Source organism: Klebsiella sp. 2019SCSN059, assembly GCF_021739525.1.
GTDB lineage: Bacteria > Pseudomonadota > Gammaproteobacteria > Enterobacterales > Enterobacteriaceae > Klebsiella > Klebsiella quasipneumoniae.
In genome coordinates, this window is sequence record NZ_JAKKOM010000031.1 from 1 (window position 1) to 56,380 (window position 56,380).

The 56,380-nt window shown below is 58.5% G+C and carries 53 protein-coding genes and 1 pseudogene (1 of these 54 cut by a window edge); 25 read left to right on the plus strand and 29 right to left on the minus strand.

What is annotated here, in order from left to right; genetic code table 11:
• Positions 1 to 327 precede the first annotated feature (327 nt).
• Positions 328 to 1,494 (minus strand): SMP-30/gluconolactonase/LRE family protein, encoded by a 1,167-nt coding sequence (locus L2I46_RS23335; protein WP_085551769.1) that lies wholly within the window; start codon positions 1,492 to 1,494, stop codon positions 328 to 330.
• Positions 1,495 to 1,616: 122 nt separating this feature from the next.
• Here L2I46_RS23335 and L2I46_RS23340 point away from each other — a divergent pair, with 122 nt between their 5' ends.
• Together L2I46_RS23340 and iraM are read left to right on the plus strand one after the other, a co-directional pair.
• Positions 1,617 to 2,564 (plus strand): LysR family transcriptional regulator, encoded by a 948-nt coding sequence (locus tag L2I46_RS23340; protein WP_085551768.1) that lies wholly within the window; start codon positions 1,617 to 1,619, stop codon positions 2,562 to 2,564.
• A gap of 270 nt (positions 2,565 to 2,834) precedes the next feature.
• Positions 2,835 to 3,188 (plus strand): anti-adapter protein IraM, encoded by a 354-nt coding sequence (gene iraM, locus L2I46_RS23345; protein ID WP_023291644.1) that lies wholly within the window; start codon positions 2,835 to 2,837, stop codon positions 3,186 to 3,188.
• A gap of 37 nt (positions 3,189 to 3,225) precedes the next feature.
• On the opposite strand, the gene L2I46_RS23350 is transcribed toward iraM, so the two are convergent.
• Genes L2I46_RS23350 through L2I46_RS23360 form a run of 3 tightly spaced genes read right to left on the minus strand, consistent with a single transcriptional unit; the run spans position 3,226 to position 5,784 of the window.
• The gene (locus L2I46_RS23350; RefSeq protein ID WP_072421189.1) at positions 3,226 to 3,987 is read right to left on the minus strand and encodes an inositol monophosphatase family protein; all 762 of its coding nucleotides are present in this window, start codon (positions 3,985 to 3,987) and stop codon (positions 3,226 to 3,228) included.
• A gap of 10 nt (positions 3,988 to 3,997) precedes the next feature.
• Complete coding sequence (locus tag L2I46_RS23355) at positions 3,998 to 5,017, minus strand: LacI family DNA-binding transcriptional regulator (RefSeq protein ID WP_085551767.1); 1,020 nt, start codon at positions 5,015 to 5,017, stop codon at positions 3,998 to 4,000.
• A complete protein-coding gene (locus L2I46_RS23360; protein ID WP_102003723.1) occupies positions 5,014 to 5,784 on the minus strand; it encodes an MBL fold metallo-hydrolase in 771 nt (256 codons plus the stop codon). The genes L2I46_RS23355 and L2I46_RS23360 overlap by 4 nt, the downstream gene beginning before the upstream one ends.
• A gap of 162 nt (positions 5,785 to 5,946) precedes the next feature.
• On the opposite strand from L2I46_RS23360, the gene L2I46_RS23365 reads away from it, so the two are divergent.
• Genes L2I46_RS23365 through L2I46_RS23380 form a run of 4 tightly spaced genes read left to right on the plus strand, consistent with a single transcriptional unit; the run spans position 5,947 to position 9,895 of the window.
• Positions 5,947 to 6,978: an ABC transporter ATP-binding protein gene (locus tag L2I46_RS23365; RefSeq protein WP_072421192.1), complete on the plus strand. Its 1,032-nt coding sequence runs from the start codon at positions 5,947 to 5,949 to the stop codon at positions 6,976 to 6,978.
• 29 nt (positions 6,979 to 7,007) lie between these two features.
• A complete protein-coding gene (locus tag L2I46_RS23370; protein WP_085551765.1) occupies positions 7,008 to 8,147 on the plus strand; it encodes an ABC transporter substrate-binding protein in 1,140 nt (379 codons plus the stop codon).
• A gap of 60 nt (positions 8,148 to 8,207) precedes the next feature.
• Positions 8,208 to 9,038 carry an ABC transporter permease gene (locus L2I46_RS23375; protein ID WP_085551764.1) on the plus strand — a complete coding sequence of 277 codons (831 nt, stop codon included), beginning with the start codon at positions 8,208 to 8,210 and terminating at the stop codon, positions 9,036 to 9,038.
• Positions 9,038 to 9,895: an ABC transporter permease gene (locus L2I46_RS23380; RefSeq protein WP_102002619.1), complete on the plus strand. Its 858-nt coding sequence runs from the start codon at positions 9,038 to 9,040 to the stop codon at positions 9,893 to 9,895. The genes L2I46_RS23375 and L2I46_RS23380 overlap by 1 nt, the downstream gene beginning before the upstream one ends.
• Positions 9,896 to 9,941: 46 nt before the next feature.
• Here L2I46_RS23380 and L2I46_RS23385 read toward each other — a convergent pair whose 3' ends face one another.
• Positions 9,942 to 10,223 (minus strand): YjcB family protein, encoded by a 282-nt coding sequence (locus L2I46_RS23385; protein WP_002885064.1) that lies wholly within the window; start codon positions 10,221 to 10,223, stop codon positions 9,942 to 9,944.
• A gap of 508 nt (positions 10,224 to 10,731) precedes the next feature.
• On the opposite strand from L2I46_RS23385, the gene L2I46_RS23390 reads away from it, so the two are divergent.
• Positions 10,732 to 12,336, plus strand: a complete 1,605-nt coding sequence (locus L2I46_RS23390) for an EAL domain-containing protein (protein WP_085551762.1) — start codon at positions 10,732 to 10,734, stop codon at positions 12,334 to 12,336.
• Here the strand turns inward: L2I46_RS23390 and soxS are convergent.
• Positions 12,321 to 12,650: a superoxide response transcriptional regulator SoxS gene (gene soxS, locus L2I46_RS23395; RefSeq protein ID WP_023291646.1), complete on the minus strand. Its 330-nt coding sequence runs from the start codon at positions 12,648 to 12,650 to the stop codon at positions 12,321 to 12,323. The two genes, L2I46_RS23390 and soxS, sit on opposite strands and share 16 nt — an antisense overlap.
• A gap of 84 nt (positions 12,651 to 12,734) precedes the next feature.
• Between soxS and soxR the strand changes: the two genes are divergently transcribed.
• From soxR to L2I46_RS23415, 4 genes are all read left to right on the plus strand, one after another.
• Positions 12,735 to 13,193 (plus strand): redox-sensitive transcriptional activator SoxR, encoded by a 459-nt coding sequence (gene soxR / locus L2I46_RS23400; RefSeq protein WP_004206331.1) that lies wholly within the window; start codon positions 12,735 to 12,737, stop codon positions 13,191 to 13,193.
• A gap of 259 nt (positions 13,194 to 13,452) precedes the next feature.
• A complete protein-coding gene (locus L2I46_RS23405; protein WP_023291647.1) occupies positions 13,453 to 14,121 on the plus strand; it encodes a glutathione S-transferase family protein in 669 nt (222 codons plus the stop codon).
• 390 nt (positions 14,122 to 14,511) lie between these two features.
• The gene (locus L2I46_RS23410; RefSeq protein WP_004206333.1) at positions 14,512 to 15,861 is read left to right on the plus strand and encodes an NCS2 family permease; all 1,350 of its coding nucleotides are present in this window, start codon (positions 14,512 to 14,514) and stop codon (positions 15,859 to 15,861) included.
• 147 nt (positions 15,862 to 16,008) lie between these two features.
• On the plus strand, positions 16,009 to 17,655 hold the full coding sequence (locus L2I46_RS23415; protein ID WP_004206334.1) for a Na+/H+ antiporter: 1,647 nt from the start codon (positions 16,009 to 16,011) through the stop codon (positions 17,653 to 17,655).
• A 135-nt stretch (positions 17,656 to 17,790) separates the two neighbouring features.
• On the opposite strand, the gene L2I46_RS23420 is transcribed toward L2I46_RS23415, so the two are convergent.
• Entirely contained in the window at positions 17,791 to 18,672 is an 882-nt protein-coding gene (locus tag L2I46_RS23420) for a LysR family transcriptional regulator (RefSeq protein WP_017900105.1), read from the minus strand.
• A gap of 105 nt (positions 18,673 to 18,777) precedes the next feature.
• On the opposite strand from L2I46_RS23420, the gene L2I46_RS23425 reads away from it, so the two are divergent.
• The 7 genes from L2I46_RS23425 to L2I46_RS23455 all read left to right on the plus strand — a co-directional run bounded on the left by L2I46_RS23425 (position 18,778) and on the right by L2I46_RS23455 (position 25,938).
• A complete protein-coding gene (locus L2I46_RS23425; RefSeq protein WP_004206336.1) occupies positions 18,778 to 19,185 on the plus strand; it encodes a CidA/LrgA family protein in 408 nt (135 codons plus the stop codon).
• Positions 19,182 to 19,871: an LrgB family protein gene (locus L2I46_RS23430; RefSeq protein WP_236948262.1), complete on the plus strand. Its 690-nt coding sequence runs from the start codon at positions 19,182 to 19,184 to the stop codon at positions 19,869 to 19,871. The genes L2I46_RS23425 and L2I46_RS23430 overlap by 4 nt, the downstream gene beginning before the upstream one ends.
• Positions 19,872 to 20,380: 509 nt before the next feature.
• Positions 20,381 to 20,938, plus strand: coding sequence for a fimbrial protein (locus L2I46_RS23435; RefSeq protein ID WP_074423164.1), 558 nt, complete (start codon positions 20,381 to 20,383; stop codon positions 20,936 to 20,938).
• Positions 20,939 to 20,997: 59 nt separating this feature from the next.
• Positions 20,998 to 21,687, plus strand: a complete 690-nt coding sequence (locus L2I46_RS23440) for a fimbrial assembly chaperone (RefSeq protein ID WP_032454572.1) — start codon at positions 20,998 to 21,000, stop codon at positions 21,685 to 21,687.
• Positions 21,641 to 24,232: a fimbria/pilus outer membrane usher protein gene (locus L2I46_RS23445; RefSeq protein WP_032454573.1), complete on the plus strand. Its 2,592-nt coding sequence runs from the start codon at positions 21,641 to 21,643 to the stop codon at positions 24,230 to 24,232. The genes L2I46_RS23440 and L2I46_RS23445 overlap by 47 nt, the downstream gene beginning before the upstream one ends.
• Positions 24,233 to 24,268: 36 nt before the next feature.
• The gene (locus L2I46_RS23450) at positions 24,269 to 24,820 is read left to right on the plus strand and encodes a fimbrial protein (RefSeq protein ID WP_050442670.1); all 552 of its coding nucleotides are present in this window, start codon (positions 24,269 to 24,271) and stop codon (positions 24,818 to 24,820) included.
• 20 nt (positions 24,821 to 24,840) lie between these two features.
• Complete coding sequence (locus L2I46_RS23455; RefSeq protein ID WP_085551761.1) at positions 24,841 to 25,938, plus strand: type 1 fimbrial protein; 1,098 nt, start codon at positions 24,841 to 24,843, stop codon at positions 25,936 to 25,938.
• A gap of 54 nt (positions 25,939 to 25,992) precedes the next feature.
• On the opposite strand, the gene actP is transcribed toward L2I46_RS23455, so the two are convergent.
• The 3 genes from actP to acs all read right to left on the minus strand — a co-directional run bounded on the left by actP (position 25,993) and on the right by acs (position 30,099).
• Entirely contained in the window at positions 25,993 to 27,645 is a 1,653-nt protein-coding gene (actP, locus tag L2I46_RS23460) for a cation/acetate symporter ActP (RefSeq protein ID WP_032429245.1), read from the minus strand.
• Positions 27,645 to 27,956 (minus strand): DUF485 domain-containing protein, encoded by a 312-nt coding sequence (locus L2I46_RS23465; protein WP_004206350.1) that lies wholly within the window; start codon positions 27,954 to 27,956, stop codon positions 27,645 to 27,647. Before L2I46_RS23465 ends, actP begins: the two co-directional genes overlap by 1 nt.
• 184 nt (positions 27,957 to 28,140) lie before the next feature.
• Positions 28,141 to 30,099 (minus strand): acetate--CoA ligase, encoded by a 1,959-nt coding sequence (gene acs, locus L2I46_RS23470; protein WP_004206352.1) that lies wholly within the window; start codon positions 30,097 to 30,099, stop codon positions 28,141 to 28,143.
• 100 nt (positions 30,100 to 30,199) lie between these two features.
• Between acs and L2I46_RS23475 the strand changes: the two are divergent.
• Positions 30,200 to 30,400: pseudogene (locus L2I46_RS23475) on the plus strand (hypothetical protein).
• Positions 30,401 to 30,511: 111 nt separating this feature from the next.
• Positions 30,512 to 31,825 carry a glutamate/aspartate:proton symporter GltP gene (gene gltP, locus L2I46_RS23480; protein WP_004206354.1) on the plus strand — a complete coding sequence of 438 codons (1,314 nt, stop codon included), beginning with the start codon at positions 30,512 to 30,514 and terminating at the stop codon, positions 31,823 to 31,825.
• 34 nt (positions 31,826 to 31,859) lie between these two features.
• Here the strand turns inward: gltP and L2I46_RS23485 are convergent, their stop codons facing one another.
• Positions 31,860 to 32,546, minus strand: coding sequence for a tetratricopeptide repeat protein (locus L2I46_RS23485; protein WP_023291654.1), 687 nt, complete (start codon positions 32,544 to 32,546; stop codon positions 31,860 to 31,862).
• A gap of 197 nt (positions 32,547 to 32,743) precedes the next feature.
• Positions 32,744 to 34,891 (minus strand): formate dehydrogenase subunit alpha, encoded by a 2,148-nt coding sequence (gene fdhF / locus L2I46_RS23490; protein ID WP_077598907.1) that lies wholly within the window; start codon positions 34,889 to 34,891, stop codon positions 32,744 to 32,746.
• 272 nt (positions 34,892 to 35,163) lie between these two features.
• Here fdhF and L2I46_RS23495 point away from each other — a divergent pair, with 272 nt between their 5' ends.
• The gene (locus L2I46_RS23495; RefSeq protein WP_044525150.1) at positions 35,164 to 35,892 is read left to right on the plus strand and encodes a response regulator; all 729 of its coding nucleotides are present in this window, start codon (positions 35,164 to 35,166) and stop codon (positions 35,890 to 35,892) included.
• 40 nt (positions 35,893 to 35,932) lie between these two features.
• Here L2I46_RS23495 and L2I46_RS23500 read toward each other — a convergent pair whose 3' ends face one another.
• The 4 genes from L2I46_RS23500 to L2I46_RS23515 all read right to left on the minus strand — a co-directional run bounded on the left by L2I46_RS23500 (position 35,933) and on the right by L2I46_RS23515 (position 40,511).
• Positions 35,933 to 36,949, minus strand: coding sequence for a carbohydrate kinase family protein (locus L2I46_RS23500; protein WP_032454581.1), 1,017 nt, complete (start codon positions 36,947 to 36,949; stop codon positions 35,933 to 35,935).
• Positions 36,950 to 37,023: 74 nt separating this feature from the next.
• Positions 37,024 to 37,965: an ABC transporter substrate-binding protein gene (locus tag L2I46_RS23505; protein ID WP_032454582.1), complete on the minus strand. Its 942-nt coding sequence runs from the start codon at positions 37,963 to 37,965 to the stop codon at positions 37,024 to 37,026.
• 30 nt (positions 37,966 to 37,995) lie between these two features.
• Positions 37,996 to 38,994: an ABC transporter permease subunit gene (locus tag L2I46_RS23510; protein WP_023291658.1), complete on the minus strand. Its 999-nt coding sequence runs from the start codon at positions 38,992 to 38,994 to the stop codon at positions 37,996 to 37,998.
• Positions 38,991 to 40,511 carry a sugar ABC transporter ATP-binding protein gene (locus L2I46_RS23515; protein WP_236948263.1) on the minus strand — a complete coding sequence of 507 codons (1,521 nt, stop codon included), beginning with the start codon at positions 40,509 to 40,511 and terminating at the stop codon, positions 38,991 to 38,993. Before L2I46_RS23515 ends, L2I46_RS23510 begins: the two co-directional genes overlap by 4 nt.
• A 179-nt stretch (positions 40,512 to 40,690) precedes the next feature.
• Between L2I46_RS23515 and L2I46_RS23520 the strand changes: the two genes are divergently transcribed.
• Together L2I46_RS23520 and yjdP are read left to right on the plus strand one after the other, a co-directional pair.
• Positions 40,691 to 42,976, plus strand: a complete 2,286-nt coding sequence (locus L2I46_RS23520) for an ATP-binding protein (protein ID WP_032454585.1) — start codon at positions 40,691 to 40,693, stop codon at positions 42,974 to 42,976.
• 70 nt (positions 42,977 to 43,046) lie between these two features.
• Positions 43,047 to 43,403 carry a DDRRRQL repeat protein YjdP gene (gene yjdP / locus L2I46_RS23525; protein ID WP_032429059.1) on the plus strand — a complete coding sequence of 119 codons (357 nt, stop codon included), beginning with the start codon at positions 43,047 to 43,049 and terminating at the stop codon, positions 43,401 to 43,403.
• A gap of 22 nt (positions 43,404 to 43,425) precedes the next feature.
• Here yjdP and phnP read toward each other — a convergent pair whose 3' ends face one another.
• The 12 genes from phnP to L2I46_RS23585 all read right to left on the minus strand — a co-directional run bounded on the left by phnP (position 43,426) and on the right by L2I46_RS23585 (position 52,257).
• Entirely contained in the window at positions 43,426 to 44,184 is a 759-nt protein-coding gene (phnP, locus tag L2I46_RS23530; protein ID WP_236948264.1) for a phosphonate metabolism protein PhnP, read from the minus strand.
• A 15-nt stretch (positions 44,185 to 44,199) separates the two neighbouring features.
• Positions 44,200 to 44,763, minus strand: a complete 564-nt coding sequence (gene phnN / locus L2I46_RS23535) for a ribose 1,5-bisphosphokinase (RefSeq protein WP_004206368.1) — start codon at positions 44,761 to 44,763, stop codon at positions 44,200 to 44,202.
• Positions 44,763 to 45,899 (minus strand): alpha-D-ribose 1-methylphosphonate 5-triphosphate diphosphatase, encoded by a 1,137-nt coding sequence (gene phnM, locus L2I46_RS23540; RefSeq protein WP_236948265.1) that lies wholly within the window; start codon positions 45,897 to 45,899, stop codon positions 44,763 to 44,765. The genes phnN and phnM overlap by 1 nt, the downstream gene beginning before the upstream one ends.
• Positions 45,896 to 46,576: a phosphonate C-P lyase system protein PhnL gene (phnL, locus tag L2I46_RS23545; RefSeq protein WP_023291665.1), complete on the minus strand. Its 681-nt coding sequence runs from the start codon at positions 46,574 to 46,576 to the stop codon at positions 45,896 to 45,898. Before phnL ends, phnM begins: the two co-directional genes overlap by 4 nt.
• A 107-nt stretch (positions 46,577 to 46,683) precedes the next feature.
• Positions 46,684 to 47,442: a phosphonate C-P lyase system protein PhnK gene (gene phnK, locus L2I46_RS23550; RefSeq protein WP_023291666.1), complete on the minus strand. Its 759-nt coding sequence runs from the start codon at positions 47,440 to 47,442 to the stop codon at positions 46,684 to 46,686.
• The gene (locus L2I46_RS23555) at positions 47,439 to 48,287 is read right to left on the minus strand and encodes an alpha-D-ribose 1-methylphosphonate 5-phosphate C-P-lyase PhnJ (protein ID WP_002885202.1); all 849 of its coding nucleotides are present in this window, start codon (positions 48,285 to 48,287) and stop codon (positions 47,439 to 47,441) included. Before L2I46_RS23555 ends, phnK begins: the two co-directional genes overlap by 4 nt.
• On the minus strand, positions 48,280 to 49,344 hold the full coding sequence (locus tag L2I46_RS23560; protein ID WP_023291667.1) for a carbon-phosphorus lyase complex subunit PhnI: 1,065 nt from the start codon (positions 49,342 to 49,344) through the stop codon (positions 48,280 to 48,282). Before L2I46_RS23560 ends, L2I46_RS23555 begins: the two co-directional genes overlap by 8 nt.
• A complete protein-coding gene (gene phnH, locus L2I46_RS23565; RefSeq protein WP_008807244.1) occupies positions 49,345 to 49,929 on the minus strand; it encodes a phosphonate C-P lyase system protein PhnH in 585 nt (194 codons plus the stop codon).
• Positions 49,926 to 50,378, minus strand: coding sequence for a phosphonate C-P lyase system protein PhnG (gene phnG / locus L2I46_RS23570; RefSeq protein ID WP_236948266.1), 453 nt, complete (start codon positions 50,376 to 50,378; stop codon positions 49,926 to 49,928). Before phnG ends, phnH begins: the two co-directional genes overlap by 4 nt.
• The gene (gene phnF / locus L2I46_RS23575) at positions 50,379 to 51,104 is read right to left on the minus strand and encodes a phosphonate metabolism transcriptional regulator PhnF (RefSeq protein ID WP_072421275.1); all 726 of its coding nucleotides are present in this window, start codon (positions 51,102 to 51,104) and stop codon (positions 50,379 to 50,381) included.
• Positions 51,105 to 51,259: 155 nt separating this feature from the next.
• Positions 51,260 to 51,694: a VOC family metalloprotein YjdN gene (gene yjdN / locus L2I46_RS23580; protein ID WP_023291671.1), complete on the minus strand. Its 435-nt coding sequence runs from the start codon at positions 51,692 to 51,694 to the stop codon at positions 51,260 to 51,262.
• Between the two features lie 227 nt (positions 51,695 to 51,921).
• The gene (locus L2I46_RS23585; protein WP_023291672.1) at positions 51,922 to 52,257 is read right to left on the minus strand and encodes a zinc ribbon domain-containing protein YjdM; all 336 of its coding nucleotides are present in this window, start codon (positions 52,255 to 52,257) and stop codon (positions 51,922 to 51,924) included.
• 544 nt (positions 52,258 to 52,801) lie between these two features.
• On the opposite strand from L2I46_RS23585, the gene proP reads away from it, so the two are divergent.
• Positions 52,802 to 54,304 carry a glycine betaine/L-proline transporter ProP gene (proP, locus tag L2I46_RS23590; protein WP_032454589.1) on the plus strand — a complete coding sequence of 501 codons (1,503 nt, stop codon included), beginning with the start codon at positions 52,802 to 52,804 and terminating at the stop codon, positions 54,302 to 54,304.
• A gap of 49 nt (positions 54,305 to 54,353) precedes the next feature.
• Here proP and melR read toward each other — a convergent pair whose 3' ends face one another.
• On the minus strand, positions 54,354 to 55,292 hold the full coding sequence (melR, locus tag L2I46_RS23595; protein ID WP_004206385.1) for a transcriptional regulator MelR: 939 nt from the start codon (positions 55,290 to 55,292) through the stop codon (positions 54,354 to 54,356).
• A 239-nt stretch (positions 55,293 to 55,531) separates the two neighbouring features.
• Between melR and L2I46_RS23600 the strand changes: the two genes are divergently transcribed.
• Positions 55,532 to 56,380 carry the 5' portion of an alpha-glucosidase/alpha-galactosidase gene (locus tag L2I46_RS23600; RefSeq protein ID WP_023291675.1) on the plus strand. 504 nt of this gene lie beyond the right edge of the window, so only the first 849 of its 1,353 coding nucleotides appear in the window; its start codon is at positions 55,532 to 55,534; the stop codon falls past the right edge of the window.

Here is a 56,380-nt window from a genome sequence, read left to right on the forward strand (position 1 = left end):
CTCATGATGAACCCTGTTCCATGGCTCCAGATGACAAACATGATCTCATATCAGGGACTTGTTCGCACCTTCCTTAGCAGAACGGCCGCCGTTAGCCGGATTCAATAACAGGAAATAACGCTAATAAACCTGAACATGCCGCCGAGTATCGTTCGGCAGATTATTATTATTTGGCTATGCAGGAAAGGAAAACAGAATAGCGAAGAAGGAAGATCTGATGATATTTCAGGGCCAGTCACAAGGCTTCCGTTTGCGTTAATTATCGGCAGATATTATTGCGGTTGAATAAACCCCAGGCAGGCCCGTTGGGCCTGCCTGCTGTGTGGATCAGGGCTGCACCACTTTCCAGATGGTATATTTCTCTTCGCCCGGTTTTACCGCCTGAGCAAAGTGCTGGTTTAAATGGCTGGCGGTGAACATTACCGCGCCGTCCGGGCCGATAGTCGGCGTATCGGGCCAGTATACGCGCTCGTCAGCGGCCAGCAGGGTGAACTGTCCGCTCTGCGGGCGATACCGGACAATACCGTTATGGGTCACATCGGTGATATAGAGCGCGCCATGCTTATCGACCACGATGCCATCGCTATTCCCGCCGACCTCACCCGCTGTACGGATGGCGGCGGCGAGTTGTCGTTCGCTCATGGCGGGATCGCGCAGCGCGGCGGTGGCGATTGTCCGCGCCGTGGTGCCGGTGGTGACCGTCCAGTAGAGGGTTTCCTGGTCCGGTGACAGCGCGATACCGTTGATGCCCAGAATAATGGGATTGCCCGGCCAGACGGTTTCCCCATGGGACGTCACCTGCAGGCCGGCAACCGGCATCAGCGCCGGTTGCTTATTCAGTACCCGGCGAACCGTCCCACGCTGAGCATCCACAACGATCAGTCCGGCCTGGTTATCCGGCGCGCTGCGCAGGCCGCTGTCGGCGATATAGGCCACCCGGCGCGCTTCATCGACCACAATATCGTTAAGAAAGCTCCCTTCACGATCGGCAACGCTGTCGAGCGGAATACGCTGCACCAGTTTGCCGTCGCTGAGCGCATAAATCATGATCTTTTGCGCCTCCGGCGGCGCCGTCTTTTCGCCGGCGACAAAGCCTTGATCTAATGCCCACAGCCAGCCGTTGCGGTGGTCGACATAAAAGCCCAGCACATTGCGCAGGTGCGTGCGGGGATCGGCGCTGATGCTGTTCGCCTCGGTGGATGGAAAGGCGGTAAGGCGTGCGGGGCCGCTCAGCGACGCGGTATCGAGCAGGCTGAGCGTAGCGGGCGCCTGGGGCGAGATCAGGCGTGGGGTACTGACAAACGCCCGGCCAGCGGCGTCAAAATGCAAGCCCGCGATGGGGGCATCGACGGAGCGCGCATCGACGCGCTGCTCCCAGGTTACCCCGGCATAACTGCGCCAGAGCGCTAAATGGGCGGGGTCGTCGGCTCCTGCCGCCAGCGCGTTCTGTCCCAGGGACAGCAGGCCGAGAATAAAAAGTGAAAAACGATGCATTATGGTCTCCAGGAAGCAGAAAAACGAGAGAGGGTTGGTTAGCTCTGGTAAAGGATTTTATTAATTCCCCTGGCGAAGATAAGATGCCGGGAATGACAATCATTTGTTCTCTGGAGAACCAAATGGCCCGGCGGTTTGATTATCTTTCGGATGTGGAAGTGTTTCTGGCTGTGGCCGATCGCGGGTCATTTACCGCCGGCGCGGTGGCGCTATCGTCAACGCCGTCGGTGCTCAGCCGGGCCGTCACCCGTCTTGAGACGCGCCTGGGATGTCAGCTGCTGCGCCGTTCCACCCGGCGGATCAGCCTGACTGAGGCCGGAAATGCTTACCTGATTCAGGTCCGCCAGGCATTTGCGGTGCTGGATAATGCCGAACGGGAGGCGCAGGGGCAAAAAGGGTCGCTGTCCGGACGCGTAAAGCTGAGCGTACCCACCACCTGGGGACACTACCGTCTGCCGCCGCGCCTGGCGCTGTTCCGTCAATTACATCCCGACGTCCAGATTGAGCTGAATATGACCAACCGTAATGTCGATATTATCGCCGAAGGTTTCGACCTGGTGGTGCGCCAGGGACATTTACCCGACAGTGGTCTGGTGGCAAAAAAACTGGAAGATGCCGGGCTATGTCTGGTGGCCTCGCCGGCTTATTTACGCTCTACGACGCAACCGCTCAATAAAATAGCCGATTTGCGCCATCACTCATGCCTGACATTTATTTTGCCGGCGACGGGAAAAGTTGCGGAATGGGTATTTCGTGAAAATGACCAGGATATTAACTGGCTACCGCCTTCCTCCCTGCATGTTTCTGATGATGTGCTCGGGGTAGTCTCGTTGGCCCTCGCAGGGGCGGGGATCTGCCAGAGCTATGCGTTTATTGTGCAGGAGGCGGTCGCGCGTGGGGAGCTGGTCCCTGTGCTTCCGGCATTCGCCGGACGCTCACGGCCTTTCTCGGTCGTTTACCCGCCGCATAAAAGTCAGTCAGCCGCCGCACGGGCGTTGATTGCGCTGCTGACCCTGCCGGCGGAAGCTTTGGCGACGCTCAGCGCCACATTGTCTGATACGAATGGATGAAGGCTCATCTAAAGGGACTAATACATATTGTCAATTATTTTTATTTAATCTTATTTTTTTATTGTATTTTCTTTTCTTAGGTTGATTTGTTTCTGTTTTTATAGGGTCTAATCATTAATCTCTCGACGAAAAGTAAACGTTACTAATAATGGAGTATGTTGTTAGGAATCGTCTTAAGTCACATAATTGTCAGGGATGCTTGCAGTTTATATTAATGAATGCTATCACTATATATGGTAACAATTTGTAGCATTTATATAAGGAAGGAATATGAAATGGACTATTCTTAATACTCTGATCTGCCCGCAATCCGGCATCGCCTTTTCGGCGATATCCAGCCTGCGTTTCTTAAAATTTATTATGTGGTACGAGGCCGATGTGATCCTGCTGCCCGGCGAGACAATGAAGCTCTATTCCTCAAGAGTTTTAATTAATGACCAGTATCATTCATTAAAAATCTACAATATTGCGGTGTACGACGAGGCGCAGTGGGAAATATTACGCGAGCGGCCATCGTGCCCGTACCATGCCGGCGGCGAGCGGTCTGACTCCTGTTTTTACCAGTCCTTTTGCGCGATTAAGCGCTGCCCGAATAATATTCCCCGCAGCGAAACCTGGCGTTAGTCAGGCCACGCCGGGGCCAGCCGCCGGCGGTGGGGCGTCATTTCTCCAGCAGGGCGGCCAGTCGTGGCTGGACGCCTGCGCAGCCGGCCAGCACGCGGTTACCTCGCCGCAGCCCCTCATTGGCGAGAAACGCATTGCACGTTCCGCCCGCCTCCTCAATCAACAGCATGCCTGCCAGCGCGTCCCAGCTGTTCATATGTGCTTCATAATAGGCATGGAGCTGGCCGGCGGCGACATGCGCCAACATCAGGGCGCCCGCGCCGAAGCGGCGATATTCCAGGTCGGCGTCGAGCAGGGTGGTGATGGCCCAGGCGTAGTCGCTGGCCGGGGCGCGGCTGGAGCGGCCCATACCCACCACCACCGCATCCGGATCCGGTTCGCGTAGCGTCAGGCGCTGGCCGTTGAGATACGCGCCTTCGCCGCGACCGGCGAAGAAAAACTCATCGCGATCGGGGGCGTAGATAATGCCAAGCGTCAGCTCGCCCTGGCACACTCGCGCCAGCGAGATACACCAGTAATCCATACCGAGGATAAAGTTAGTGGTGCCATCGACAGGGTCGAGCACCCAGACGGTCTGCGCATCGCCGGCGAAACCGCTCTCCTCGCCGAGGAAACCCTCCTGGGGAAAATGGGCCTGCAGCCAGCCTTTAATCTCTTGTTCTACCGCGAGATCCGCTTGCGACACAAAGTCCTGGCGCGATTTTTTATCGACCTGTAATCCCGCATCGCGCAGCGCCTGGGCGTGGGCGCCAGCCTGGCGAATTAAGGCGCATAATGACTCTCGTTGTGCTTCCGTCATAGTCCTGCTCTCAGATAACAAAGGGCGACGTGCGCCGGTGAATTAATGTCACCTCCACCCAGGTGGTGCGTGAAGGTTGTAAAGGGTCGGCGGTGCGCTCCTGCAGCCGGGCAAGCGCCTGGCGGGAAATCGCCGCCACATCCTGATGTAGGGTGGTGAGCTGGTAGCTATATTGCGCGGTCGGCGGCGTGTTATCAAAACCAATCAGCTGAAAATCCATTGGTGCCTGTTTGCCGCGCTGGCGCATCCCATCGAGAAAGCCACAGGCAAGCTGGGCATTCGCGCAAAAGATCCCCTCAGGCACCTCGTCAGCGAGCGCCGCGGCCTGCTCACCGCCGACGTAGCCCTCTTCCGGACAGGCGAGGTGCGCCAGGTCGCGTTCGATGTCCACTCCGCGCGCCTGTAGCGCCCGGCTGAATGCTTCACCGCGCATGCGCCCGGCCCAAGTGGAAGGGAGAGTATTGAGCCAGCCGAAGCGCCGACAGCCGCTGCGCAACAGCTGGTTAGCGGCCAGTTCGGCGCCGGCGGCGTTATCAGAGCAGACATAATCCACCCCGGGGATCGTCGGTTGACGGTTAATGCCCACTACCGGAATATGCTGGTGAACGCACTCGTTCACCAGCGCTTCCGGCGGCTGGCCGGAGGTAACGATAACCCCGGAGACGCGAAACTGCGTGAAACGGCGCAGAGTATGCGCCAGATCCTGCTCGCTATGGATCTCGCTCACCAGCGCCTGAAAGCCCTGGCGCTGGATCTCGTTGAGCAAGGCATCAAGCAGGGCGCTGCGAAAAGGATCGCTGATGCGCGAGACGATCACGCCGATTAAGTGGCTGCGCTGGCGGTTCAGCCCCTGGGCGAGGAAGTTAACCTGATACCCCAGCTCTTCGGCGGCGCGCAACACCCGCGCCCGGGCATCGGGAGAGATACTGCCGTTGCTGCTCAACGCCCGGGACACCACCGCCCGGGAGACGCCCGCACGCCGTGCGACGTCCTGGGCGGTGACGCTGGGTTTACGTGATGCGGCGCTCATAGGATGTGCGCCTCGTCGGTAAACGGGGGACGCGGCAACGTTAAGGCGAGCCCATCCCGGGAAACGAATAACCCCGGCCACGGCTGGCAGGCCTGCTTCAGCCCCGGCAGGGCGGCGTCCTCGCAGTGATAGAGCCCCAGCGCTGGAAGCTGCAGCGTTCTGAACAGCATCAGGCAAGAGGGGAAATCGCCATGAGAGGCGTCATCGTCCAGGGCCGCCACCGAGGCACACTCCTGAAACGCCAGCCCGGCGCCGGCCATCAGGGCCATCGAGTCGGCGGTCGGCCGGCCATCGCCGCTGTAAAACAGCGTCTGCCCGGCAATGGTGATACGGATGGCGCGATTACTCAGCTCATGCTGGGTGGGGGCCGTGCGGATCTGCCAGTCCTCCCACGTCCAGGCTTCACGACATGCTTGCCAGTCGATGGTGAAACCGAGCTCCGCCTGCGGCCAGTTCGCCAGCGCGGCCAGCTGCATGAGCATCGGCTGCTGCGTCGGCTGGCAGTAGATAATCAGCGGCTTCTTGCGGGAGCCGCTTTTCCAGTAATTCAGCAGCGCCGTCAGACCGGTGCAGTGGTCCGGATGAACGTGGGTGAAGTAGATCGCGTCGATATCGTTGACCCCGCCGCCGCGCTGCCAGTGCGCGCGGGGAACGGTGGGTCCGCAGTCGATTAACCACTGTTTGTTGTCCGCGTCGATTACCCGTAGCGCGGAGGTATTTTGCGTGCAGGAAAAGGCGCTCCCGCAGCCAAGCACATCTATTTTCATTTACCCTCGCCAAAATTTTTTGCCGCTTAATTAAATTGTCATAAATACCCGACAAAGTAGGCTCACATCATGTCGAGTTAACGTTGCATTTTTTTTACAGCTAAATGAACACGTGTTCACAGCAATAAAAAATGCCCGCAACAGCGCTGTCAGGTAGCGAATATGAGTTATTTAAAGATCTCCGGCCTTAAAATTAGTTATGGCGATAAAGTGGTTTTACATAATATCGATCTGGCGGTCGAGCAGGGGGAAATGATCGCTCTGCTCGGCCCTTCGGGATGTGGAAAAACCACCCTGCTGAATGCCCTCTGCGGTTTTATTCCGGTGGAAAGCGGGGCGATCTCCATCGCCAGCCGAGCGATCACCCATCAGGTGCCGGAGCAGCGCAATATCACCATGGTGTTTCAAAGCTACGCCCTGTGGCCGCACCTGACGGTGGCGCGCAATATTGGCTATGGCCTGAAGCTGCGCAAATGGCGCGGGGCGGATATCACGCGGCGAGTGGCGGAGCTGCTACGGATCGTCAATCTCGACGGGCTGGCTGACGTGAAGGTGACCGAACTGTCGGGCGGCCAGCGGCAGCGGGTGGCACTGGCGAGAGCACTGGCGATAGAGCCTCAGGTGCTGGTGCTGGATGAGCCGTTATCTAATCTGGATGCCAAAGTGCGGCTCAATGTGCGCCATGAAATTAAATCTCTGCAAAAGAAACTCGGCTTTACGTCGTTAATTGTCACCCACGATCAACAGGAGGCATTAGTGATGGCGGACCGTATTGCAGTATTAAACCAGGGGCGAATTGAGCAAACCGGCACGCCGGAACAAATATATCAGCGACCCGCGACACCCTTCGTCGCTGATTTTATGGGCGCCGATAATAAAATAACCTCTGATGAAATATCTGCTGCCGCAATATCCGGTTTATCCGCAGCTCAGCAGGGTGAAAAAGTCATTTATTTTCGCAGCGCCGATGCCATGCTCGCCGAATTAACGCAGCCCGCGCCGCAGGAGGGGCTCGCCCTGGAGGGGATGGTGGAGCAAAGCGCGTTTCTGGGCAATCTGTATCGCCACAGCGTGCGCTACCATGACCGCCTGCTGCAGGCCGACTCCGCTCAGTGCTGGCCGACGAAAAGCCGCGTCAGGCTCCATGTGCCCATGCCGGCCCTCCATATTTTTCCTTTACCACTATCACAGTGATATCAGCGTGTTCATTCTGGGGACAATTCATGTTTACTAAGACGAAAGCAGCGATCTTAACGACCCTCTGCCTGAGCGTTAGCGCCCAGGCCGACACCTTTCTTAACGTCGCCACCGCGGGCGATCAGAATATGGTGGATTACGTGAAAACCTGGCTGGGGCCAAAATTTGAAGCCGCTCATCCCGGCGTCAAGGTGCGGGTGATCGGTACCGGCCCTGGCGACGCCGGGTCGAATAAAATCAGCGAGAAGTTGAGCGCCCAAAAGGAGAGCGGCGCGCAGCAGTGGGATATCGACGTCGCCGTGGTGCATCAGAAGGCGGGGGGCGAGCAAGTGGAAAAGGGATTGCTGCAAAAATATCGCCAGGATATTCAGACCGGCGGCATGGTGAGCTCGCCGAGCGCCACCCAGGCGCTCGGCGTTAACGTCGACGGGTACGTCATGCCGATGTTCTTAAGCCAGACCGCTATCGCCTGGAACAGCGATCTCGTCAGTACGCCACCGGCGTCGTATGACGAGCTGGTCGCGTGGACGCAGAAACATCCGCAGGCTTTTGGCTATAACGGCATCAAGAACGGCATGTCCGGCGTTAGCTTTGTGGTGGGCTGGATCTACGCCTACGGGACCGACGCCGAGCGCCTCTCCTCCGCGCCTTATGATAAAAGCGTCGAAAAGGGCTGGCAGCAGGCCTATGCGAAACTGAAAGCGTTCAATAAAAATGTCACTTTCACTCCGGGCAACGCCGGAACGCTCGATATGCTAAGTCGGGGAGAGATCGCCATGGGCCCGGTATGGGTCGACATGTTCTATAGCTGGAAAGATCAGGGCAAGCTGCCGCCATCGATTAAGCTCGCTTTACTGGCCCCAGGCATGCCGGGTCAGCCGATGTATTACGTCATCCCGGCGAAAGCGGCGAATCCGCAGCTGGCGCGCGACTTTATCGCGCTGGCCACCAGCCCGGAAGTGCAGGCGCAGGGGATCGTTAAGCAGTTCAACTGGTACCCGGGCATCGACGCCGGGCAGGTGAAGCCGAAGTTGGATGCGGCGACCTGGCAAAAGCTGTTTGCCGAAATTTCGCCTGAAGCCCTGGCGAAGTATGGCAAAAGCTTCCCGATCGCCCCCTACTTTGACGATATCAAAGAGGGTTACGAAAGCCAGGTGGCCAATTAACCTTTTTTCCAGCCCGGGTCGCCGACCCGGGCGCTTGCTTGTACCAACGCCAGGTCCTTTATGTCCAGTTCATTGAAATATTTGCTGCTGGTTGCCCCGGCCGCGCTGATGATCGCGGTCCTGTTTTTGTATCCGCTGGGGTTTTCGCTGGTCTCGGCGTTTACCGCGCCGGGAGAGCCGTTCACCCTCGATCATTTTCGCAAGGTCTATGCGCTTTACGCCAACGATGTGCTCTTTTCGCTGCTTATCGTGCTGATCTCGGTGGCGTTGTTAGCGCTGATCGCCATTACCCTCTCGGCAGTGATTGCGCTGTCGCCTTGCCGGACCGTTGTTCGCCTGCTGGGTTTTTTGTATCGCTTGCCGCTGTTTATTCCCTTTATTGTCGTCGCCCAGATGATGCGCACTTTTCTCGCCAAAAATGGCCTGATGAACAATGCGCTGGTGGCGGCCGATCTGGTCAGGCCGCTGGAGACCCTCTCCTGGCTGGGATGGAAGGGAATTGTCATTACCTTTGTCTGGAAGCAGCTGGCCTTTGCTACGTTGTTGATCTGCGGAGCGATGGCGGCGCTGGAGCCGTCGCAGATCCTCGCCGCACGTAACCTTGGCGCCTCCCGGCCGCGGCTGCTGTTCGATATTATGCTGCCGCAGGTCCTGCCGACCATCGGGGTGGCGCTGGTGCTGTCGACGGTAACCATGATGTCGGTGCTGTCGGTACCGCTGATGATCGGCGTGGGGACGCCGACGATGCTGACCGTGGATATGGCGTTTCGCGTCAATTCCTATGGTGATTACGCGGTGGCGAATGCGCTTGGCGTGGTGTCGCTGGCGATCTGCGGCGCGCTGTCGTGGTTTTACCTGCGCCACAGCCTGCAGCAAAAAGGCGGTGAATGATGAAAGCGCTGAACCTTGCTTCCTCTCCGTCATGGTGGGTGAGAGGACGCCGTAAAGTGAACGCCAGCCCGGTGCTGCAGACTCTGCTACTGCTGTTTATGCTGCTGGCGATGTTTGGCCCGCTTCTGAACCTGTTGATCTGGACCGTAGCGGAAAGCTGGTATTTTCCCCATTCGCTGCCCAGCCAGTGGGGCCTGAAGTACTGGTATCAGGTCTTCAATCCGTACAGCGATGTCTCCAGCTCGCTGTTAACCAGCGTACTGATCGCCCTGCTGTCGGTGGGGGTCTGTTTGCTGATTTCCGTTCCCGCCGGCTATGCGCTTTCCCGGCGGAAAATGCCGCTGCGGGTGCTGTTTATGCTGCTGTTTCTCCTCCCGCAGGCCTTTCCCAACCTGACGGTATACATGAATGTTGCCCGTTTGTTTTACCAGTGGGGCTTGAACGGAACTATCGCGGGGGTAGTGCTGGTGCATAGCGTCCACGGTCTTATGTACTCGGTGTGGATCTGTGTGGCCGCATTTTCAGCCATCGACCCGCTGCTGGCGCGGGCATCGCGTAACCTGGGCGCCGGACCGATGTATACCTTCTGGCACATCGTGCTGCCGCAGGCGGCGCCGGGGATCGTTGCCGCCAGCATCTTTGTTTTTCTGGAGTCGTTGGATGAGTTTACCGGCACCTTCTTCGTCGGGGCGCCGGATGTCACTACGCTGCCGCTGCTGCTCTATAACGCCAGCATGTCGGGTAACTATCAGGTCTCGTCGATTACCGCGCTGATTTTGCTGGCGCCATCGCTGCTCTTTATGGTGGTGATTCATAAATTTATGCGTCCGGAGATGATGGCGAAACTGGGGAAATAAGGGCTGCAGAAAACGAAAAAGCTTCCCGGTGGGAAGCTTTTTAACCTCAGGTCATCATCATTGGCCATTCTGGCGGTGTCTGACTCATGACTTCAATCATCACATCTTTGATATTGCCCCAGATTTTGGCAATATCGAGCAGGGTGATGCCGAGCAAACCGGTGGCGAACCAGCAGGCGGCGGCAAGGCCGAGGCAGCTGCAGATCACCGCCAGACCGGCATAATCGCTTTTGCGAAGTTGGATATTCAGTGAACTGGCAAGAAACATCAGTACCGCGCTCACCAGGGGCCAGCGCAACAACACAACACTGGTAGTAATGGAAGCCATTAACCTGTCCTCAAAGAAAGTCGGGGAGCCATGGACGACCTGGCGCGACTGACGATGGCATAGCGCTCTGGTCTCAACTGGCGTACTAGAGAGTGATGAAACGCCATTTCTGTTTCATCAACTTGTGTGAACTATATCACACTTGGCGCTTTATTCACCAGTCAAAAAATGAGCTTTCGCTGCGCTTAATAACAATGCTATTTATGTGGATATTAGTAAGTAACCCCTGATGATCTTATTTTCATTCTCTTGCTAATGATTATTATTCTGCGGGTTTTATTACTTGTTCTTGTTTAATACACGGAGAAACCGAGTCAGAAGCGCGTCTATTCTTAATCTTGGCGGAACATCTTCCGAATACCTGATAAATAAGTATTATTCTTCACCACCAGTAGTAAAGCTGACGCCCGTGAGGGCTGGCGGAAATCTGCTGATGTCTTTCGCAGTCGCGATTGCTAACGTGTTTGGGCTACCTTAATTAAGGCATATCGCATGGATGTAAGCGTAAATGGGTGACAGTGCGCCGCATAAGGCGCTAAGGCTCATCGGAACGGGTTTGGTTATTTTATTGCCAGTGGTACTGGCATTGTGGTTTGCCCAACTGCGGGCGAAAGCCGAAACCATTGATCAATTACACTCATTTTCGCAGCTGGCGCTGCAAAAAACGGAAATGGTCATCCGCGAAGCGGATCAGGCCCGGGCGAAAGCCAGCCAGTATCGCGGGGAGCTGTGCTCAGCGGACCATCAGCGTTATTTATTGCATATCGTTCGCGGCCTGCTGTATGTGGAAGATCTGATCTACGCTAACGGCCAGCGCTTTATCTGTTCAACGTCCGTTCACCAGCAAACCGGCTGGCGGATGCCGGCGGCCAATTACACCAAAAAGCCGGATGTCGCGATTTACTATTACCGGGACACGCCGTTTTATCCCGGCTTTGCCATGAACTATATGCAGAAGGGGCCCTATGTGGTGGTGGTCAATCCCTTCTCGTTCAGCTCAGTGATCGCCAGCGATCGCGATTTAGCCTATGGCGTGTTCGATACCAAAACCAACCTCTTTTTCTCGGTTAGTAACAATGTCGAGCCCGCGGAGCTCCATGCGTTAATTCGTGAAGGCGATACCTTTTTTAATCAGAATGGCCGGGTGTATACGATAGCCCGCTCCGCTATCCGGCCGATCGCCGTCATTATGTCCACCTCGCGGGCCAGCTATTATCACAACTTTTGTGACCAGGCCAGCCTGACGCTGCCGCTGGGGATCATCTGCAGTATTTTACTGGTGCTGGTGTGGTCGCGCACCCGCCGGCAGTATCACTCGCCGCGCAATATGCTGCAGCGGGCTCTGAGCTGCCGCCAGCTGCGCCTGCACTACCAGCCGATTATCGATATTAAAAATAACCGCTGCGTCGGGGCGGAAGCGCTGCTGCGCTGGCCAGGGTTTGACGGTCCGGTGATGAACCCGGCGGAGTTTATTCCGCTGGCGGAAAATGAAGGCATGATTGCCCAGGTGACGGACTACGTGGTGGATGAGCTGTTTTACGAAATGGGAGAGTTTCTTGCCAGCCATCCGCAGCTGTACGTGGCGATCAATCTCTCTGCGTCGGACTTCCACTCGGCGCGGCTGATTTCACAGATCAGTGAGAAAGCGCGCAGCTATGCGGTCTGTATCGGGCAGATCAAAATCGAAGTAACCGAGCGGGGGTTTATCGACGTACCGAAGACCACGCCGGTGATTCAGGCGTTCCGCGAAGCGGGCTATGAAATTGCCATCGATGATTTCGGTACCGGCTATTCGAATCTGCATAATCTGCACGCCCTGAACGTCGATATCCTTAAAATCGATAAAACCTTCGTTGATACGCTGACCACCAACAACACCAGCCACCTGATTGCCGAACACATCATCGAGATGGCGCGCGGGTTACGTCTAAAGACTATCGCGGAAGGCGTGGAGACGCCTGAGCAGGTAAGCTGGCTCTACAAGCGCGGCGTGCAGTATTGCCAGGGCTGGCTGTTTGCGAAAGCGATGCCGGCGCGGGAGTTTATGCAGTGGTTAGCCAATGCGCCCGCGCCCGTGAACGTGCCTCAGCCGTCGCGTCACGCGGAGATCTGATGGCGGTAGTCGCTGGGGGTGCGGTCGAACTCCCGGCGGAAGACCCGCGAGAAGGTTTGCTGCGAGACGTAGCCCAGATCCATGGCGATATCAAAGATCGGCCGCTGGGTGGTTCGCAACGCCTCCGCCGCCAGCAGCAGACGGCGCTGACGAATATAATCCCCCAGCGTCTGATGCATCACGGTGCGGAACATCCGCTGCAGGTACCACTTCGAGTATCCTGACTTTCTGGCGACTACATCAATGTTAAGTGGTTGATCGATATGTTCATCAATCCATTCAATCAGTGTTTGAATAATATCCTGATGGGACATAAAGCGGCCTCTCTCAATTCTCGATTCGTCGTTTTGTCTGCGGGCGAGTATAATTCCTCAAGTTAACTTGAGGTAAAGCGCTTTATGGAAAAGAAATCACCCCGCATCAAAATGCTGCTGACGCCCGGGGAAGTGGCAAAACGAACCGGCGTGGCGGTCTCGGCCCTCCATTTTTATGAGAGTAAAGGGCTGATCCACAGCCAGCGGAATGCCGGCAATCAGCGGCGCTACCGGCGCGATGTCCTGCGCGCGGTGGCGATTATCAAAATTGCGCAACGTATCGGCATCCCGCTGGCCACCATCGGCGACGCGTTTGGCGTGCTGCCGGAAGGGCACAATCTCAGCGCAAAAGAGTGGAAAATGTTGTCATCACAGTGGCGCGAGGAGCTGGACCGGCGTATCCACACCCTGACGGCGCTGCGCGACCAGCTCGACGGCTGCATCGGCTGCGGCTGTTTATCGCGGCGCGACTGCCCGCTACGCAACCCGGGCGATAAACTGGGGGAAGAGGGGACCGGCGCCCGGCTGCTGGAGGAGGAGTGATAAAACTAAAGCGCCACAACTGGGCGCTTTAGTTGTTTTCCGGTCTTGGTCTTTCGCATTATCTCGTTGGTTCACGAGAGGGTTTCCCCCGACGTCGACGTCCCTCAGTATTGCGCAATCTGTTGATGGAGGTTCCGGTTTGCGTCGACACTTTAACTATGGCATCCGCCGCCGTTTTTTCCTCACTATTTTGCCGAAATTTTCCCGGCAATCCGCGCCTGTTCCTATAGTTAATTTGAACAAACCACGGGAGAGGCCCATGCTGACGGTACATCATCTTAATCAGTCACGATCGCAACGCGTACTGTGGGCGCTGGAGGAGCTACAGCTGCCTTATCAGATAGTCCGCTATCAGCGGGAAAAGTCGATGCTGGCGCCAGCGGCATTGAAGAAAATCCACCCGCTGGGTAAATCGCCAGTGCTGGAAGACAACGGCTATGTGCTGGCGGAGTCCGGAGCGATCCTTGAGTATTTGCAGGAGAGCTGGGACAGCGATGGGCTGCTGAAGCCACAGGGCGCGGATGACAAACTGCAGTACCGCTTCTGGCTGCACTATGCCGAAGGCTCGCTGATGCCGCTGCTGTTAATGAAGCTGGTGTTCGCCAGCCTCGGCAAACCCCCGGTGCCCTTTGGCGTCCGCTCGCTGGGCTCGCTGCTGGGCAAAGGTATACAGAAAGCGTGGCTCGATCCTCAGTTGGCCACCCATGCGCGGTTCATTGACGACCATCTTGCCACGCGGCCATGGTTTGCCGGCGATCGGCTGAGCATGGCCGATATCCAGATGAGCTTCCCGGTGATGGCGCTGCTGGCCCGCGGCGGCATGCATGATCTTCGCCATATTGAGGCCTGGCGACAGCGGGTGGAGCAGCGCCCGGCCTGGCAGCGGGCTATCGAGCGCGGCGGCCCCTTCACCTTACCCGGCGCCTGAAGTATCAGCGGATCCGATGACGCGGCTAAATGAAAGCAACTCACTAAAAAATTGTTAGCGGATTGCGCATGGACGATAACGTTTGCGCATCGGCTGGTTATTTTCTGTTCGTCATAAGCGAAATTTAGCGAAATACGATAAACATCGGTTGAAAAGGGTTATCTAAAGGCCGGATAATCGTTTGCCTTTCTGTTTTGCTCCCTCTTTTTTCTGCTAGCCGGGGGGAGTTGATAAGGTTGACACACCGTAGTGTATGCGCGGAGTTAAACGTTTGCTTTTTTGCGGCCCCCCTGGCGCTGCGATTCGGTACAAGGAGATCGCGTTTAACTGGCAGTGGAAGGTCCACCACGCATATCAACGAACAATAAAAATTTTCAGGGGAAGTTTTCTATGTCTACGCCTTCAGCGCGTACCGGCGGTTCATTAGACGCCTGGTTTAAAATTTCGGCGCGCGGTAGCACCGTGCGTCAGGAGATTGTTGCAGGTCTTACTACCTTTCTGGCAATGGTGTACTCCGTCATCGTGGTGCCGGGCATGCTCGGAAAAGCGGGCTTCCCGCCGGCCGCGGTGTTTGTTTCTACCTGTCTGGTGGCGGGCGTTGGCTCGCTGGCGATGGGATTATGGGCAAACCTGCCGATGGCCATCGGCTGCGCTATCTCGTTGACCGCTTTCACCGCCTTCAGCCTGGTGCTGGGGCAGCACATCAGTATTCCGGTGGCGCTCGGCGCGGTATTCCTGATGGGCGTCCTGTTTACGGTGATCTCGGCAACCGGCATCCGCAGCTGGATCTTGCGCAACCTGCCGCAGGGCGTGGCCCACGGTACCGGGATCGGGATCGGTCTGTTCCTGTTGCTGATTGCCGCCAATGGCGTTGGCCTGGTGATCAAAAACCCGCTGGACGGTCTGCCGGTGGCGTTGGGGAACTTTGACAGCTTCCCGGTGGTAATGTCGCTGATTGGCCTCGCGGTGATCATCGGTCTGGAAAAAATGAAGGTACCGGGCGGTATTCTGCTGACCATTATCGGCGTGTCGATTGTCGGCCTGATTTTCGATCCTAACGTCCATTTCTCCGGGATTTTCGCCATGCCATCCCTGAGCGATGACCAGGGCAACTCGCTGATTGGCAGTCTGGATATTGTCGGCGCGCTGAATCCGGTCGTGCTGCCCAGCGTACTGGCCCTGGTGATGACGGCGGTCTTTGACGCCACCGGCACCATCCGCGCGGTGGCCGGTCAGGCGAACCTGCTGGACAAAGACGGACAGATCATCAACGGCGGTAAAGCGCTGACCACCGACTCCCTGAGCAGCGTCTTCTCTGGCTTAGTCGGGGCGGCGCCGGCGGCGGTGTATATCGAATCGGCGGCGGGTACGGCAGCCGGCGGTAAAACCGGCCTGACCGCGGTGACGGTAGGGGTCCTGTTCCTGCTGATCCTGTTCCTCTCTCCGCTCTCTTATCTGGTGCCGGCCTACGCGACCGCGCCGGCGCTGATGTACGTCGGCCTGCTGATGCTGAGCAACGTGGCGAAGATCGATTTCAATGACTTCGTTGACGCCATGGCTGGCCTGATCACCGCGGTGTTTATCGTGCTGACCTGCAACATCGTGACCGGCATCATGATCGGTTTCGCGACCCTGGTGATCGGCCGCCTGGTCTCCGGCGAGTGGCGTAAGCTGAACCTCGGCACGGTGATTATCGCTGTGGCGCTGGTGGTGTTCTACGCCGGCGGGTGGGCGATTTAAACCCTTTGTGCTCCTCACGGGCGGCTCAGGCCGCCCGTTTTATTTTTAAGCCACATCCTGTTTCCATTTGCGTTAATCTGGGTAGCGTATGATTCAAAGGCAAGACGCCTCACAGGTATAAAAGAAAACGCAGCAAACAGGGAACACATGGAAATATTCTTTACCATCCTCATCATGACCCTTGTGGTCTCACTCTCCGGGGTAGTGACGCGCGTACTGCCCTTTCAGGTTCCACTCCCACTGATGCAAATCGCCATTGGCGCGCTTCTGGCGTGGCCGACCTTTGGTTTGCATGTTGAATTTGATCCAGAGCTGTTTCTGGTCCTGTTTATCCCGCCGCTGTTGTTCGCCGACGGCTGGAAAACGCCAACTCGCGAATTCATTGAGCACGGGCGCGAGATCCTCGGCCTGGCGCTGGCGCTGGTGGTCGTAACGGTGGTCGGTATCGGCTTTCTGATCTACTGGATTGTGCCGGGCATTCCGCTGATCCCGGCGTTCGCGCTGGCGGCCGTGCTGTCGCCGACCGATGCCGTGGCGCTCTCGGGTATCGTCGGGGAAGGGCGGATACCGAAAAAAATCATGGGCATTTTGCAGGGGGAGGCGCTGATGAACGACGCCTCCGGCCTGGTCTCGCTCAAGTTTGCCGTCGCGGTGGCGATGGGCACCATGGTCTTTACCGTCGGCGGCGCCACCGTCGAGTTTCTGAAAGTGGCGATTGGCGGCGTGCTGGCCGGGTTTGTGGTGAGCTGGTCGTATGGCCGCTCGATGCGCTTCCTCAGCCGCTGGGGCGGTGACGAGCCCGCCACGCAGATCGTCCTGCTGTTCCTGCTGCCGTTTGCCTCCTATCTGATTGCCGAACATATCGGCGTCTCCGGCATTCTGGCGGCGGTGGCGGCAGGGATGACCATCACCCGTTCCGGCGTGATGCGTACCGCGCCGCTGGCGATGCGCCTGCGCGCCAACAGCACCTGGGCGATGCTGGAGTTTGTCTTTAACGGCATGGTGTTTCTGCTGTTGGGCCTGCAGCTGCCGGATATCCTCTCCAGCTCGCTGGTGGCGGCGGAAGCCGACCCCAATGTCGAGACCTGGATGCTGTTTACCGACATCATCCTGATCTATGCCGCGCTGATGCTGGTGCGTTTTGGCTGGCTGTGGTCGATGCGTAAGCTTAGCCAGCGCTTCCTGAAGAAGAAGCCGATGGAGTTTGGCTCCTGGACCACGCGCGAGCTGCTGATCTCCTCCGTTGCCGGAGTGCGCGGGGCGATTACCCTCGCCGGTGTGCTCTCTATTCCGCTGCTGCTGCCGGACGGGAATGTCTTTCCGGCGCGCTATGAGCTGATTTTCCTCGCCGCCGGGGTGATCCTGTTCTCGTTGTTCGTTGGGGTGATTGCGCTGCCGATCCTGCTGCGCCACATTGAATCGAGCGATAATGTGCAGCAGCGGAAAGAGGAGCGTCTGGCGCGCGCGGCGACGGCGGACGTGGCGATTGTGGCGATCCAGAAGATGGAAGAGCGGCTGGCGGCGGATACCAAAGAGAATATCGATAACCAGCTGCTGACCGAAGTCAGTTCGCGGGTGATCGGTAACCTGCGCCGCCGCGCCGATGGTCGTAACGATGTGGAAACCTCGATGCTCGAAGAGAGCCTGGAGCGGCGCTTCCGCCTGGCGGCGCTGCGCTCTGAGCGCGGTGAGCTGTACCATCTGCGCGCCACCCGGCAGATCAGTAACGAGACGCTGCAGAAGCTGCTGCACGACCTCGACCTGCTGGAAGCGCTGTTGATCGAAGATCAGTGATCGTCAGACCCGGTGGCGTAGCGCCGCCGGGTGATCTCTCGTAACGCAAGTGTGCCCGCGGGCAGCTGCCGCCTTACCGGGCTGACAACCTCCGCGGTATCCACCCGATGCGCCCCAGCCTGGCGCCGCCAGGCGTTATTCCAGCCAGAACGCTTTACTGCACGCCAGCCAGGCCTCAGCGCTACGCGACATATATACGCCTTCCCGCCAAATCATCCCCAGCTCCCAGCGCAGCTCGCTTTGCAATGGGATCCAGCAAAAATTCTGCGGGTCGAGACGCTGGCAAATCGGCTCCGGCAGGATCGCCACGCCAATGCCGGCCTGCACCATGGCGGCGAGAAAATCCCACTGGCCGCTGCGCACAGCGATCCGCGGCTTCACGTCGTGCTCGCTAAACAGGCGCATCAGCTGCTGGCTGAGGGCAAATTCCTCGTTGTAGATAACCAGCGGATGCGCCGCCAGCTCCGCCGGCGAGAGCGACGTTTTGCCTTCCCACGCCGCGGTCCTAGGCGTCAGGACGCACAGTGGGTGGTTGAACAACGGCAGGGTGGTGAGGCTGCTGCCCTCTTCGATCGGCAGGGCGGTCATCGCCATATCAAGTTCGCCATTGCTGACCGCCTGCTGAACCGTCAGGCCGCCAAACTCGGCGATTTTCAGCTCGACGCCCGGGTAGCGCTGGCGGAAACGGCTGATCGGCTCCGCCATCAGCATCCCGACCATCGGCGGAATGCCAAGACGCAGCACCCCCTTATGCAGGTGATTGATATCGCTCAGCTCTGACTCCAGCTGGCTGAACTCGCCGAGGATCGCCTGGCCGCGTTCAAAAACCACGCGCCCGGTATCGGTAAGCAGCAGTTTGCGGCCGTCGCGGATCAACAGCGTGCAGTTCAGTTCATCTTCGAGATTTTTGAGCATCTTGCTGATGGTGGGCTGTGTGACAAACAGCTTTTCCGCCGCGCGAGTAAAACTCTGCTGACGAACCACTTCAACGAAATAGCGCAGCGTTCGGATATCCATAATTATTCCCTGAGACTATACCTGCGATGATTTTAATTCATTTCTGTCCGCGTCGGCGGCTCTCTATACTGCATGCCTGACTTCTTTTTTTCAGGACTATCGCTCATGGCCTTCGCGCCAGCTCGCGTTGCCCCTGCTGTGGCGCAGCGACTTCAGATCCCGATACAGGTGCTGCTCTACGTCGGGTTATTCATCTTCGCACAATATCTAGTGAACAGGTGGCAGGTACCCTTGCCGGCCAACTTAGTGGGCATGGTGATGCTCCTGTTGATGATCGTTTGCCGGGTGATCCCCCTCAACTGGGTTCGCGCCGGCGCCCGCTGGCTGTTGGCGGAGATGCTGCTGTTTTTCGTCCCGGCGGTGGTGGCGGTGGTCAATTATGCCCAGCTGTTGATGGTCGACGGATGGCGTATTTTCCTGGTCATTGCGTTAAGCACGCTGATGGTGCTCGGCGCTACGGCCTGGGTCGTTGACAAGGTTTATCGTTACGAAGTGAACAGGATAAAAAAATGAGCGATGCCACGCTAAGTATCCTGTGTCTGGTGGCGACGCTGGGCCTCTATTACGCTAACAAAAAACTGTATCGCCGTTTTCATAAACTGCCGTTGATGCCGCTGGTATTTACGCCGATCCTGCTGGTGCTGATCCTGGTGGCAGGCCATATCTCTTATCAGAGCTATATGGGAGAGACCCACTGGCTGCTCTGGCTGCTGGGCCCGGCGACCATCGCCTTTGCCGTCCCGGTCTATGAAAATATCGCGGTGATCAAACGCCACTGGATGTCTCTCAGCGCAGGGGTGGCAACGGCGGTGGTGGTAGCGGTGACCAGTTCCGTGTGGCTGGCGCGCGGATTGATGTTGTCTGACGAAATACAGCGTAGCCTGGCGGTGCGTTCGGTGACCACGCCTTTTGCCCTGGCGGCGGCGAAACCGCTTGGCGGTCAACCCGATCTGGTTGCGCTGTTTGTGGTGATCACCGGCGTCTTTGGTATGGCGGTGGGGGACATGCTGTTTTTACGGCTTGCTATCCGGGAAGGGATGGCGAAAGGGGCCGGGTTCGGGGCGGCCTCCCACGGTGCCGGAACCGCGCGCTCCTATGAGCTGGGCCAGCAGGAGGGCGTAGTGGCCAGCCTGGTGATGATGCTCTCAGGTGTGGTCGTCGTGCTGGCTGCGCCGGTCGTGCGCTGGCTGCTGTTTTAACATGGTCCCGTAACCGGATATTATGAAATATTGAGGGGGAGAATAGTTATGGACTATTTTCCCCTGTTTTTGTTTATACCCGTTATTACTCATCATAAAAGATTAAGTCGATTCTTATGTTTTTCCTGAATTTGTAACTAAATATTTCGCTGATGTCGATTATTTAATTGTAATCTAAATAATATTCAGAGGTTTTATTATTTTCACGAATTATATTACTGGTTATCTAATTGATTTTTAAGTGTTCTTATGTTGCGCTGCTAATGTTTTAATACACTTTATTTAAAAAGTGGTATATCCATTGATAATTGAAACTTTACCTTTTGTTCGTTATTCTCTTTACGCGAGCTTGTATTATTGAATGGATTCAAAACGGGTCGTTTATTTCTGCATAATAGTGACTGTCATCAAGCCGATAGCATGTAAATGCCTGCATGACGCCGCGCTGATTGAATTTCATTCTCTAATATCGCTGCATACAGCAATTGACGGACTGATTGTCGTTTATAATGGATATGGGAATAAATATGAAGATGAGTAAAAAATTTCTGGCGGGTGCCCTGATTTTCTCTGCCTGCAGCGCGCTGTCTACCGTTGCCCAGGCTGATAACACCATTACCTTTAATGGCGTTGTTTCAGATACCACCTGTACGGCGACCATCGATGGCGGTGTGACTGCCATTGATATGGGCACCACCTCGGTGGCGGACCTGAAAGCGTATACCTACGGTGCAGCTAAGAACTTCTCCTTTAGCTTAGCGGATTGCCCGACGCTGGAAGAGGGGGGAAATAACTCCGCCCGCGTGACTTTCGGCGGGGTTTCCGATACCGCGAATAGCGATTACTTTAAAAACCAGGCAACGGAAGACGCAGCAACGGGCGTCGCTGTGGCGCTGTATGACGAAGCCGGTAGCCTGATGAAAAATAACGAAGAAGGTTCAGATGTCGATATCTCTTCGGGTGCCGCAACGATTCCGTTCACCGTTAAGATGGTGAAATCGGGCGCTGGTGAACCGACAAAGGGTGCCGTTCAGACAACGGTAACTTATAACGTGACCTATCATTAATTCTGCATTTTATTGAAAGGAGAAAGGGGGATCGTCTGTTATTCCCCTTATTTAAGCGTATGAGATATCCTTTTTTTGTGGTTGGTTTAGTGCTGTCGTCCTCTATCGCGCAAGCCAGCGTGGTAGTTGGCGGTACGCGCCTTGTCTTTGATGGGACGAAGAATAACGCCGTCATTAACGTTGAGAATAAAGATCCGAGCAGCAATATCGTACAGTCCTGGCTCTCTGTGGCTGATGCTCGCTCACCAGCAAAAGATGCATTTATTATTACACCGCCGCTATTTCGTCTTAAAGCCGGAGAGAAAGGATTTGTGCGCGTTGTGCGTTCAGGAAAGACGCTACCAGACGACCGCGAGTCCATATTTTGGCTTAATATTAAAGGGATCCCGGCAACAGAATATACTCCTGATAAAAATGTCGTGCAGTTTGCTATCAACTCGAAAATAAAATTAATTTACCGGCCTGCCGCATTAAAAGGTAATACACCAGAAAGCTATGCCGACAAATTACAATGGGGTAAAGAAGGGGCGGCGGTAACGGTAAAAAATAGTTCGCCATTGTATATGAATTTCTCACAGATCAGTCTTAACGGTAAAAATATTTCTGGTGCATGGTTTGCAGCCCCGTTTTCTACTTTAAAAATACCCGTCAGGAATAACCTGTCCGCGGCAGGAAAAAAAGAAATCACATGGAGCGTGATTAATGATTATGGTATGTCAGGGAAGAAATATACCGCTCTTATTCAGTAGCATTGAGCCGCTATGTTCAACTAAAAGTCTCTGCGTCGCTATTGTTCTGTGCCTGAGTACCCTACCTACTTGCGCCGAGGCCGATGAATATTTCAACCCGAATCTACTCGAAGTTACGGATAATAGTGCGACTTCGGTTGATCTGTCCTATTTTTCGCAAGACGGCGTACCGCCGGGCACCTATCACCTGGATGTTTACGTCAATGATAAGTATGTCGGTTCTGAATCACTCCTGTTCCAGGTAAATAACCCTGACGCTGGTGCAAACGCAACGGCGACTCCCTGTCTTTCTTCGGAGTTTCTTCATTCGTGGCTCATCAATACCGCCGCCTATCCGAAGCTGTTCGAGGCAGGAGAAACCTGTGCTCAACTGTCGGCGATCCCGGGCGTAACGTTTACGGTTTCGCTTGCCCAACAGCGGATAGATTTTACCGTCCCGCAGGCCGCGATGCTGAATCGCCCCAGAGACTATGTGCCGGAGAGCCAGTGGCAGCAGGGGATTAACGCCGGTATTCTCAACTACAGCATTTCCGGGCAGCGCAATACCCCGCGGCATAACGGCGCAACTATCGACAGTCAGTTTATCAGCCTGCAGCCTGGCGTGAATCTGGGGCCGTGGCGCCTGCGCAATTACAGCACCTATAGCCACAGCGACAACACCAGTCGCTGGGAGTCGGTATACTCCTATATCACCCGCGATATCCAAACCCTGCGCAGTCAACTGGTGGTGGGCAACACCTATACGTCGTCCGGCATCTTCGACAGCATGAGCTTTACCGGCCTACAGCTCAGCTCAGATAAAGAGATGTTGCCGGATAGCCTTCACGGGTTTGCGCCGACGATCAAGGGTATTGCGCGTACCACCGCTGAGGTCTCGATCTATCAGAATGGCTATAGCATTTATAAAACCACCGTTGCCCCCGGCGCTTTTGAAATAAAAGATCTTTACGCCACCGGCAGCGCCGGCGATCTGTACGTCAGCATTAAAGAGTCCGACGGCAGCGAGCAAAACTTTGTGGTGCCATTCGCCTCGTTGGCGATCCTGCAGCGCGAGGGCCAACTGGACTATGCGCTGAGCAGCGGCAGAACGCGCTCAGGTAGCTCCGACGATAAAGAATATAACTTTATTCAGTCCTCTCTGGTTTATGGCGTGACCAGCAACGTTACTCTTTATAGCGGTTTTCAGCAGGCGGAAGATAAGTACACCAATTTGCTGTTAGGCGCTGGTTTTAATCTTGGGACTATCGGCGCCCTCTCATTTGATGGTTCTCAGTCATGGGCTGATGTTAACGCCAACGCCGCGGCCACATCGACCAGTCAAGAACAGGGGCAATCTTATCGCGTCCGCTTTAGCAAAAGTTTTCTCCAGACCGGCACCAACTTTTCCGTGGCCGGTTATCGCTATTCCACCGCGGGATACTATTCGTTTCAGGATTTTGTCGATAACGCTTCCACTCAGTATGACTGCTGTACCAGCAAGGGCAGAACGAAAGGCCGTTTTGACGCTTCGGTGTCACAGACGCTGTTTGGCTATGGCTCACTTTCGCTGTCGCTGATCAATGAAACCTACTGGGACAACTCGCGCATGGCGTCGGTCGGGGTGGGCTATAGCGGAGCAATCGGCAAAGCCTCCTACTTTATTAACTATTCCTATAACCGCAACGTGCAGAACACCGATGACAGCGGTGATAACCGGCCGACCAGTGATACGGTCGTCTCCCTGACGTTAAGCATTCCGCTGGGGGACTCACTCTCCGCGAATTACACCTTGAACCATGCCCGCCATAACGACACCACGCACAGCGTGGGACTCAACGGCTCGGCGTTCGAGGATCGCTCCCTGAACTGGAGCGTGCTTGAAGGGTACAACACCCAGGATAAGAGCACTTCCGGCAACCTCAGCGTCAACTACCAGGGAGCAAAAGGCGACGCGGCGGGCGGCTATGGCTACGACCGCTACAGCAATCACTACAGCTATTCGCTGCGCGGCGGCATGGTTGCCCATTCCGGCGGACTCACGCTGTCACGCTTTCTGGGGGAGAGTTCGGCGCTGGTCGAGACCCCCGGCCTCAGCGATGTGACGGTGCGCGGCCAGACAAACGTGACGACGGATGCCGCCGGATATGCCGTGGTGCCCTACGTCCGTCCGTACCATCGTAATAGCCTGGCGCTGGATGAACAGGAAATTCCCGGCGCTGAAGTGGATAACGTTGCCAGAACGGTAGTTCCGACGCGCAACGCGATCGTCAAAGTGCAGTATGACACGCGAATTGGCTATAAGGCGATGCTCACGCTGCGCACCCGCAGCGGGGTGGTGCCCTTCGGCGCGCTGGTGACCCTCGATAACGCGCGGCCTAATACCAGCGTCTCGCGCAGCAATATCGTCGGCGATGAGGGGCAGGTTTACCTGACGGGGTTGCAGAAAAAAGGTCAGCTGTTAGCGCGCTGGGGGGAAAAAAGCAATGAGCAGTGCACCGCTCATTATGATTTTTCCAGCACCACGCTGAGCGACAATATTCTGTTTTATCAGGCCATTTGCCGATAATGGCCGCACGTGCGCAACAGGAAAAGAAGGGCTGATATGAGGATTAAAGACTGCGGAACAGGGGGCTGCGTACTGGCTAGCCTTTTGCTGCTCTCCGCTTCCGGGTTGGCTTACGAGAGCAGCAGCACGGTCAATTTTAAGGTTACGGGCACGATCGAAGCGCCCTCCTGTGAGGTGGCCGTGGATCCGTCGAATCGTATTGATTTAGGCACCGTTCCCTATCAGACGTTCTCCGGAAAAGCGGGATCGAGCAGCGCCAGCGTGCCGGTTAAGCTGCTCTTTTCCCACTGTTCGGCCTATGCGTCGGCGGTGACGATCGCATTCGATGGGGCCCGTTTCGATGAAGCCCACGCTTCGATCTATAAAAGCTATAGGACAGGCAATAACGGGGCCAGCGGCATTGGTTTGCAACTGCTCAGCATGGCCGACCAGCAGCCTCTGGGCCCCGGAGACCAGTATCTCTACACCTTTGATAGCGAAACGGACATCCACACGTTCAACATGGTGGCACGGATGTACTCACCCTATGGCCAGGTGAGTCCCGGTATTGTCGGTTTTACCGCCACGTTTGAAGTGACCTATAAATAATGATTTCGACAGGGAGTGTTATGAAAAAGCTAATTTTATTTTTCATTGTCGTGCTGGTCCCCTCCTACAGCTGGGCGGTATGCGGGGGGAAAAATTACGGCGATATTTCGATGACTAAGCTGCCTGAAAAAATACTGATCAATGCCGGAAATTATACCGCGGGTACGGTGCTGTATGATTCCGGGAAATTGAATCACGCGCAAACGTATATGCTCAATTGCGAGGGGAAAATTTACGCGGTGTTTGCCTGGTCTTCGGGCAATGCCGGGGCGTTGGTCGGCGATAACATCTATACCACCTCGGTGCAGGGGGTCGGGATACGCGTTAAAATGTGGCTTAATATCAGTGGTGAATATGATAACGATACAAATGATTTCGCCCCCGACTCGCAGGTGCATTATATCGGGGATGCCAACTTTGCACTCGGTGAGCCTCGGGGCTTTTTAGATTACTACGCTTCCACCCATTACACCCCGGCGTATCAACTGCAGCTGGTGGCGACTGGCGGCCCGATTGCCAGCAATAGTACATTATCATTTAACGATCCGGTGGCGACGGTATCGGCAAAGGACAGTAATAGCACGGTAGCGATTTCCCAACTGCATATCAGCGGAACCACCAGCATCCAGATGATCCCGATGGGGTGCGTTGTCAGTAGCATCAATCTCAGTTTTGCCATGGGCAGCATCAATACCGGCGAGTTTAATAGCGCGACGAAGGTAGGATCAGCGCGGCAGTCCATGAACCTCTATTGCGAGCCGGGAACCAATGTTTCGATGCGGGTGGTGGCGGCGGAAGCGAGTGGTGATAATCCTGATAACACCGTAATGGCCTTAACGGCAGAAGAGAATGTTGCCACCGGGGTGGGGGTTCAGTTGAATCTGGATGGCGAAGCGCTGCCATTGAATACCGACATCAGCCTCTATACCTCGAGCCGTACGACGGTAACGAACGACGGCGCAGATGCCAGCTATAGCTATTTCACCCATCCCGACAGCCCTGGCGGGGCAGCCGCTCAGCAGTCGCTCGCTTTTTCCACAAACTATTATAAGACGGGAAGTATAGTGACAGCAGGTTCAGCAAATGCAGCAGGGGTGATCACCTTCACCTACAACTGACGGGGGCAGAATAAGCCCCTTCCCCGGCAGGTGCCGGAGAAGGGAAGGCGGCGGTTAATGCGCCTGGCCGCGTTCGATACCGATCCCGGTTTGTGAACGAATGAACTGGGCGCGGAACTGCTCACGCTCGCGCATTCCTTCCGGTGAGTTATCGGTCGCGGAGAAAAGCCAGATACCGATGAACGCGATAGCGATGGAGAACAGCGCCGGATATTCATACGGGAACAGCGCTTTCTCATGACCGAGGATCTGCACCCAAATGGTCGGGCCGAGGATCATCAGAATCACCGCCGTCAGCAGACCCAGCCAGCCGCCGATCATCGCCCCGCGGGTGGTCAGCTTCGACCAGTACATCGACAGCAGGATAATCGGGAAATTACAGCTGGCGGCAATAGAGAACGCCAGGCCGACCATGAAAGCGATATTCTGATTTTCGAACAGGATGCCCAGCAGAATGGCCACCACGCCGAGGATCAGCACCGTAATTTTGGAGACCTTCAGCTCCTGACGCTCGGTCGCCCCTTTACGGAAGACGTTGGCGTACAGGTCGTGCGACACCGCTGAGGCGCCCGCCAGCGTCAAGCCAGCGACCACCGCCAGAATGGTGGCGAAGGCGACCGCGGAGATAAAGCCGAGGAACAGGTTGCCGCCCACCGCATCCGCCAGATGCACCGCCGCCATATTATTGCCGCCGATAAGCTGCCCGGCTGCGTCTTTGAACACTGGGTTCGCGCCGACCAGCATGATGGCGCCGAAGCCGATGATAAAGGTCAGAATATAGAAGTAGCCCATAAAGCCGGTGGCGTAGAACACGCTTTTACGCGCTTCTTTGGCGTCGCTCACGGTGAAGAAACGCATCAGGATATGCGGCAGGCCGGCGGTACCAAACATCAGACCGAGGCCAAGGGAGAGCGCGGATATCGGATCTTTCACCAGCCCACCGGGGCTCATAATCGCCGCGCCTTTCGGGTGGACGGCCATCGCTTCGGTAAACAGATTATTGAAGCTGAAGCCGACGTGCTTCATCACCATAAAGGCCATAAAGCTGGCGCCGAACAGCAGCAGAACCGCTTTGATAATCTGCACCCAGGTGGTCGCCAGCATGCCGCCGAACAGGACATAGAGCACCATCAGGACGCCCACCAGCACCACCGCAACGTGATAGTTAAGGCCGAACAGCAGCTGGATCAGCTTGCCGGCGCCGACCATTTGGGCGATCAGATAGAGGGCCACCACCACCAGCGAGCCGCAGGCGGAGAGGGTGCGGATCGGTCCCTGTTTGAGACGATAGGACGCCACGTCGGCAAAGGTGTAGCGGCCAAGGTTGCGCAGACGTTCGGCAATCAGAAACAGGATAATCGGCCAGCCGACAAGGAAGCCCAGCGAGTAGATCAGACCGTCGTAACCGGAGGTATACACCAGCGCAGAGATACCAAGGAACGACGCTGCCGACATAAAGTCGCCGGCAATCGCCAGCCCGTTCTGGAAACCGGTGATATTGCCGCCGGCGGTGTAGTAATCGCTGCGCGAACGCACCCGTTTTGACGCCCAGTAAGTGATGTACAGGGTCAGGGCGACGAAAATCAGGAACATGACAATCGCCTGCCAGTTGGTCGGCTGGCGCTGTACCGCGCCGGTAATGGCGTCTGCGGCCTGAACGCCGAGGGGCAGCAGCGTGGCGGCGAGCGCCGTCAGGACTCTCTTGATCATGCTTTTACCTCGTTGAGAACGCTCTTGGTCAAACGGTCGAATTCACCGTTGGCCCGCCAGACATAAATACCGGTGAGAACAAACGAAATGACGATCACACCGATGCCCAGCGGGATCCCGCGGGTGACGCTGGTCCCGGCGTGCAGCGGCGTGCCGAGCCAGCCTGGCGCGAAGGCGATAAGCAGAATAAAGCCCACATAGATCACTAACATAATCACTGACAGAATGGCGGCAAACCGTTGCCGTGATGCCACCAGCTCCCTGAAATGCGCACTATTTTCTATCCGCTGACAAAGTTGTTCATTCATCTTAGCGTCTCCAGAGGTCTCCCTTTCGTCATCCACGCAGCGGACGCTGGCGACAGCAACCCCTCCGGCGTTAAAGGCCGGGATACGGTTCGCTGACGGCGTTCCTGCGAGTGAAATCCTGGGGGAGGGACTTATTTTTATCCTCTCCCCGGTGGGGGAGAGGGTGTAGGGAATCGGTCCTTACTTAAGAAGGCATGGTAATGGCCTGCTTCTCTTCGAGCAGTTTTTCCACTACGCCAGGATCGGCGAGAGTCGAGGTATCGCCGAGGTTGCTGGTGTCGCCCGCGGCGATCTTGCGCAGAATGCGGCGCATGATTTTGCCCGAGCGGGTTTTTGGCAACGAATCGGTCCAGTGCAGAACATCCGGCGTCGCCAGCGGGCCAATCTCTTTACGCACCCAGTTACGCACTTCCGCATACAGCTCCGGCGTCGGTTCTTCACCGTGATTGAGCGTCACGTAGGCGTAGATAGCCTGGCCCTTGATGTTGTGCGGAATACCGACCACTGCCGCTTCGGCGATTTTCGGGTGCGACACCAGCGCCGATTCGATCTCGGCAGTACCCAGACGGTGGCCGGAGACGTTCAGAACGTCATCCACGCGGCCGGTGATCCAGTAATAGCCATCTTCATCTCGGCGCGCGCCGTCGCCGCTAAAGTACATATTTTTGAAGGTGGAGAAGTAGGTTTGCTCAAAGCGCTCATGATCCCCGAACAGGGTTCGCGCCTGGCCGGGCCAGGAGTCGGCGATAGCAAGATTGCCCTCGGTGGCGCCATCCAGCGGCAGGCCTTCGTTATCCACCAGCACCGGCTGAACGCCGAAGAACGGGCGGGTAGCGGAGCCAGCCTTCAGCTCAATCGCCCCCGGCAGCGGGGTGATCATAAAGCCGCCGGTTTCGGTCTGCCACCAGGTGTCCATCACCGGGCACTTCTCGTTACCGATCTTCTTCCAGTACCACTCCCAGGCTTCCGGGTTAATGGGTTCGCCGACCGAGCCGAGAATGCGCAGTGAGGAGCGGTCCGTGCCTTCGATAGCCTTGTCGCCTTCCGCCATCAGGGCACGAATCGCCGTCGGAGCGGTATACAGAATGCTGACCTTATGCTTATCGACGACCTGGCACATACGCGCCGGGGTTGGCCAGTTCGGCACCCCTTCGAACATCAGAGTGGTGGCGCCGCAGGCCAGCGGGCCGTACAGCAGATAGCTGTGGCCGGTGACCCAGCCGACATCGGCGGTGCACCAGTAAATATCGCCCGGGTGGTAATCGAAAACGTATTTAAAGGTGGTGGCCGCGTAGACCAGATAGCCGCCGGTGGTGTGCAACACCCCTTTCGGTTTACCGGTGGAGCCAGAGGTATAGAGGATGAACAGCGGATCTTCGGCGTTCATCTCGACGGGGCGGTGTTCGGCGCTGGCGTTCGCCATCAGATCGCTCCACCACAGATCGCGGCCTTCCTGCCAGTCGATTTTACCGCCGGTACGTTTCAGGACCACGACGTGTTCAATGCTGTTGACGTTCGGGTTTTTCAGCGCGTCATCGACGTTTTTCTTCAGCGGGATGGCGCGACCGGCGCGCAGCCCTTCATCCGCGGTGATCACCAGGCGCGAGCTGGAGTCGATAATACGTCCGGCCACCGCCTCCGGCGAGAAGCCACCGAAAATCACCGAGTGGATGGCGCCGATGCGGGCGCAGGCCAGCATCGCCACCGCGGCTTCCGGCACCATCGGCATATAGATGGCGACCACGTCGCCTTTTTTAATCCCGAGGCCGAGCAGCACATTGGCGAAGCGGCAGACGTCCGCATGCAGTTCACGGTAGGTGATGTGCTTGCTCTGGCTGGCGTCGTCGCCTTCCCAGATGATGGCGGTTTGATCGCCGCGCTCGGCGAGATGGCGGTCGAGGCAGTTGGCGGCGAGGTTCAGGGTGCCGTCTTCATACCATTTGATGGAAATGTTACCCGGCGCAAAGGAGGTATTCTTCACGCGGGTGTAGGGGCGCATCCAGTCAAGGATTTTGCCCTGCTCGCCCCAGAATGTATCAGGGTCGGTTATGGATTGTTGATACTGCGCCTTGTACTGATCCGGGTTAATCAGGCAACGTTCCGCAATGTTAGCGGGAATAGGGTGTTTGTGTATTTGGCTCATGGCTTTTTTTCTCCTTTGAACTTGTTAAATATATGTCAAACAAACGTTAAGAGTAGGGGTTTTGACAGCTTTGTTTGTTAATTGGGGGGCAGATCACGCAATGATTCAACTGAGTGAAATTTCGTCAAATGAAACTTTGAAGTGAAATAATTGCGTAAATGAATTTATAGAAACCGAAGATGTGAAATATTTTTTATTACAAATACTTATGCATTATAACTGGGGAAAATCCGTGACTTTATGCAGAAAACCAGAAGAAAGCCCTATTCTTAAAGGCTTGCGCAGCATGCCGTGCAAATGATACTGATATTGCGCGTTAAATAACCCCACAAAGCAACGCAACACAATTCATACCCCCTGCAGTGGGTACCATGACGAAAAGGAATGGTGCCTTTCATTGAGGAAGTCTGTAGTGAAGAAAACAAAAAAAGTCAGTCTGGCCTGGCAAATTTTGCTAGCCCTGGTGCTGGGTATCCTTTTGGGCAGTTATCTGCATTACCACGCCGAAAGTCGCGATTGGTTGATTAGCAATTTGCTGACGCCGGCGGGCGATATCTTTATCCATCTGATTAAAATGATCGTAGTCCCGATTGTTATTTCGACCCTGGTGGTCGGGATTGCCGGCGTGGGCGATGCCAAACAGTTAGGCCGGATCGGCGCCAAAACCATTATCTATTTCGAAGTGATCACCACGGTGGCGATCGTGCTGGGTATCACCCTGGCCAACGTCTTCCAGCCGGGAACGGGCATTGATATGTCGCAGTTGGCGGCGGTTGATATTTCGAAATACCAGAACACCACCGCTGAGGTGCAGAGCCATGCGCATGGCCTGATGGGCACCATCCTGTCGCTGGTGCCGACCAACATCGTGGCGTCGATGGCGAAAGGCGATATGCTGCCGATTATTTTCTTCTCGGTGCTGTTTGGTCTGGGGCTCTCCTCGCTGCCGGCGACGCACCGTGAGCCGCTGGTGACGGTCTTCCGCTCCATCTCCGAAACCATGTTCAAAGTCACCCATATGGTGATGCGCTATGCGCCGATCGGGGTGTTCGCCCTGATTTCAGTGACCGTCGCCACCTTTGGTTTCGCCTCGCTGTGGCCGCTGGCCAAGCTGGTGCTGCTGGTTTACTTCGCGATCCTGTTTTTCGCGCTGGTGGTGCTGGGGATTGTCGCCCGCCTGTGCGGCCTGAGCATCTGGATCCTGATCCGCATCCTGAAAGATGAGCTGATTCTGGCTTACTCCACCGCCAGCTCCGAGAGCGTGCTGCCGCGTATTATCGAGAAAATGGAAGCCTATGGCGCGCCGGCGTCGATCACCAGCTTCGTGGTGCCGACCGGCTACTCCTTTAACCTCGATGGCTCAACGCTGTATCAGAGCATCGCGGCGATCTTTATCGCCCAGCTGTACGGCATCGACCTCTCCATCTGGCAGGAGATCACCCTGGTACTGACCCTGATGGTGACCTCGAAAGGGATCGCCGGCGTGCCGGGCGTCTCTTTTGTGGTGCTGCTGGCCACCCTGGGCAGCGTCGGGATCCCGCTGGAGGGCCTCGCCTTTATCGCCGGCGTCGACCGTATCCTCGACATGGCGCGTACCGCGCTGAACGTGGTGGGCAATGCGCTGGCGGTGTTGGTTATCGCCAAGTGGGAGCATAAGTTCGACCGCAAAAAAGCGCTGGCGTATGAACGCGAAGTGCTGGGCAAGTTTGATAAAACCGCGCAATAAAACACAAAGCCCGGCGCGAGCGCCGGGCTTTTTCTTATCCTTTACTGATCCTGTCAAACTCTTCGCAGCCGGTATCAAACCCCTCCAGGCAACTGACGTTAAGCCAGTGCAGCGCCTTCTGCTTATTCGGTTCGATAAAGCCTTTCTCTCCCTGCTGGAACATCATCCCGGCCCAGTATTCGGCATAGCCGGTCCGTGAGAGCGCCGAGCTGCCTTTAAAGTAGGCGCTCGCTTTCCCATCATCTTCCGGACCGTGCACGCCGCTGGCGTAGATCAGCCCCAGCAGCATCTGGGCGTCTACCGCCGCATCGCTTTCGCTGTCCCGGGCGGCATCCTGCAGAAGCGTGATGGCGTGCGCCACGTCGGTGGGGCCAGCCTGACGGTTCACCAGCACTCGCGCGAGGACGATCTCCCCGGATTTACTGCCGGCCTCGACGGCTTTTTCCGCCAGCTGGCGGGCCTGCGGATAGTCCGCCTGCTGCGGATTGCGAATTTTTAGCTGCGCCAGCAGGGCCAGCGCGTCGCCATCGCCCTGCGCCGCTGCTTTCTGTGCCCAGAATTCGGCTTTCTGATAATCGCCGGAGCTCACCCAGGTATCCGCAAGGTAATATTGCGCGCGTCGATCGCCGGCTTCCGCCTGCTGTTGATACCGGCTACCCGGTTCGGTGGCCACCGCTGCGCCGCTGGTAATGACCAGTAAAAATAAAAAGAGGTATTTCATTTGTATTTATTATCAGCAAGGAACATAGCGCGCAGTATAAAGGGAGGCGAAAAAGAAGAAAATGACAGGGATCGGTAGGTAGAGCGGATTCGCTCTACCTACCGCAGGTACGCGGGCACGGCGCCGCTTGTATGCCGGGTGGCGGCTGCGCCAGATCCGGCCTACGCATCGCGCGAGCCGGATCAGGCCGCCGCACCTTAACCCATCGCGCTTTCGCGCAGGCGGGATTTCAGCTTGTTGTACTCGTCGATCACGTACTGTTCCGCCGCGCGCTGATCGGCAATCCGCTCAACGTTGACCGCGCAGTACTTGTACTCCGGCGTTTTGGTTATCGGGCTCAGGTTCTCCGACACCAGCTCGTTACAGGCGCCAATCCACCACTGGTAGGTCATATACACCGCGCCTTTGTTCGGCCGGTCGCTGACCTGCGCGCGGGTGATGATCCGACCCTTGCGCGAATTCACCCACACCAGCGCTTCATCCTCAATGCCTAACCGTTCGGCGTCGGCGGTGTTGATCTGCGCATAGCCAGGCTCATCCGCCAGCGCCGCCAGCGCCGCGCAGTTACCGGTCATTGAACGGCACGAGTAGTGGCCGACTTCGCGCACCGTCGACAGCACCATCGGGTACTCGTCGGTGAGCTTATCGATCGGCGCGACCCAGTCGCAGGTAAAGAACTGCGCCAGCCCGTTCGGGGTATCGAACTTCTCTTTAAACAGATACGACGTCCCCTGATCGGCGTCGGACTCATCGCGGCACGGCCACATGACGTAGCCAAGCTCACCCATTTTCTCGTAGGTGGCGCCGTAGAAGTCCGGGCACAGATGCCGCAACTCGTCCCAGATCTCCTGGGTGTTGTTATAGTGCATCGGATAACCCATCCGGGTGGCGATTTCGCTGATGATCTGCCAGTCGGTTTTCAGATCCCACTTCGGCTCTACCGCTTTAAAGAAGCGCTGGAAGCCGCGGTCCGCTGCGGTGTACACGCCTTCGTGCTCGCCCCACGAGGTGGACGGCAGGATGACGTCGGCCGCGGAGGCGGTTTTGGTCATGAAAATGTCCTGGACGATAACCAGCTCCAGATCGTCGAACGCTTTGCGCACCGCCGACAGTTCGGCATCGGTCTGCAGCGGATCTTCCCCCATAATATACGCCGCCCGCACTTCGCCATGCGCCGCGCGGTGCGGCAGCTCGCTGATGCGATAGCCGGTATGTGCCGGCAGGCTGTCGACGCCCCAGGCTTTGGCGAACTTCTCGCGGTTTTCCGGGAACTTAACGTACTGATAGCCCGGATAAGTATCCGGCAGCGCCCCCATATCGCAGGCCCCCTGGACGTTGTTCTGGCCGCGCACCGGGTTGACGCCGACGCTCGGTTTGCCGAGGTTGCCGGTGAGGATCGCCAGGCTGGTCAGGGAACGCACGGTCTCCACGCCCTGGTAGAACTGGGTCACGCCCATGCCCCACAGAATGGCGGCGGATTTGGCGCTGGCGTACATCCGGGCGCAGGCGCGGATCTCCTGGGCGCTGACCCCGGTGATCTCCTCCACCGACTCCGGCGTATAGCCTTCAACGATTTTGCGATACTCCTCGAAGCCTTCGGAACGGCTGGCGACGAAGGATTTATCGTACAGATCCTCTTCAATAATCACGTGGCCAATGGCGTTGAGCAGCGCGATATTCGAGCCGTTCTTCAGCGCAATGTGCATATCGGCGATGCGCGCGGTTTCAATTTTGCGCGGGTCGCAGACGATAATTTTCGCCCCGTTGCGTTTAGCGTTAATGACGTGATTCGCCACGATAGGGTGGGAATCCGCCGGGTTGTAACCGAAGATAAACACCAGATCGGTGTTATCAATCTCCGTGATGGCATTACTCATGGCGCCATTACCGACCGACTGGTGCAGACCTGCAACCGAAGGGCCGTGTCAGACGCGAGCGCAGCAGTCGACGTTATTGGTACCAATAACGGCGCGCGCGAATTTTTGCATCACATAGTTGGTTTCATTACCGGTACCGCGGGAGGAGCCGGTGGTTTGGATCGCATCCGGGCCATATTTGGCTTTAATGGCGCTGAGGCGAGTGGCGACGTAATCCAGCGCCTCATCCCAGGAGACAGCTTCCAGCTTGCCGCCGCGTTGACGACGGATCATGGGGGTTTTCAGGCGCGGCGTCAGGATCTGGGTATCGTTAATAAAGTCCCAGCCATAATAGCCCTTCAGGCACAGGGTTCCCTGGTTGGTTTTCCCCTGCGCCGCTTCAGCCCGAACGATTTTGCCGTTATCGACCACCAGGTTGATTTTGCAACCTGATGCGCAATACGGGCAAACCGTGACGACTTTTTTCATCGGTCTTGCTCCAGTTATTCAATGGGCGCGTTTGCGCTATCGCGCCGTCACTATGCATCTTCTATGCCATATTTTCATTGTGGGTATTCCTTGATGATACGTGGCTTTTTTGGGCGAAATGCTGACGAAAAACAGCCTGTCGACAGATTTGACGTGTCGATACCCTGGAGATGTGACGGCGCTTGAAAAAATGTCACCGGGAGAGGAATTTGTCGGCGCAGCCTTGCAGAATCGATCAGACTGACACTAACTCCCCGCGGGCAGAGGCAAAGATGAAACCGGTCATTTTAGTGGTTGATGACGACATAGCGATGGGCGAGCTGCTCAGCGATGTGCTCGGCGCGCACGCGTTTGAGGTGCTGGTCTGCCAGACCGGCGGCGACGCGCTGGCGACGGTGGCGCAGCGGGCGGACATCGCGCTGGTTTTGCTGGATATGATCCTGCCGGATACCCATGGTCTGCAGGTGCTCCAGCAGCTGCAGCGCACGCGGCCTGAGCTGCCGGTGGTGATGCTCTCCGGCCTGGGCAGCGAGTCCGATGTGGTGGTGGGCCTGGAGATGGGCGCCGATGATTACATCGCCAAACCGTTCAGTTCGCGGGTGGTGGTCGCCCGGGTGAAGGCGGTGCTGCGGCGCAGCGGGGCGCTGGCCAGCGAGGCGCCGGGCGGCGTCGCCGGCCTGACGTTCAACGGCTGGCGGCTGGATACCACCCGCTGTGAGCTGTATAACCCACAGCAGCAGGCGATCCCGCTGACCCAGGGAGAATACGGTTTGCTGCTGGCGCTGGCGCAGAACGCCCGCCGGGTGCTGAACCGTGAACAGCTGCTGGCGCTAACCCATACCGAAAGCACCGAGGTGTTCGATCGCACCATCGATGTGCTGATCATGCGCCTGCGGCGCAAAATCGAATTGAACCCGCATCAGCCGACGCTGATTAAAACGCTGCGCGGCCTGGGCTATGTCTTTTCCGCCGACGTGACCCACAGCGAGAAGGCGGCGTAGGGCGGGGGCTGTCTAACCGGCCTGCCCATTGCTGGCGGTGTTAACCCCTCTCACTATTCTGCAACTGAATAAACGCCTGCAGCTCAGAGAGCGTTTTGGCGCCGTCGATCGCATTGGCGGCCTGCAGGCTGGCGCGGGCGCAGGCATGAGCCAGCTGCAGACTGTCGGTTAACGGCCAGCGTTCGTGACTGCCGTACAGCAGGCCGGCGCAGAAGGCATCACCGGCGCCGACGCTGCCGACAATCTCCTCCGGCGGCAGCCGCCATGACGGTACCCAGCGCCCGGCTTCGGTACGGGAGACGCCCCATGCCCCCTCCGGACAGTGGATCACCACTCGCTGGCGCACGCCTGCGTCAAGCAATGCGCTGGCGGCGCGGGCGATATGGGCGACGTGCGGCTCGCCGTTGGGTAGACGAATCTCCAGCCCGCTAAACTCGCTGGCTTCCAGCTCATTGATGGTCAGGTAGTCAAGATGCGCCAGCGCCGGCAGGACCAGCGGGCGGTAGCGCGGGTCGCCCTTGCGCGACACCAGATCGAGGGAAACCTCATAGCCTCGCTCGCGCATCTGCGCCAGCAACCGCGCGCTGCGGGTGCCGTACTCTTCGTCGGGGCGATCGAGACTTTCAAGCAGCAGCAGATAGCCGAGATGGAAAATTTTCAGCGGCGCATCCAGCGGCTCAAAGGCCGGAAGGTCAAGCAGGCGGTTGGCGCCGGGAGAGTGAAAGAAGGTGCGCTGGCCTTCGGCGTCGGTCATCACCTGAGTCATCGAGGTGGGGGCGGAGCTGGTGCGCTGCACAAGCTGGCGATTGATATGGTACTGATCGAGCATGGCGGTAATGTAGTCGCCATCGTTATCCTCGCCAATCAGGCCGACCGCCTGCAGCGGCAGTCCGGCGTGCATTTTGGCCAGGGTCAGCAGGACATTCAGCGGCGCGCCGCCGGTGGCGCGTTCGCTGTGAATAATTTCCACCAGCCAGCCGCGCTCCGGCCACTGTCTGATCTGGTGGACATGATCGACCAGCATGTTGCCTGCGGCAATAATCCCTTTACGTTCCATGATCGCTACTCCGCGCCGTCATACTCGTTAAGCGTAGCGCACAATCGGCGGAACGATTGTGCGCCCGGTTGCGCTTATTTCACGGTCCAGCCTTTGTAGGAACTGACGTTGTTTTTGTCGATCATGGTCACCGGGATCAGCACCGGCGCGGTTGGGGCCGGTTTGCCCTGCAGGATGTTGTAGCCAATTTCCACCGCCTTCGCCGCCATCACCTGCGGATCCTGCGCCGGCGTCGCGACGAACAGCGAGTTCTTACGCTTCAGCGCCTCTTCGCCGTCCGGGCTGCCGTCGACGCCGACGATGAAGAACTCGCTGCGCTGCGCCTGTTTCGCCGCCAGATCGGCGCCAATCGCCGTCGGATCGTTGATCGCGAACACGCCGTCAATCTTCGGATTGGCCGCCAGCAGGGAGGTCATCACCTCCAGTCCGCCTTCCCGGCTGCCTTTCGCGTTCTGGTTGGAGGACAAAATTTTAATATCCGGGTGTTTTTTGAACTCCGTTTCGCAGCCTTCGACGCGGTTTTGTACGGCGGAGACAGGCGGCCCGTTGATGATCACCACGTTGCCTTTGTTGTTCAGACGGTCGCTAATGTATTTACAGGCCAGCTCGCCCGCCTGGGTGTTATCGGAGGTGATGGTGGCGTCGGCCCCTTCGGCGGCAACGTCAACCGCCACCACCACGATCCCGGCCTCTTTGGCCCGCTTCACCGCCGGGCCAATGCCTTTCGAATCGGCGGCGTTGAGGATAATCATATCGACCCTGGCGGCGATAAAGTTGTCGATCTGCGCCACCTGCTGGCCCAGGTCGTAGCCGCTGGAGACCAGCGTCACTTTGACGTTATCCCCCGCCAGCTTGCGGGCTTCCAGCTCCGCGCCCTTGGTGATCTGCACAAAAAACGGGTTGGCAAGGTCGCCCACCGTCACGCCTATCGCTTTCAGCTCTTTGGCCGACGCAAAGGGGGAGGCGGCCAGCAGCGCGCCAGCACACAGCGCGGTGACTATCGGTTTTAAACGCATTCGCTTTTCCTCGCAGGTAAGATGGTGTTGTTATGCACTTTGATGGTGTCGGGTACGGTATTTGTCGATCAGCACCGCAATGATGATCACCGCCCCTTTGATCACCAGTTGCCAGAAGTAGGAGACCCCCATCAGGGTCATACCGTTATTGAGGGTGGCGATAATCAGCGCCCCCACCAGCGTACCGGTGATGGTGCCGATGCCGCCGACGAAGCTGGTGCCGCCGAGAATGACCGCGGCGATGGCGTCCAGCTCGTAGCCGACCCCGAGGTTGCCGTTGGCGCTGTACAGCCGGGAGGCGCTCATCACCCCGCCAAGGCCGGAGAGCAGGCCGCTCATGCCATAGACAAACAGCAGCACCAGCCAGACTTTGATGCCGGTCAGCCGCGCCGCCTGCATGTTGCCGCCCACCGCGTAGATATGCACCCCAAGGGTGGTTCGGCGCAGGATAAACCAGCACACCGCGATAACCGCCAGGGCGATGACCACCAGCCACGGCACCGGGCCGAGGTAGTCATTGCCGATCCACTCGAAGCTGATATCGGAGTTGATTACCGTGGTGCCGTCGGCCAGCAGATAGGCGGCGCCGCGCAGCGCCGTGTAGGTACCGAGGGTGACGATAAACGGCGGTAGCCCGGCGAAGGCCACCAGCGCGCCGTTGAACAGCCCAAGCAGCAGGCCGAGCATCAGCGCCGCCGGAATCGACAGCAACGCCAACTCCGGGATCAGCGAGACCACCATTGCCGCCACCGCGGTGGTGCCGAGAATGGAGCCGACGGAGAGGTCAATGCCGCCGGTGAGGATGATAAAGGTCATTCCCGCCGCCAGCACAATGTTGATCGAGGCCTGGCGGGTGATATTCAGCAGATTGCTTTCCGTGAAGAAGTTGGGGGCGATAAAGCCGAAAACGGCGACGATCAGGATGAGGATCGGCAGAATGCCGACGGTCTGCATCAGGTCGCCCATCAGCATTTTTTTCGCCGAAGCGGATGTCGCGACCGGCGCGGAGGTCTCTTTCGGTATGCTCATAGTTGCCCTGCCTTAAGGTGAGAATCGTTCACGCCGGTGGCCAGCGTCATGATCTGTTCCTGGCTGATATCGCCGGACTGCAGCTCGCCGGCGATAGTCCCTTCGCGCATCACATAGACCCGGTCGCTCATGCCCACCACTTCAGGCAGTTCGCTGGAGATCATCAGAATAGCGACGCCCTGGCGCGCCATGTCGTTCATGATGCGGTAAATCTCGCTTTTCGCGCCGACGTCGACGCCGCGGGTGGGTTCATCGAGGATCAGAATGCGTGGGCCAATCGCCACCCAGCGCGAAATTAACAGCTTCTGCTGGTTGCCGCCGGACAGTCCGCCGGCGCGTACCTGGGCGTGCGGCACGCGGATGTTCAGCAGCTGGATGGCGTCATCGGAAATAGTTTGCGCCTTACGGCGATTGAGCATCCCCCAGGTCGCGTCGCGCTCCAGCGTCGCCATGGTGATGTTTTCCTGGGCCGCCAGTTCGAGAAACAGGCCCTGCTCTTTGCGATTTTCGGTCAGAAAGCCGATTCCATGGTCGATGGCTTCGCGCGGCGAGTGGATCACCACCGGCTCGCCGTCGATCTCGATCACCCCGCCGGTGGCTTTGCGCACGCCAAAGATCAGCTGCGCCAGCTCGGAGCGTCCGGCGCCGACCAGCCCGGCGAGGCCGACGATTTCGCCAGCGTGCACCACCAGGCTGCTGGGCTTAACCTTGCCGCCATCGGTCAGATCCTCGACCCGCAGGCGCGGCTGGCCGCGGGGAATATCGCGCTCTTTATTGAACAGATCGCTGAGCGGACGGCCGACCATCATGCGCACCAGCTCCGACGCATTGAGCTTGTCGCGCACCAGGCTGCCGACATACTGCCCATCGCGCAGGACGCTGACCCGGTCGGAGAGCTCATACACTTCCGCCATGCGGTGGCTGATATAGATGATCGCCATCCCCTCGTCACGCAGGCGCAGGATGAGGTCGAACAGGCGCTGGGTTTCCCGCGAGGAGAGGGCGGCGGTGGGTTCATCCATCACCAGAATGCGGCTTTGACGGTGCAGAGCGCGGGCGATCTCCACCTGCTGCTGTTCGGCGATGGTCAGGGTCATCACCCGGTCGCTGGCCTTGAACTGGGCGCCGAGACGGTCGATCACCGCCTGCGCCTGGCTGAGCATCGCTTTGCGCTGCACCAGGCCACCGCGCGCCAGCTCGCTGCCGAGGAAAATGTTTTCCGCGACGGTCAGGTTCGGCGCCAGCTGCATCTCCTGGTAGATCAACGTGATCCCGGCGGCCAGCGCGTCCTTGGGGCCGCGGATCGTTTGCGGTTTTCCGTCGATCAGGATCTCGCCGCTGGTGGCGGTATAGGCGCCGGCGAGGATCTTCATCAGCGTGCTTTTTCCGGCGCCGTTTTCCCCCATCAGGGCATGGATCTCGCCGGGCCAGACCGTCAGGTCGACGCCCTTCAGCGCGTAGAATTTGCCAAAAGCTTTGGCGATATGGCGCATTTCCAGTACCGGGGTGGCGGTCATCACGGCGCTCCTGTCTGCGAGAACAATAGCTGCAGTCCACCACCGGAAAATAAATGCAGGATGTCAGAATCCATTCATATTTGTCATAGTGATAAATAGTTAACCGCGATCACAGTTACGCGGCGTCATTTTCTGCACCGTCACGCCTATCTGCCGACCGTTCCTTCACCGGAGTTGCTATGACCGCTCGCCGACACCCGTTTTTCACCAGCGCCCGTGGCCGCCTGCTCTCCTTTAATCTGCTGATGGTGGTCGTCACCCTGCTGGTTAGCGGCGTGGCGGTGTTCGGCTTTCACCACGCCAGCCAGCTGCAGGAGCAGGTGCAGCGCCAGACCCTCAACGATATGCGCGGCAGTATGGATCTGGCGCGGGACACGGCGAATGTCGCCACGGCGGCGGTGCGCCTGTCGCAGGTGGTGGGCGCGCTGGAGTACAAAAGCGAAGCGGAACGGCTGCTGGCGACGCAGCAGGCGCTGAAGCACTCGCTGGCCCAGCTGGCGGCGGCCCCGCTGGCGCAGCAGGAGCAGGCGCTGGTGGCCAGTATTATTCGCCGCAGCAACGCGCTGCAGCAGAGCGTGGCGGAGATGCTGGAGCGCGGCCAGCGCCGCCATCTGCAGCGCAATGCGCTGCTGAGTTCGCTTTACCAGAATCAGAGCAACCTGCGCCATCTCGCCGATCTTAACGATCGCGGCGGGGAGCGGGCGATCGATCCTCGCCGGCTGGCCGAGATGGACCGGCTGATCGTCGCCGCGATCCATACCGTCACGCCGCGGTCGATCGTCCTGCAGCTCGACCAGCTGCGCGGCGACCTGCCGGCCCATAGCGCCGATCCCGCGCTGGCGTTTGTTCTCCCCGACGTCACCCGGGAGCTGGCGAAACTTGCCCCGCTGTCGGCCCAGCTGGAGGAGAGCGACCTGACGATCAGCTGGTACATGTACCACATCAAAGCGCTGGTCGCGCTGCTTAACGACGACATCAATCAGTACGTGACCCGGGTGGCGGAAGCCTCCGAACAGCGGGCGGCGCAGAGCCATCGGGAGCTGCGCTCCATCAGCATGTTTATTCTGCTTTCCGCGCTGCTGGCGCTGGCGATCACCGGCTGCGCCGGGTGGTACATCTACCGTAACCTGGGCTCTAACCTGACCGCTATCTCGCGGGCGATGTCGCGGCTGGCTCAGGGAGAGCCGAACGTCTCGGTGCCGGCCCTGCAGCGGCGCGACGAGCTGGGCGAACTGGCGCGCGCCTTTAACGTTTTCGCCCGCAATACGGCGTCGCTGGAGCACACCACCCGGCTGCTGAAAGAGAAGACCACCCAGATGGAGATCGATCGGATTAAGCGCCAGGAGCTGGAGGAGGCGCTGCTGCACAGCCAGAAGATGAAGGCCGTCGGCCAGCTGACCGGAGGCCTGGCGCATGATTTTAACAACCTGCTGGCGGTGATCATCGGCAGCCTTGAGCTGGTGGAGCCGAATGCGCAGGATGCGCCGCGCCTCACCAGGGCGCTGAAGGCGGCGGAACGCGGGGCGCTGCTGACCCAGCGGCTGCTGGCCTTTTCGCGCAAGCAGGCGCTGCATCCCCAGGCGGTGGCGATGGCGCCGCTGCTGGAGAACCTCAGCGAGCTGATGCGCCACTCCCTGCCGGCGACCTTGAGCCTGGAGATTGAGGCGCAGTCGCCGGCATGGCCGGCATGGATAGACGTCGGCCAGCTGGAAAACGCCCTGATCAATCTGGTGATGAACGCCCGCGACGCCATGGCCGGGCGCACGGGCGTCATTAAAATTCGCACCTGGAATCAGCGGGTCACTCGCAGCAGCGGCCAGCGGCAGGATATGGTGGCCCTGGAGGTGATCGATCACGGCAGCGGCATGTCGCAGGCGGTGAAAGCCCGGGTGTTTGAACCCTTCTTCACCACCAAAGCCACCGGCAGCGGCAGCGGCCTGGGGCTGTCGATGGTGTATGGCTTTGTGCGCCAGTCGGGCGGCCGGGTGGCGCTGGAAAGCGCGCCGGGGCAGGGGACGACGGTGCGGCTGCAGCTGCCCCGGGCGATGACCGAGGTCGGGAAGGCGGTGGCGCCGGTGGAAGACGAACCCATCCCAGCGGGAGAGCGGCTGGCGCTGGTGCTGGAGGATGAAGAGGATGTTCGCCAGACGCTGTGCGAACAGCTGCATCAGCTGGGCTGGCTGACGCTGGAAACCACCAGCGGGGAAGAGGCGCTGCAGCTGCTGGAGGCCTCGCCGGATATCGCCCTGTTGATCAGCGATTTGATGCTGCCCGGCGCGCTGAGCGGCGCCGATGTGATTCATACCGCCCGACGCCGCTTTCCGGCGCTGCCGGTACTGCTGATCAGCGGTCAGGATTTGCGCCCGGCGCAGAACCCGGCCCTGCCGGAGGTGGAGTGGCTGCGTAAGCCCTTTACCCGCGCCCAGCTGGCGCAGGCGCTAAGCGCGGCGTACGCGAGGATTTGAGATTCCTCCGCTACCCGGGCGGCATGCCGTTGATTAAGGTAGCGGCAGGACTCTGATGAGATTGGCCCCGATGAAACGTTACGCAACCGCACTGCTCTTTTGCACTCTGTCGCTGACCAGCCTGGCCGCTCGCGCCGATATTATCGATGACGCGATCGGCAATATTCAGCAAGCCATTAACGACGCCTATAACCCGGGCAGTAGCCGTTCCAGTGACGACGACGACAGAGACAACGACGATGGCCGTTATGATGACGGGCGCTATCAAGGGAGCCGCCAGCAGAGTCGTGACAGCCAGCGTCAGTATGACGATCGGCAACGCCAGCTGGACGATCGCCGCCGTCAGCTGGATGAACGCCAGCGCCAGCTCGATCGCGATCGCCGCCAGTTAGAAAGCGATCAGCGTCGTCTGGACGATGACTATTGATCGCCCCGCTGCAGACCGACGCTTAATCCAGTACTATTTCCATCCCGTCATAGCCCGCTTCGAAACCTTCCGGTAGCGGGTTATCCATCATCCAGACGTCAAACTGATGGCTGATATGGGTGAGGATCACTCGCGGACAGCCTATCGCCTGGTTAAGGGCGCAAACGGTAGTGAAATCGTTGTGGTTACGCGGGGTCTGCGCGCGCGGCTCATGGCTGCAGTCGATGATCATCGCCTGCGGGCGATTGTTGAGTAAAAACTTCAGCGTCTTGTCCGGCAGCCCGGCGGTATCCGAGAGCCAGGCCACCCGACTGTGGGCCGACTCCAGCAGATAACCGAAGGTGAGCTTCGAATGGTTGAGCGGCAGGGGCGTCACCCGCAGGCCCTGCAGCTCAAACACCACAAACGGCGTGACGGTATGGCTGAAGTCGAGCAGGCCGGGGTGCTTGAGCAGATCGTCGCAGCCGGCGTCGTCCGGCGGGCCATAGACCGGGAGCGGCCCGCCCACGCCCCAGCGCAGCGGAAACAGCCCCTGCACATGATCCAGGTGATAGTGGGTTAGCAGCACTTGCTGAAAGCTGCCGGCGGGATGATGTTCCATCAGATCCGGCCTGCCGGCGTCCAGCAGCGTCACTGCGCTGTTGAACGTCACCACCCCGCTGCAGGGGCGGCGGCGATGGCTTTCCTCACGGCGGGCGCGGCGGCAGGCCGCGCAATCGCAGCCGAAGACCGGCACCAGCTGAGCGCCGCCGGTGCCGGTTAAGCGGAGGGTCAGGCTCATCGTGTCACCTTGTGTTTATACCAGCGGATCCGCTTCGCGCACCGCGTGGCTGCGCAGCAGGCGGAAAAATTCATCGACCGATTGTCGGAGACTGCCGTCGTTATTCAGCGTAAGGCAATCGTCCGGCTTATAGCGCGCGGCGCGGTCCAGACGCTGGGCGATGTCCACCGCATTTTCCCGGCCGCGCTGCTCCAGCCGCTGGCGCAGCACCGGCGGCGAGACGGCGAGACAGATCGGCACCAGCACCTCGCCGTAGCGTTCCCGCGCCAGCGCCAGATGGGCGCGGGATCCATTGGCCACCACGTCGAAGCCGGCGTGCAGCCAGAGGTCGATCTCCACGCCAATGCCATAGTAAGTATGGTTGGCGTGCCAGCTGAGGGCAAAGAGATGCTGCTCGGCGCGGGTAAAAAATTCATGTTCGCTGAGGGCGATATGGTTTTCGTTACCGGCGTTAAAGGGCCGGGTAATGTAACGATGCGCCACCAGCAGCTGCGGGTGCTCGCGCTGGCGCAGCGCCGCCAGCAGGCTGTCTTTACCGGAGCCGGAGGGCCCCACCAGCCAAATCAGTTTCCCCGGCATTAAAAGACCCTCCTTCCCTGGCGCCAGACATGGTCGATGTGGACATGCTCGCCGCGACGGTGCGCCAGCACCAGGTCGGCGCGTTTCCCCTCGGCGATGACGCCGCGATCGTCAAGGCCCAGCGCCTGCGCCGGATGTTTGCTGACCAGACGGATCGCCTGCGCCAGGGTGAAGGCGTTATCCTCGGCGTCGGCGATGCGGAATGCGGCATCCAGCAGGCTGGCGGGGTAGTAGTCGGAAGAGAGAATGTCGAGCAAACCGTGATTCGCCAGCTGGTGGGCGGCGACGTTGCCGGAGTGGGAACCGCCGCGCACGATATTCGGCGCCCCCATCAGGACGTGCATCCCGTGCTGACGTGAAGCCTGCGCCGCGACCAGGGTGGTAGGAAACTCGGCGATCACGCTACCCAACTGGTGGGATTCAGCCACATGCGCCTCGGTGGCGTCGTCGTGGCTGGCGAGGGCGATACGGCGGGCGCGGCACATGGCGGCAATGGTCTGGCGATTGGGCTGCGACCAGGTAGCGGCCAGGGCCATCTGCTCGGCTTCAAAACGATCCATCTCGTCATGCGTCAGATGGTACTTTCCCTGATAGTAATCGCGGTACTTGCTGCGATCGGCATACTGGCGCTGGCCCGGGGAGTGATCCATCAGCGAGACCATGCTCACCGATTCGCGCTCGATCAGCTTTTCAAACAGCGGCAGCGTGGTGTGATGCGGCAGCTCGCAGCGCAGGTGCAGACGGTGCTCGGCGCGGTTAAGACCACGCTTTTGCGTCTCTTCCACCGCATTGACCATCTTCTCCAGATTCTCAAGACGATCGCCGCCATCGCGCACGTCGCCAATCGCCACGGCGTCGAGCACGGTGGTGATGCCGCTGGCGACCATCATTGCATCGTGGCTGCTCATCGCCGAGTGGGCCGGCCAGTCCACCTTCGGTCGCGGGGTAAAGAATTTGTCGAGGTTATCGGTATGCAGTTCGATAAGGCCCGACAGCAGCCAGCCGCCTTCGCCATCCAGCGCCTGCGGCAGCCGGCTCTGGCTTTCCGCGAAGGCGAGAATGCGACCGCCCTGGACTTCCAGCGAACCGTGTACCACGTCGTCGTCGAGAACCAGTTTTACGTTATTGATAATCATGCTGTCATTCCCATGGGGTGCAGCCGGTCGGCGACCTGGCGGCGTACCCCTTCGTCATGGAAAATCCCGACGATGGCCGCGCCGCGCGCTTTGGCATCGTGGATCAGGTCGACCACGGCAGCACTGTTTTTGGCATCCAGTGAGGCGGTGGGTTCATCGAGGAGCAGGATCGGATAGTCGACCGCAAAACCGCGGGCGATATTGACCCGCTGCTGTTCGCCGCCGGAAAAGGTCGACGGCGCAAGATGCCACAGACGTTCGGGAACGTTGAGGCGGGTCAGCAGCTGGGCGGCTTTGGCGGCGCTCGCTTCACGCGGCGTCCCGAGGTCGAGCAGCGGCTGCATCACCACCTCCAGCGCCGAAATGCGCGGGATCACCCGCAGAAACTGGCTGACCCAGCCGATGGTGGTTTGACGCACTTCCAGCACCTTGCGCGGCGTGGCGGTGACCAGATCGACCCATTCGTCGCCGTGGCGGATATGAATATGGCCGCTGTCCGGCAGATAGTTGGCGTACAGCGAGCGCAGCAGGGTCGATTTGCCGCTGCCGGAGTGGCCATGGAGCACCACGCACTCCCCGGCGTTAACGGTCAGCGAGGCGTCGGCCAGCACCGGCAGACGCACGCCGTGCTGCTGGTGCAGAACAAAGGTTTTATGAATGTTTTCAACGCGGATCATGTTAGCCCTCACGGGGTTGAGTTGCCGGGTGGCGCTTCGCTGACCCGGCCTACGAATAACGCATCTGCAGGCCGGGTCAGGCGCAGCCGCCGCCCGGCAAAACAGCGTCAGTTCTGCAATACCGACGACACCAACAGCTGGGTGTAAGGGTGATGCGGATCGTCGAGCACCCGGTCGGTTAAGCCACTCTCCACCACCTGGCCCTGCTTCATCACCAGCAGTCGGTTCGCCAGCAGGCGGGCGACGCCGAGATCGTGGGTGACAATCACCACCGCCAGATTCAGCTCCACCGCCAGGCCGCGCAGCAGGTCAAGCAGCCGCGCCTGCACGGACACATCCAGCCCGCCGGTGGGTTCATCCATAAACACCAGCTTCGGCTGGGTGACGAGATTGCGGGCGATCTGCAGGCGCTGCTGCATGCCGCCGGAAAAGGTGGTGGGCAGGTCGTCGATGCGCGAGGGCGGGATCTCCACCTCCTGCAGCCACTTTTCGGCGGTGGCGCGAATGTTGCCGTAGTGGCGCGCGCCGGTGGCCATCAGCCGTTCGCCGATGTTGCCCCCGGCGGAGACCTGGCGACGCAGGCCGTCCATTGGGTGCTGATGCACCACCCCCCATTCGGTGCGCAGCAGGCGGCGGCGTTCGGCTTCGCTCATGGCGTACAGCGAGCGCTGCTGGTACAGCACCTCGCCCCGCTGCGGCGTCAGGCGGGCGGAAATCGCCTTCAGCAGGGTGGTTTTACCGGATCCGGACTCCCCAACGATGCCGAGCACTTCCCCCGGCCACAGTTCGAAGGAGACGTCGCGGAAGCCTTTATCCGGGGCATAGAGATGGGTCAGGTGATTGACGGCAAGTAACGGCTGGCTCATTTTTTCTGCCCCTCGCTCTGCTGGCGGCAATAGTCGGTATCGGAGCAGACAAACATTCGCTGGCCGCTGTCATCCAGCACCACTTCGTCGAGGTAGCTGTGGCGCGAGCCGCAGATGGCGCAAGGCTCATCCCACTCCTGGACGGTAAACGGATGGTCGTCGAAATCGAGACTTTCCACCGGGGTATAGGGCGGCACGGCGTAGATCCGCTTTTCGCGCCCGGCGCCGAACAGCTGCAGCGCCGGCATCATGTGCATTTTCGGGTTATCGAATTTCGGGATCGGCGAGGGGTCCATCACGTAGCGGCCATTGACCTTCACCGGGTAGGCGTAGGTGGTGGCGATATGGCCGAAGCGGGCGATATCTTCATACAGTTTCACCTGCATCACGCCGTACTCTTCCAGGGCGTGCATAGTGCGGGTTTCGGTTTCGCGCGGCTCGATAAAGCGCAGCGGCTCCGGGATCGGCACCTGATAGATCAGGATCTGATCCTCCACCAGCGGCGTCTCCGGGATGCGGTGGCGGGTCTGGATCAGGGTGGCGTCTTCAGTGCGCTCAGTGGTGGCGACGCCGGTCACGCGCTTAAAGAACTGGCGGATCGACACCGCGTTGGTGGTGTCATCGGCGCCCTGGTCAATCACCTTCAGCACGTCGTTCTCGCCGATGACGCTGGCGGTCAGCTGGATGCCGCCAGTGCCCCAGCCGTAGGGCATCGGCATTTCGCGACCGCCGAACGGCACCTGATAGCCGGGAATGGCTACCGCTTTGAGAATAGCCCGGCGGATCATGCGCTTGGTTTGCTCGTCGAGATAAGCAAAGTTATAGCCAGTCAGTGGGTTAGCCACGTTCGTTCTCCCGTTGCAGGCGTTTCAGCAGCGCCAGTTCGGCCTGGAAATCGACATAGTGCGGTAGCTTTAGATGCGAGACGAAGCCGGCGGCTTCAACGTTATCGGCGTGGGCCAGCACAAACTCTTCATCCTGGGCGGGACCGGCAATCTCTTCGTCATAGTCCGCCGCCTGCAGGGCGCGGTCGACGAGGGCCATGGCCATCGCTTTGCGCTCGCTCATGCCGAAGGTCAGACCGTAGCCGCGGGTGAAGTGCGGCGGTTCATCCTGCGGGGCGACGAAGCCGTTGACCATTTCGCATTCGGTCAGCAGCAGCTCGCCAATATTGACGCTAAAGCCTAGCTCTTCCGGGACAATCTCCACCTGCACGTAGCCGCTGCGGATCTCGCCGGCAAACGGATGGTTGCGGCCATAGCCGCGCTGAGTCGAATAGGCCAGCGCCAGCAGGTAGCCTTCATCGCCGCGCATCAGCTGCTGCAGGCGCGAAGAACGCGAGCAGGGGTAGACCGGCGGGGTGCGGGTGATATCGTCGGGCGGTGTGCCGCGATCTTCCTCGGCCTTCGCCAGCCCCTGCTGCGTGAGCAGGCTGAAAACATGCGGCGAGGTCGGCGCTTCGCTATCGGCTTTCGGCACAGACGGCGCGTCGCCGTTCGCCAGCAGGGTAAAATCGAGCAGGCGGTGGGTGTAGTCGTAGGTAGGGCCCAGCAGCTGACCGCCGGGGATATCTTTGTACACTGCCGAGATGCGGCGTTCGAGACGCATTCCGGCGGTGTCGATCGGTTCGCTAACCGCCAGCCGCGGCAGGGTGGTGCGGTAGGCGCGCAGCAGGAAGATCGCTTCGACGTTATCGCCGCTGGCCTGCTTGAGCGCCAGCGCCGCCAGTTCGCGATCGGCGATGCCGCCCTCGGTCATCACCCGGTCCACCGCCAGATTGAGCTGGTCGCTTATCTGGTCAACGCTCAGTTCGGGAAGCCGTCCATCGCCCCGTCGTTTCTGTTCCTGTAAGGCGTGAGCGGCGCGGATCGCCTTCTCGCCGCCCTTGACGGCAACGTACATTTAGCAAACCTCCACGTGGGTGGTGCGCGGGATCGCCAGCAGGCGCTCGCCGCAGGTGAGGATCAGGTCAATGCCCAGCGGGAACGGGTGCGGGCGCTCCGTCAGTTCGTCAATGATGCAGTCCGGCAGCTGAGGGGCGATCATTCGCTCTTCGGCAATGCCTGCCCCGGTCAGGCGCAGCATGCGCCCGCCGCTCAGGCTGGCGAGCTGGACGATCAGCGTGACGCCGGTCTCCGGGGCGGTGACGGTGCCCGCGGAGAGGACGTTGAGCTGCTCGGCGCTGATGCCGTCATTGGCGACCGCAAAGACCGCCTGCTGCGGCTGGTCCACCAGCGGCGCGCCGGTATGGAAGCGCAGATTCTGTCCCACCAGATCGTTATGCAGGGCGCTGGCGAGCCAGACCGGCGTTTCGTGATCGGCAAGGGTCAACAGCAGGCTGGTGGAGGCGACGTTCAGCGGCTGCCAGCCGTGCTGCAACTGCTGCAGGGAGACAATCACCCCCGGCTCGCTCATCGCTTTCAGCAGGCGACGAAAACTGTGTTGGGCATCCTGCACAGCCAGGGTAAAAGCGGGTTGTAAGGTCATGCGTTATCTCCGCGAACCAGGGTAAATAAGTCGACCCGGCTGGCGTTGACTTCGGCGCGTCGGGCTTCAATGCGCGCGCTGCGTAGCGCTTCCAGCGGGGTTATCAGGGTTTCCATTAAATTGTGAAAATGGCGGGGCGACTGCAGCAGGGCGTCGATGGCCGCGCAGCGTTCGGCGTGCGGGCGGTCGCGGCCTAAGATCCAGCTGTAGCCGAGCGTACCATCGGCCAGACGTACCGCCGCCCGGGTGAGCGTGGCGTCGCCGGCGAAGAAACGGTCGCCGATACCGCCCATCCGGGCCTGAAGCTGCACCAGGCCTGTCTCGGGAGAGCGGATCAGCTCATACTCCGGCGCCAGCTGCAGGGCGTGCATGCGTGCCAGAAGATCTTGCGGTTCACTGTGGGCCAGCACGGACATCCAGCGCTGGCGGGTGGCGGTATCGAAGTGCATTTAGTGCTCCATGGTGAATTCAATCATGTCGGCGCGGGTCAGGCTGACGGAGTATTCGGTGACGGCCTGCTCGCCCTGGCGGCTGTTGAGGGTGCGCACGCAGAGCAGCGGCGCCATATTGGGGATCTCCAGCAGCTTGCTCTCTTTCGCTTGCGCGCGACGGGCGCTGATTTTGGTGCGCACCCGGGTCAGTTCGACGTCAAGCCGATCGCGGAGCAGGTTGTGCAGCGAGCCGTGGCTGAAGGTCTGCAACACCGGCCAGAAGCGCAGGTCGGCGAAGTAGTGGTCAATCAGGCACAGGGCGACGCCATTGACCCGGCGCAGGGTGCGCAGGTGGATGACATTCTCGCCCTCGGTAATGCCAAAGGCCTCGGCAACGTGCGCGCTGGCGGGGCGCAGTACCGACAGCAGTTTTTCGCTGGTGGGATCGCTGCCTTGTTCCAGCAGGTTCTGGCTGAACCGCGCCTGGGCATTGAGCGGGTAATCGATCGGCCGCATCAGCACCAGCACGCCGACGCCCTGACGGCGTTGTACCCAGCCGCGCTCAACCAGCTGGTCGATAGCCCGACGCAGGGTATGGCGGTTTACATCGAAGCGCGTCGCCAGCTGCTGCTCGGCGGGCAGATAGTCGCCGCAGCGATAGTGGTGGCGCAGCTCCTGCTCAAGCCGGGCGGCGATTTCCTGATAGCGCGTGGGATAACTGGTCGGATGTCTGGACAGGTGCATGGTCATCAAGCCTCACACAGCATAGGCGAGGAGCCTCCTCGCGTTGTGAGCCGATCCTGACCGGTTTATGTTGCAGTTCTGTTAAGTGATGATGACTAAAGGATGAAGAGTTAATGCCAGACGGATGACAGGGCGGCCAGGCCGCCCTGGCGGGGTCAGCCTTGTTTGACCACGTTGATCATCCATGGGACGCCAAAGCGATCGACGACTTTGCCGAAGCCGTGGGCCCAGAAGGTTTCCTGCCAGGCCATCTCAATGCGCCCGCCGACCGCCAGCGCGTCGAACCAGCGCTGGCCTTCAGCGACATCGTTGGGATCGAGGACGAGGGTGAAGCCGGCGTAATGCACATCGGGCCCGAAGGCGCTGTCGCTTAGCATCAGCTCGCCGTTGCCGATGCGCAGGCTGGCGTGGGCGATGGCGTCATCCGCCATCTTCTGGCCAGACGGGCAGCCGTCAGAGGCTTCCTGCGCCGAAGGCGGCATTTCGCCAAAGGTCATTTTAAACATCAGCTCGGCGCCCAGCGTCTGCTGATAGAAGGCGATCGCCTCGGCGCAGTTGCCCGCAAAGGCAAGGTAGGGACTTAAGGACATGGTGAATACCTCAGTGACCGTAACCCGTAAAGCGTAGTCGCCCACAGCGGGATTGAGCCAGACGGCAGCGCGAAAATGGGGCGGGAATAGTGCTGCAGGCGGCAGCGTAAATAGCGGCGGCTGGCGGGATAAATAACCGGATGCGCAGGGAGGCGAAGGGCAGTGAGGATATCGGGAGCGGCGACGGCGATAGGGGAAAATAATCGCGTCGCCTGCCCGGAAATAAATCAGTTCTTTTTGACGAATTCAGATTTCAGCTTCATCGGGCCAAAACCGTCAATTTTGCAGTCAATATTGTGATCGCCTTCGACCAGGCGGATATTCTTCACTTTGGTGCCGATTTTCAGCATCGAAGAGCTGCCTTTAACCTTCAGATCTTTCACTACCGTGACGCTGTCGCCATCGGCCAGTAAATTGCCATTGGCATCTTTAACGATCAGAACGTCGTTTTCTTCCGTGGCTTCGGCAGGGTTCCACTCATGGGCGCATTCCGGGCAGATGTACATGCCGTTGTCTTCATAAGTGTAAGTCGAATCGCATTTTGGGCAGTGTGGCAGTTGCATGACGTTCCTCGTGATGTCGTCGAAAAACAGGACGTTGGTCCTTTAAACAGCGGCTGAGAGCCGAAAGTGGCTATGATTATAGCGCAATCACCCACTTTTGTCGGGTGTTTTTTTGCTAAAAAATAGCCGGGGCGCTATTCCGGGAAGAACCGAATAATTGCTGAAATTAACCGCCGGCGATGGAACAACATCGACGAAATAATTTCCGGGCGATCTGCAGGAAATGAACTTATTTATTTTCTGGGACTCTGTAATTAGGCGGTAAATTTATGTGAAGTTGATCGCAGATATAAACACTGTTAGGGTAAAAAAGGGGAGCAGGTCAATTTCATCAATTATGACGATGAGCCGCTCCATTTATTCACCAGTAGCCACAGCAGGCGTCAACAGGTTCGGTTGTACATTCTGTCAGCAGACAGTGCAGGCAAACCTGCTACGCTTGAAATGAGGAGCACAGCAATTCACCGCTCCTGACGCACGTTGCGAATGGCTTTGCCATTCGGCGAAGAGACGTGCATTCAAGGCGGAGTAGCAGAGGAAAAATATGCTTAAAAGGAAAAAAATAAAGCCCATCACCCTTAAGGATGTGACCATCATCGACGATGGTAAACTGAAAAAGGCGATCACCGCGGCCTCTCTGGGCAACGCGATGGAGTGGTTCGATTTCGGCGTCTACGGCTTTGTGGCCTACGCCTTAGGTAAAGTCTTCTTCCCCGATGCCAACCCAAGTGTGCAGATGATTGCCGCACTCGGTACCTTCTCCGTTCCATTTTTAATTCGTCCGCTGGGCGGCCTGTTCTTCGGGATGCTGGGCGATAAATACGGTCGGCAGAAAATTCTCGCGATAACTATCGTGATCATGTCGATAAGTACTTTCTGTATCGGCCTTATTCCTTCGTATGCCACGATAGGTATCTGGGCGCCGATCCTGCTGCTGCTGTGTAAAATGGCGCAAGGCTTCTCGGTCGGTGGTGAATATACCGGGGCGTCGATCTTCGTCGCGGAATACTCCCCTGACCGTAAACGCGGGTTTATGGGCAGCTGGCTGGACTTTGGCTCTATCGCCGGGTTTGTGATGGGGGCCGGCGTGGTGGTCCTGATCTCCAGCGTAGTGGGGGAACAGAACTTCCTTGAGTGGGGTTGGCGTATCCCGTTCTTCCTGGCGCTGCCGCTAGGCATCATCGGCCTCTATCTGCGCCATGCGCTGGAAGAGACCCCGGCGTTCCAGCAGCATGTGGACACCATGGAGCAGGGCGATCGTGAAGGTCTGCAGGACGGGCCGAAGGTCTCTTTTAAAGAGATTGCCACTAAGCACTGGCGTAGCCTGCTGACCTGTATCGGTCTGGTGATTTCCACCAACGTGACCTACTACATGCTGCTGACCTACATGCCGAGCTACCTGTCGCATAACCTGCACTACTCGGAAGACCATGGGGTACTGATCATCATCGCTATCATGGTCGGGATGCTGTTTGTGCAGCCGATTATCGGCATGCTTAGCGACCGCTTCGGCCGTCGCCCGTTTATCCTGATTGGTAGCGTGGCGCTGTTTGCCCTGTCGATCCCGGCCTTCATTATGATCAACAGCAACGTGACTAGCCTGATCTTCGCCGGTCTGCTGCTGCTGGCGGTGGTGCTGAACTGCTTTATCGGGGTGATGGCCTCCTCGCTGCCGGCGATGTTCCCGACGCACATCCGCTTCAGCGCCCTGGCCAGCGCCTTTAACATCTCGGTGCTGATTGCCGGTCTGACGCCAACCCTGGCGGCGTGGCTGGTGGAAACCACTCAGAACCTGATGATGCCGGCGTACTACCTGATGGTGGTCGCCATGGTGGGTATGGCGACGGGCCTGTCGATGAAAGAGACCGCTAACCGCCCGCTGAAAGGGGCGACCCCGGCGGCGTCGGACATCCAGGAAGCGAAAGAAATTCTGGGCGAGCACTACGATAACATCGAGCAAAAAATCGAAGATATCGATCAGGAGATCGCCGATCTGCAGGAAAAACGGTCGCGTCTGGTGCAGCAGCATCCGCGTATCAACGACTAACGGTTTTCACTGCTAATCATGCCGCCTGGGGAAACCCCGGCGGCATTTTTTATGCCTCCGGCAAGGCCAGACCGTGACGACGCTGTTGGCTGAGTTTACGGTACTGCTGCGGCGGCATCCCCACGTAGCGGGTAAAGGTGCTGTAGAAGCGGCTGCTGGAGCGGAAACCGGCGGTGAGGGCGATATCCAGGATGGTCTTGTCGGTATCGCTCAGCAGCGCCCGTACGTGATTGATACGCATGGCGGTAATGTACTGCTTCATGGTTTGCTGCATCACTCTCTGGAATACCCCCATCGCATAGTTCGGGTTGAGCTTAACGTGCTCGGCGACGGCATTGACGGTCAGCGCCTGGTCGTAGTGGGCGGCGATAAACTCCAGCATCTGGCTGACATAAAACTGCGCATGGCGCGAGACGCTGTTCTTATGGGTGCGCGAGGTTTTGTTGACCAGAATCGGCTGCCAGCCGGCGAGGCTCAGCCGCTTCAGCATCAGGGCGATTTCATCGATCGCCAGCTGGCGAATCTGTTCATTGTCGTGGTTCAGCTCCTGCTGCCAGCGGCGCACCTCGAAGGCGCTCAGCTGCTGGGCGGCGAGGGATTTAATCACCATCCCGTGAGTGACGTGGTTGATCAGCTCCCGGTCCAGCGGCCATGAGAGAAACAGATGCATCGGCAGGTTAAAGATCGCCATCTGCTGGCAATCCCCCGGGCGGGTCAACTGATGCGGCGTACAGGCCCAGAACAGGGTGATATAGCCTTTCTCTATGCGCACCACTTCGTTATTAATCAAATATTCCACGTCGCCATCGAACGGCACGTTGACCTCCACCTGGCCATGCCAGTGGCTGGTAGGCATGGCGTGCGGCGGGCGCAGCTCGATATCCATACGCTGATACTCAGAGTAGAGCGCCAGCGGGCTGCGGCTCTGCTTTTCATCGCTGCTGCACATAAAGGGATCGGGGGGCAGGGAGGTGAAGCGGTATTCCATCGTTAGCGTATTCCTGAATTGTCAGAGTGGCTGCATTTTTCGCCAGAACTGACGACAGCTTAGCGGAAGAATCGGCCCATTTTCTCTCCTTTTTGCGCAATCTGTTACCGAAAACTCAGATTTTGTGGCGCTTAATGGCCGATCTGAGCTTTCGGGAATGCTCCGGTGGGAACAGGGCAGCGCAACGCTGAACGGCGTGCCACTCTGCAAGGGTTCAATGACCAGATGGAGAGAGCGTAATGACCGCCCCAAAAATTACCTTTATCGGCGCCGGTTCGACGGTGTTCGTTAAAAATATTCTCGGTGATGTTTTCCAGCGCCCGGCGCTGAAATCGGCGCATGTCGCGCTGATGGATATCGATGACACCCGGCTGGAAGAGTCGCATACCGTGGTGCGCAAGCTGATGGATTCCGTCGGCGCGAAGGGCGAAATCAGCTGCCATCGCGATCGCAAAACAGCCCTGCAGGGCGCTGATTTCGTTGTGGTCGCCTTCCAGATTGGCGGCTATGAGCCCTGTACCGTCACCGATTTTGAGGTCTGTAAACGCCATGGCCTGGAGCAGACCATCGCCGATACGCTGGGTCCGGGGGGCATTATGCGCGCCCTGCGCACCATACCTCACCTGTGGGCTATCTGCGACGACATGACCGAGGTCTGCCCGGACGCCACCCTGCTTAACTACGTCAACCCAATGGCGATGAACACCTGGGCCATGTACGCCCGCTACCCGCATATTAAACAGGTTGGCCTGTGCCACTCGGTGCAGGGAACGGCGGAAGAACTGGCGCGCGATCTTGACCTCAACCCGGCGGATTTACGCTACCGCTGCGCCGGGATTAACCATATGGCGTTCTATCTCTCGCTGGAGAAAAAGCTCGCCGACGGCAGCTATGTCAGCCTCTATCCCGACCTGCTGCAGGCCTACGCCGATGGGCGCGCGCCGAAGCCTAACCTGCACGGCAACCCGCGCTGCGAAAACATCGTCCGCTATGAGATGTTCAAAAAGCTCGGCTACTTTGTGACCGAGTCATCGGAGCATTTTGCCGAATACACGCCATGGTTTATCAAGCCGGGCCGCGAGGACCTT

Bases quoted from the DNA above. Each gene is read 5' to 3' on its own strand.
- L2I46_RS23375 (WP_085551764.1), top strand. From the start codon at position 8,208: ATGTCCAGTTCATTGAAATATTTGCTGCTGGTTGCCCCGGCCGCGCTG.
- phnK (WP_023291666.1), bottom strand. From the start codon at position 47,442: ATGAGCCAGCCGTTACTTGCCGTCAATCACCTGACCCATCTCTATGCC.
- yjdP (WP_032429059.1), top strand. From the start codon at position 43,047: ATGAAACGTTACGCAACCGCACTGCTCTTTTGCACTCTGTCGCTGACC.
- L2I46_RS23355 (WP_085551767.1), bottom strand. From the start codon at position 5,017: ATGAGCGCCGCATCACGTAAACCCAGCGTCACCGCCCAGGACGTCGCA.
- L2I46_RS23350 (WP_072421189.1), bottom strand. From the start codon at position 3,987: ATGACGGAAGCACAACGAGAGTCATTATGCGCCTTAATTCGCCAGGCT.
- soxS (WP_023291646.1), bottom strand. From the start codon at position 12,650: ATGTCCCATCAGGATATTATTCAAACACTGATTGAATGGATTGATGAA.
- L2I46_RS23520 (WP_032454585.1), top strand. From the start codon at position 40,691: ATGACCGCTCGCCGACACCCGTTTTTCACCAGCGCCCGTGGCCGCCTG.
- L2I46_RS23500 (WP_032454581.1), bottom strand. From the start codon at position 36,949: ATGGAACGTAAAGGGATTATTGCCGCAGGCAACATGCTGGTCGATCAT.
- L2I46_RS23450 (WP_050442670.1), top strand. From the start codon at position 24,269: ATGAGGATTAAAGACTGCGGAACAGGGGGCTGCGTACTGGCTAGCCTT.
- L2I46_RS23360 (WP_102003723.1), bottom strand. From the start codon at position 5,784: ATGAAAATAGATGTGCTTGGCTGCGGGAGCGCCTTTTCCTGCACGCAA.
- L2I46_RS23405 (WP_023291647.1), top strand. From the start codon at position 13,453: ATGCTGACGGTACATCATCTTAATCAGTCACGATCGCAACGCGTACTG.
- L2I46_RS23380 (WP_102002619.1), top strand. From the start codon at position 9,038: ATGAAAGCGCTGAACCTTGCTTCCTCTCCGTCATGGTGGGTGAGAGGA.
- L2I46_RS23430 (WP_236948262.1), top strand. From the start codon at position 19,182: ATGAGCGATGCCACGCTAAGTATCCTGTGTCTGGTGGCGACGCTGGGC.
- melR (WP_004206385.1), bottom strand. From the start codon at position 55,292: ATGGAATACCGCTTCACCTCCCTGCCCCCCGATCCCTTTATGTGCAGC.
- phnH (WP_008807244.1), bottom strand. From the start codon at position 49,929: ATGACCTTACAACCCGCTTTTACCCTGGCTGTGCAGGATGCCCAACAC.
- L2I46_RS23515 (WP_236948263.1), bottom strand. From the start codon at position 40,511: ATGACCGCCACCCCGGTACTGGAAATGCGCCATATCGCCAAAGCTTTT.
- iraM (WP_023291644.1), top strand. From the start codon at position 2,835: ATGAAATGGACTATTCTTAATACTCTGATCTGCCCGCAATCCGGCATC.
- soxR (WP_004206331.1), top strand. From the start codon at position 12,735: ATGGAAAAGAAATCACCCCGCATCAAAATGCTGCTGACGCCCGGGGAA.
- L2I46_RS23420 (WP_017900105.1), bottom strand. From the start codon at position 18,672: ATGGATATCCGAACGCTGCGCTATTTCGTTGAAGTGGTTCGTCAGCAG.
- yjdN (WP_023291671.1), bottom strand. From the start codon at position 51,694: ATGTCCTTAAGTCCCTACCTTGCCTTTGCGGGCAACTGCGCCGAGGCG.
- L2I46_RS23370 (WP_085551765.1), top strand. From the start codon at position 7,008: ATGTTTACTAAGACGAAAGCAGCGATCTTAACGACCCTCTGCCTGAGC.
- L2I46_RS23485 (WP_023291654.1), bottom strand. From the start codon at position 32,546: ATGAAATACCTCTTTTTATTTTTACTGGTCATTACCAGCGGCGCAGCG.
- L2I46_RS23510 (WP_023291658.1), bottom strand. From the start codon at position 38,994: ATGAGCATACCGAAAGAGACCTCCGCGCCGGTCGCGACATCCGCTTCG.
- phnP (WP_236948264.1), bottom strand. From the start codon at position 44,184: ATGAGCCTGACCCTCCGCTTAACCGGCACCGGCGGCGCTCAGCTGGTG.
- L2I46_RS23455 (WP_085551761.1), top strand. From the start codon at position 24,841: ATGAAAAAGCTAATTTTATTTTTCATTGTCGTGCTGGTCCCCTCCTAC.
- L2I46_RS23465 (WP_004206350.1), bottom strand. From the start codon at position 27,956: ATGAATGAACAACTTTGTCAGCGGATAGAAAATAGTGCGCATTTCAGG.
- L2I46_RS23390 (WP_085551762.1), top strand. From the start codon at position 10,732: ATGGGTGACAGTGCGCCGCATAAGGCGCTAAGGCTCATCGGAACGGGT.
- acs (WP_004206352.1), bottom strand. From the start codon at position 30,099: ATGAGCCAAATACACAAACACCCTATTCCCGCTAACATTGCGGAACGT.
- L2I46_RS23335 (WP_085551769.1), bottom strand. From the start codon at position 1,494: ATGCATCGTTTTTCACTTTTTATTCTCGGCCTGCTGTCCCTGGGACAG.
- phnG (WP_236948266.1), bottom strand. From the start codon at position 50,378: ATGCACTTCGATACCGCCACCCGCCAGCGCTGGATGTCCGTGCTGGCC.
- L2I46_RS23340 (WP_085551768.1), top strand. From the start codon at position 1,617: ATGGCCCGGCGGTTTGATTATCTTTCGGATGTGGAAGTGTTTCTGGCT.
- phnF (WP_072421275.1), bottom strand. From the start codon at position 51,104: ATGCACCTGTCCAGACATCCGACCAGTTATCCCACGCGCTATCAGGAA.
- L2I46_RS23505 (WP_032454582.1), bottom strand. From the start codon at position 37,965: ATGCGTTTAAAACCGATAGTCACCGCGCTGTGTGCTGGCGCGCTGCTG.
- L2I46_RS23435 (WP_074423164.1), top strand. From the start codon at position 20,381: ATGGATATGGGAATAAATATGAAGATGAGTAAAAAATTTCTGGCGGGT.
- phnL (WP_023291665.1), bottom strand. From the start codon at position 46,576: ATGATCCGCGTTGAAAACATTCATAAAACCTTTGTTCTGCACCAGCAG.
- L2I46_RS23425 (WP_004206336.1), top strand. From the start codon at position 18,778: ATGGCCTTCGCGCCAGCTCGCGTTGCCCCTGCTGTGGCGCAGCGACTT.
- L2I46_RS23445 (WP_032454573.1), top strand. From the start codon at position 21,641: ATGATTATGGTATGTCAGGGAAGAAATATACCGCTCTTATTCAGTAGC.
- L2I46_RS23415 (WP_004206334.1), top strand. From the start codon at position 16,009: ATGGAAATATTCTTTACCATCCTCATCATGACCCTTGTGGTCTCACTC.
- phnN (WP_004206368.1), bottom strand. From the start codon at position 44,763: ATGCCGGGGAAACTGATTTGGCTGGTGGGGCCCTCCGGCTCCGGTAAA.
- L2I46_RS23495 (WP_044525150.1), top strand. From the start codon at position 35,164: ATGAAACCGGTCATTTTAGTGGTTGATGACGACATAGCGATGGGCGAG.
- L2I46_RS23365 (WP_072421192.1), top strand. From the start codon at position 5,947: ATGAGTTATTTAAAGATCTCCGGCCTTAAAATTAGTTATGGCGATAAA.
- proP (WP_032454589.1), top strand. From the start codon at position 52,802: ATGCTTAAAAGGAAAAAAATAAAGCCCATCACCCTTAAGGATGTGACC.
- L2I46_RS23410 (WP_004206333.1), top strand. From the start codon at position 14,512: ATGTCTACGCCTTCAGCGCGTACCGGCGGTTCATTAGACGCCTGGTTT.
- phnM (WP_236948265.1), bottom strand. From the start codon at position 45,899: ATGATTATCAATAACGTAAAACTGGTTCTCGACGACGACGTGGTACAC.
- L2I46_RS23440 (WP_032454572.1), top strand. From the start codon at position 20,998: ATGAGATATCCTTTTTTTGTGGTTGGTTTAGTGCTGTCGTCCTCTATC.
- L2I46_RS23385 (WP_002885064.1), bottom strand. From the start codon at position 10,223: ATGGCTTCCATTACTACCAGTGTTGTGTTGTTGCGCTGGCCCCTGGTG.
- L2I46_RS23560 (WP_023291667.1), bottom strand. From the start codon at position 49,344: ATGTACGTTGCCGTCAAGGGCGGCGAGAAGGCGATCCGCGCCGCTCAC.
- L2I46_RS23585 (WP_023291672.1), bottom strand. From the start codon at position 52,257: ATGCAACTGCCACACTGCCCAAAATGCGATTCGACTTACACTTATGAA.